This is a genomic window from Rhodococcus sp. HM1, from assembly GCF_023218075.1.
In the GTDB taxonomy this organism is placed as follows: Bacteria; Actinomycetota; Actinomycetes; order Mycobacteriales; family Mycobacteriaceae; genus Rhodococcus.
The window spans coordinates 1-56,613 of the sequence record NZ_JALPTB010000038.1 but is presented as its reverse complement, the minus strand read 5'-3'; the positions used below and the strand labels follow the sequence as shown (position 1 = coordinate 56,613).

General features: G+C 66.7%; 52 protein-coding genes, 1 tRNA gene and 2 pseudogenes (1 of these 55 only partly in view). 22 read left to right on the top strand and 33 right to left on the bottom strand.

Annotation, left to right across the window (positions count from 1 at the left end; genetic code table 11):
• A protein-coding gene (locus tag M1M07_RS19580) for a LysR family transcriptional regulator (protein WP_197252118.1) crosses the window boundary here: on the top strand, positions 1-406 show its final stretch. Its footprint begins 512 nt before the window's first position; 406 of the gene's 918 nt are visible here — the last part of the coding sequence; its start codon lies beyond the left edge, outside the window; the stop codon is at positions 404-406.
• Between the two features lie 111 nt (positions 407-517).
• Here M1M07_RS19580 and M1M07_RS19575 read toward each other — a convergent pair whose 3' ends face one another.
• The 7 genes from M1M07_RS19575 to M1M07_RS19545 form a co-directional block, all read right to left on the bottom strand.
• Positions 518-1,273 (bottom strand): IclR family transcriptional regulator, encoded by a 756-nt coding sequence (locus tag M1M07_RS19575; protein WP_248675263.1) that lies wholly within the window; start codon positions 1,271-1,273, stop codon positions 518-520.
• 97 nt (positions 1,274-1,370) lie between these two features.
• Positions 1,371-2,828, bottom strand: a complete 1,458-nt coding sequence (locus M1M07_RS19570) for an aldehyde dehydrogenase family protein (RefSeq protein WP_197252116.1) — start codon at positions 2,826-2,828, stop codon at positions 1,371-1,373.
• 34 nt (positions 2,829-2,862) lie between these two features.
• Positions 2,863-3,696 carry an enoyl-CoA hydratase/isomerase family protein gene (locus M1M07_RS19565; protein WP_197252115.1) on the bottom strand — a complete coding sequence of 278 codons (834 nt, stop codon included), beginning with the start codon at positions 3,694-3,696 and terminating at the stop codon, positions 2,863-2,865.
• A gap of 25 nt (positions 3,697-3,721) precedes the next feature.
• Positions 3,722-4,957, bottom strand: coding sequence for a CaiB/BaiF CoA-transferase family protein (locus M1M07_RS19560; RefSeq protein WP_197252114.1), 1,236 nt, complete (start codon positions 4,955-4,957; stop codon positions 3,722-3,724).
• The gene (locus tag M1M07_RS19555) at positions 4,954-6,120 is read right to left on the bottom strand and encodes a citramalate synthase (protein ID WP_197252113.1); all 1,167 of its coding nucleotides are present in this window, start codon (positions 6,118-6,120) and stop codon (positions 4,954-4,956) included. Before M1M07_RS19555 ends, M1M07_RS19560 begins: the two co-directional genes overlap by 4 nt.
• Positions 6,117-7,550: an MmgE/PrpD family protein gene (locus M1M07_RS19550; protein ID WP_248675262.1), complete on the bottom strand. Its 1,434-nt coding sequence runs from the start codon at positions 7,548-7,550 to the stop codon at positions 6,117-6,119. The genes M1M07_RS19555 and M1M07_RS19550 overlap by 4 nt, the downstream gene beginning before the upstream one ends.
• A 10-nt stretch (positions 7,551-7,560) precedes the next feature.
• Positions 7,561-8,745 carry an acyl-CoA dehydrogenase family protein gene (locus M1M07_RS19545; protein WP_248675261.1) on the bottom strand — a complete coding sequence of 395 codons (1,185 nt, stop codon included), beginning with the start codon at positions 8,743-8,745 and terminating at the stop codon, positions 7,561-7,563.
• Between the two features lie 313 nt (positions 8,746-9,058).
• Here M1M07_RS19545 and M1M07_RS19540 point away from each other — a divergent pair, with 313 nt between their 5' ends.
• Positions 9,059-10,276, top strand: a complete 1,218-nt coding sequence (locus M1M07_RS19540; RefSeq protein WP_197252110.1) for an FAD-dependent monooxygenase — start codon at positions 9,059-9,061, stop codon at positions 10,274-10,276.
• Positions 10,277-10,320: 44 nt separating this feature from the next.
• Here the strand turns inward: M1M07_RS19540 and M1M07_RS19535 are convergent, their stop codons facing one another.
• Positions 10,321-11,100, bottom strand: coding sequence for an IclR family transcriptional regulator (locus M1M07_RS19535; protein ID WP_248675260.1), 780 nt, complete (start codon positions 11,098-11,100; stop codon positions 10,321-10,323).
• 114 nt (positions 11,101-11,214) lie between these two features.
• On the opposite strand from M1M07_RS19535, the gene M1M07_RS19530 reads away from it, so the two are divergent.
• Together M1M07_RS19530 and M1M07_RS19525 are read left to right on the top strand one after the other, a co-directional pair.
• A complete protein-coding gene (locus M1M07_RS19530; RefSeq protein WP_248675259.1) occupies positions 11,215-12,255 on the top strand; it encodes a cupin domain-containing protein in 1,041 nt (346 codons plus the stop codon).
• Positions 12,256-12,260: 5 nt separating this feature from the next.
• The gene (locus tag M1M07_RS19525) at positions 12,261-13,115 is read left to right on the top strand and encodes a fumarylacetoacetate hydrolase family protein (RefSeq protein WP_197252107.1); all 855 of its coding nucleotides are present in this window, start codon (positions 12,261-12,263) and stop codon (positions 13,113-13,115) included.
• A gap of 585 nt (positions 13,116-13,700) precedes the next feature.
• Here M1M07_RS19525 and M1M07_RS19520 read toward each other — a convergent pair.
• The 5 genes from M1M07_RS19520 to M1M07_RS19500 all read right to left on the bottom strand — a co-directional run bounded on the left by M1M07_RS19520 (position 13,701) and on the right by M1M07_RS19500 (position 20,895).
• Complete coding sequence (locus M1M07_RS19520) at positions 13,701-15,599, bottom strand: ABC transporter ATP-binding protein (protein ID WP_197252106.1); 1,899 nt, start codon at positions 15,597-15,599, stop codon at positions 13,701-13,703.
• A complete protein-coding gene (locus M1M07_RS19515) occupies positions 15,596-17,323 on the bottom strand; it encodes an ABC transporter ATP-binding protein (RefSeq protein WP_248675266.1) in 1,728 nt (575 codons plus the stop codon). Before M1M07_RS19515 ends, M1M07_RS19520 begins: the two co-directional genes overlap by 4 nt.
• A 42-nt stretch (positions 17,324-17,365) precedes the next feature.
• Complete coding sequence (locus M1M07_RS19510) at positions 17,366-19,705, bottom strand: MMPL family transporter (RefSeq protein WP_248675258.1); 2,340 nt, start codon at positions 19,703-19,705, stop codon at positions 17,366-17,368.
• Between the two features lie 41 nt (positions 19,706-19,746).
• The gene (locus tag M1M07_RS19505) at positions 19,747-20,346 is read right to left on the bottom strand and encodes a TetR/AcrR family transcriptional regulator (RefSeq protein ID WP_197252103.1); all 600 of its coding nucleotides are present in this window, start codon (positions 20,344-20,346) and stop codon (positions 19,747-19,749) included.
• Between the two features lie 87 nt (positions 20,347-20,433).
• Positions 20,434-20,895, bottom strand: coding sequence for an Rrf2 family transcriptional regulator (locus M1M07_RS19500; protein WP_197252102.1), 462 nt, complete (start codon positions 20,893-20,895; stop codon positions 20,434-20,436).
• Between the two features lie 171 nt (positions 20,896-21,066).
• On the opposite strand from M1M07_RS19500, the gene M1M07_RS19495 reads away from it, so the two are divergent.
• The 5 genes from M1M07_RS19495 to M1M07_RS19475 all read left to right on the top strand — a co-directional run bounded on the left by M1M07_RS19495 (position 21,067) and on the right by M1M07_RS19475 (position 28,304).
• Positions 21,067-21,735: a sterol desaturase family protein gene (locus tag M1M07_RS19495; protein ID WP_368862568.1), complete on the top strand. Its 669-nt coding sequence runs from the start codon at positions 21,067-21,069 to the stop codon at positions 21,733-21,735.
• A gap of 1,021 nt (positions 21,736-22,756) precedes the next feature.
• Entirely contained in the window at positions 22,757-24,973 is a 2,217-nt protein-coding gene (locus tag M1M07_RS19490; protein ID WP_248675257.1) for a bifunctional DNA primase/polymerase, read from the top strand.
• Between the two features lie 425 nt (positions 24,974-25,398).
• Positions 25,399-26,139, top strand: coding sequence for a hypothetical protein (locus M1M07_RS19485; RefSeq protein WP_248675256.1), 741 nt, complete (start codon positions 25,399-25,401; stop codon positions 26,137-26,139).
• 218 nt (positions 26,140-26,357) lie between these two features.
• On the top strand, positions 26,358-26,903 hold the full coding sequence (locus M1M07_RS19480) for an HK97 family phage prohead protease (protein WP_248675255.1): 546 nt from the start codon (positions 26,358-26,360) through the stop codon (positions 26,901-26,903).
• Between the two features lie 15 nt (positions 26,904-26,918).
• Positions 26,919-28,304, top strand: a complete 1,386-nt coding sequence (locus tag M1M07_RS19475) for a phage major capsid protein (protein ID WP_248675254.1) — start codon at positions 26,919-26,921, stop codon at positions 28,302-28,304.
• Positions 28,305-29,454: 1,150 nt separating this feature from the next.
• Here M1M07_RS19475 and M1M07_RS19470 read toward each other — a convergent pair.
• Positions 29,455-30,873, bottom strand: coding sequence for a recombinase family protein (locus tag M1M07_RS19470; protein WP_248675253.1), 1,419 nt, complete (start codon positions 30,871-30,873; stop codon positions 29,455-29,457).
• Between the two features lie 78 nt (positions 30,874-30,951).
• Here M1M07_RS19470 and M1M07_RS19465 point away from each other — a divergent pair.
• Positions 30,952-31,326 (top strand): annotated as a pseudogene (locus M1M07_RS19465) (sterol desaturase family protein); the annotation flags it as partial.
• Here M1M07_RS19465 and M1M07_RS19460 read toward each other — a convergent pair.
• A complete protein-coding gene (locus tag M1M07_RS19460; RefSeq protein ID WP_197252101.1) occupies positions 31,307-31,993 on the bottom strand; it encodes a YceI family protein in 687 nt (228 codons plus the stop codon). The pseudogene M1M07_RS19465 and the gene M1M07_RS19460 sit on opposite strands and share 20 nt — an antisense overlap.
• A gap of 133 nt (positions 31,994-32,126) precedes the next feature.
• On the opposite strand from M1M07_RS19460, the gene M1M07_RS19455 reads away from it, so the two are divergent.
• Positions 32,127-32,591 (top strand): VOC family protein, encoded by a 465-nt coding sequence (locus tag M1M07_RS19455; RefSeq protein ID WP_197252100.1) that lies wholly within the window; start codon positions 32,127-32,129, stop codon positions 32,589-32,591.
• Between the two features lie 32 nt (positions 32,592-32,623).
• On the opposite strand, the gene M1M07_RS19450 is transcribed toward M1M07_RS19455, so the two are convergent.
• The 5 genes from M1M07_RS19450 to M1M07_RS19430 all read right to left on the bottom strand — a co-directional run bounded on the left by M1M07_RS19450 (position 32,624) and on the right by M1M07_RS19430 (position 35,734).
• Positions 32,624-32,839, bottom strand: a complete 216-nt coding sequence (locus M1M07_RS19450) for a hypothetical protein (RefSeq protein WP_197252099.1) — start codon at positions 32,837-32,839, stop codon at positions 32,624-32,626.
• A 23-nt stretch (positions 32,840-32,862) separates the two neighbouring features.
• Positions 32,863-33,177, bottom strand: coding sequence for a hypothetical protein (locus M1M07_RS19445; protein ID WP_197252098.1), 315 nt, complete (start codon positions 33,175-33,177; stop codon positions 32,863-32,865).
• A gap of 61 nt (positions 33,178-33,238) precedes the next feature.
• A complete protein-coding gene (locus tag M1M07_RS19440; RefSeq protein WP_197252097.1) occupies positions 33,239-34,738 on the bottom strand; it encodes an amino acid permease in 1,500 nt (499 codons plus the stop codon).
• 310 nt (positions 34,739-35,048) lie between these two features.
• Positions 35,049-35,372 (bottom strand): DUF202 domain-containing protein, encoded by a 324-nt coding sequence (locus M1M07_RS19435; RefSeq protein ID WP_197252096.1) that lies wholly within the window; start codon positions 35,370-35,372, stop codon positions 35,049-35,051.
• Positions 35,369-35,734: a YidH family protein gene (locus M1M07_RS19430; RefSeq protein WP_197252139.1), complete on the bottom strand. Its 366-nt coding sequence runs from the start codon at positions 35,732-35,734 to the stop codon at positions 35,369-35,371. Before M1M07_RS19430 ends, M1M07_RS19435 begins: the two co-directional genes overlap by 4 nt.
• A 66-nt stretch (positions 35,735-35,800) precedes the next feature.
• On the opposite strand from M1M07_RS19430, the gene M1M07_RS19425 reads away from it, so the two are divergent.
• On the top strand, positions 35,801-36,742 hold the full coding sequence (locus M1M07_RS19425; RefSeq protein ID WP_197252095.1) for a LysR substrate-binding domain-containing protein: 942 nt from the start codon (positions 35,801-35,803) through the stop codon (positions 36,740-36,742).
• On the opposite strand, the gene M1M07_RS19420 is transcribed toward M1M07_RS19425, so the two are convergent.
• From M1M07_RS19420 to M1M07_RS19400, 5 genes are all read right to left on the bottom strand, one after another.
• The gene (locus M1M07_RS19420) at positions 36,739-37,734 is read right to left on the bottom strand and encodes an amidohydrolase family protein (RefSeq protein WP_248675252.1); all 996 of its coding nucleotides are present in this window, start codon (positions 37,732-37,734) and stop codon (positions 36,739-36,741) included. The two genes, M1M07_RS19425 and M1M07_RS19420, sit on opposite strands and share 4 nt — an antisense overlap.
• 2 nt (positions 37,735-37,736) lie before the next feature.
• The gene (locus M1M07_RS19415) at positions 37,737-38,258 is read right to left on the bottom strand and encodes a 3-hydroxyanthranilate 3,4-dioxygenase (RefSeq protein ID WP_197252093.1); all 522 of its coding nucleotides are present in this window, start codon (positions 38,256-38,258) and stop codon (positions 37,737-37,739) included.
• On the bottom strand, positions 38,255-38,704 hold the full coding sequence (locus M1M07_RS19410) for a RidA family protein (protein WP_197252092.1): 450 nt from the start codon (positions 38,702-38,704) through the stop codon (positions 38,255-38,257). The genes M1M07_RS19415 and M1M07_RS19410 overlap by 4 nt, the downstream gene beginning before the upstream one ends.
• Entirely contained in the window at positions 38,701-39,471 is a 771-nt protein-coding gene (locus M1M07_RS19405; RefSeq protein ID WP_197252091.1) for a 2-keto-4-pentenoate hydratase, read from the bottom strand. Before M1M07_RS19405 ends, M1M07_RS19410 begins: the two co-directional genes overlap by 4 nt.
• 205 nt (positions 39,472-39,676) lie before the next feature.
• Positions 39,677-41,170 carry a 2-hydroxymuconic semialdehyde dehydrogenase gene (locus M1M07_RS19400; protein ID WP_248675265.1) on the bottom strand — a complete coding sequence of 498 codons (1,494 nt, stop codon included), beginning with the start codon at positions 41,168-41,170 and terminating at the stop codon, positions 39,677-39,679.
• A gap of 342 nt (positions 41,171-41,512) precedes the next feature.
• Here M1M07_RS19400 and M1M07_RS19395 point away from each other — a divergent pair, with 342 nt between their 5' ends.
• The 3 genes from M1M07_RS19395 to M1M07_RS19385 are packed head-to-tail and all read left to right on the top strand — an operon-like array spanning position 41,513 to position 44,088.
• Entirely contained in the window at positions 41,513-42,865 is a 1,353-nt protein-coding gene (locus M1M07_RS19395) for an MFS transporter (RefSeq protein ID WP_231610474.1), read from the top strand.
• Positions 42,866-42,902: 37 nt separating this feature from the next.
• The gene (locus tag M1M07_RS19390; protein WP_248675251.1) at positions 42,903-43,736 is read left to right on the top strand and encodes an MBL fold metallo-hydrolase; all 834 of its coding nucleotides are present in this window, start codon (positions 42,903-42,905) and stop codon (positions 43,734-43,736) included.
• Positions 43,737-43,794: 58 nt separating this feature from the next.
• Entirely contained in the window at positions 43,795-44,088 is a 294-nt protein-coding gene (locus M1M07_RS19385) for a WhiB family transcriptional regulator (RefSeq protein ID WP_197257864.1), read from the top strand.
• 252 nt (positions 44,089-44,340) lie between these two features.
• On the opposite strand, the gene M1M07_RS19380 is transcribed toward M1M07_RS19385, so the two are convergent.
• A complete protein-coding gene (locus M1M07_RS19380) occupies positions 44,341-45,228 on the bottom strand; it encodes a universal stress protein (RefSeq protein WP_197257850.1) in 888 nt (295 codons plus the stop codon).
• A 5-nt stretch (positions 45,229-45,233) separates the two neighbouring features.
• The gene (locus M1M07_RS19375; protein ID WP_248675250.1) at positions 45,234-45,365 is read right to left on the bottom strand and encodes a cation-translocating P-type ATPase C-terminal domain-containing protein; all 132 of its coding nucleotides are present in this window, start codon (positions 45,363-45,365) and stop codon (positions 45,234-45,236) included.
• Positions 45,366-45,460: 95 nt separating this feature from the next.
• Between M1M07_RS19375 and M1M07_RS19370 the strand changes: the two genes are divergently transcribed.
• The 3 genes from M1M07_RS19370 (at position 45,461) to M1M07_RS19360 (ending at position 48,375) form a co-directional block, all read left to right on the top strand.
• Positions 45,461-46,972 (top strand): HNH endonuclease signature motif containing protein, encoded by a 1,512-nt coding sequence (locus M1M07_RS19370; RefSeq protein WP_248675249.1) that lies wholly within the window; start codon positions 45,461-45,463, stop codon positions 46,970-46,972.
• A 111-nt stretch (positions 46,973-47,083) separates the two neighbouring features.
• Complete coding sequence (locus M1M07_RS19365; protein ID WP_248675248.1) at positions 47,084-47,566, top strand: DUF2243 domain-containing protein; 483 nt, start codon at positions 47,084-47,086, stop codon at positions 47,564-47,566.
• Positions 47,563-48,375, top strand: a complete 813-nt coding sequence (locus tag M1M07_RS19360) for a cytochrome c oxidase assembly protein (RefSeq protein WP_248675247.1) — start codon at positions 47,563-47,565, stop codon at positions 48,373-48,375. Before M1M07_RS19365 ends, M1M07_RS19360 begins: the two co-directional genes overlap by 4 nt.
• 46 nt (positions 48,376-48,421) lie before the next feature.
• Here the strand turns inward: M1M07_RS19360 and M1M07_RS19355 are convergent.
• From M1M07_RS19355 to M1M07_RS19345, 3 genes are all read right to left on the bottom strand, one after another.
• A tRNA-Ser gene (locus M1M07_RS19355) sits at positions 48,422-48,512 on the bottom strand.
• A 54-nt stretch (positions 48,513-48,566) separates the two neighbouring features.
• Complete coding sequence (locus tag M1M07_RS19350) at positions 48,567-49,034, bottom strand: nucleoside deaminase (protein ID WP_248675246.1); 468 nt, start codon at positions 49,032-49,034, stop codon at positions 48,567-48,569.
• Positions 49,035-49,595, bottom strand: a complete 561-nt coding sequence (locus M1M07_RS19345; RefSeq protein WP_197256317.1) for a tRNA adenosine deaminase-associated protein — start codon at positions 49,593-49,595, stop codon at positions 49,035-49,037. It abuts the gene before it with no gap.
• A gap of 48 nt (positions 49,596-49,643) precedes the next feature.
• Between M1M07_RS19345 and M1M07_RS19340 the strand changes: the two genes are divergently transcribed.
• A complete protein-coding gene (locus tag M1M07_RS19340; protein ID WP_248675245.1) occupies positions 49,644-50,606 on the top strand; it encodes a prephenate dehydrogenase in 963 nt (320 codons plus the stop codon).
• A complete protein-coding gene (locus tag M1M07_RS19335; RefSeq protein WP_248675244.1) occupies positions 50,594-51,964 on the top strand; it encodes an amidase in 1,371 nt (456 codons plus the stop codon). The genes M1M07_RS19340 and M1M07_RS19335 overlap by 13 nt, the downstream gene beginning before the upstream one ends.
• Here the strand turns inward: M1M07_RS19335 and M1M07_RS19330 are convergent.
• Positions 51,940-52,545 (bottom strand): putative glycolipid-binding domain-containing protein, encoded by a 606-nt coding sequence (locus M1M07_RS19330; RefSeq protein ID WP_197256319.1) that lies wholly within the window; start codon positions 52,543-52,545, stop codon positions 51,940-51,942. The genes M1M07_RS19335 and M1M07_RS19330 overlap by 25 nt on opposite strands.
• A 73-nt stretch (positions 52,546-52,618) precedes the next feature.
• A complete protein-coding gene (locus tag M1M07_RS19325) occupies positions 52,619-53,656 on the bottom strand; it encodes a hypothetical protein (RefSeq protein ID WP_248675243.1) in 1,038 nt (345 codons plus the stop codon).
• 89 nt (positions 53,657-53,745) lie between these two features.
• Here M1M07_RS19325 and M1M07_RS19320 point away from each other — a divergent pair, with 89 nt between their 5' ends.
• A complete protein-coding gene (locus M1M07_RS19320; protein ID WP_248675242.1) occupies positions 53,746-54,897 on the top strand; it encodes a GIY-YIG nuclease family protein in 1,152 nt (383 codons plus the stop codon).
• Positions 54,898-54,967: 70 nt separating this feature from the next.
• Here M1M07_RS19320 and M1M07_RS19315 read toward each other — a convergent pair whose 3' ends face one another.
• Positions 54,968-55,576 (bottom strand): hypothetical protein, encoded by a 609-nt coding sequence (locus M1M07_RS19315; RefSeq protein ID WP_197257870.1) that lies wholly within the window; start codon positions 55,574-55,576, stop codon positions 54,968-54,970.
• A gap of 312 nt (positions 55,577-55,888) precedes the next feature.
• Here M1M07_RS19315 and M1M07_RS19310 point away from each other — a divergent pair.
• Positions 55,889-56,488 (top strand): annotated as a pseudogene (locus M1M07_RS19310) (flavodoxin family protein); the annotation flags it as partial.
• Positions 56,489-56,613: the final 125 nt, after the last annotated feature.

The following is a 56,613-nucleotide window of genomic DNA, read 5'->3' as shown; positions in this document are numbered from 1 at the left end:
CGGAGTGCGCCGACCCGACCATCCACGCATCGGACCGACGCCGAGCCTCGAGGAGTTCGAGGCGGAGCGGCACGTGTCGGTCGCGGTCGAAACCGGACATACCGCAGTGGATCTGCGCATCCGGGAACTCGGAATCCACCGCGACGTGGCGGTGACCCTCCCGAGCTTCACCGGTATCGCCGGAGTGCTCGCCTCGACCACCTATCTCGGGTTCGCCCCGCGCGTCTACGCCGAGCGGTCGGCGCGTCTGGGTGAGCTCGGCCTGTACGAATTGCCGTTCGAGGTACCGGAATCGGTGGTGTCGCTGTACACGATCCGGCGCGACCTGCCGTCGCCCGAGATCGACTGGCTGCGCGATCTCGTCGTCGAGACCCTCGGCGACGGTTCGACCCTCGACCCGACGTAACCCATTCGCTCGCCTGTTCGTCATCCGCTACAGCAAAGACCGCAACGGATGACCGGAACGGTAGCGGATGCCGTCGACTGCGGGATACGGCCGACTGCGGGATACGGCCTGTCAGAACTCGCCGGTGGCCGCGAGATCGCGGGAAATCGCTCGCGCCGTGGCGATCACGCGCGGCACGATCTGCTGCGGTTGCGGAATCCGGGACTCCGGGAAGGCCACCGTCACGCTGGCGACGATGGCGCCCTGGGAATCGAGCACCGCCGCGGCGACGGAGGTGCGTCCCGGCAGGCCGTCGTTGCGGGCGATCCCCACCCCGGTCCGGCGGATCTCGGCGAGCTGCGCGCGCAGTTCCGGAACACGCGCTGCCAGTTCCGGATCCGACTCCGAGTCGGCGACCAGCTCCTCCCACGCCTCGGGACAGTAGGCGAGCAGCACCCGCCCACCGCCGGTGCGGTACAACGGGAGCCGGCGCGTGGCACGGGACGAGTTGACGGTCGGTTTGACGCGGGTGATGCGGTCGGAGAAGATCCCGTCCGATCCGTCGCGCACCCCCAGATAGACGGTGCCGCGGGTGGCGACGTGCAGGTCGACGAGATAGGGCTGTGCAAGCTCCCGCAGGCGACGCACCTGCGGCGCACCGATTCCCAGGCTCCAGATCCGCCGTCCCAGCCGGTAGCGGCCGTGGGACAGACGTTCGACGCCCTCCCACCGCACCAACGCCGCAAGCATCCGATGGACCGTGGCCGGCGGGAGCCCCGTGCGGTCGCAGATCCCCGCGACCGTCATCTCGGCGCCGCCGGCGAAACAGTCGAGGATCTCGAAGGCACGACCCAGGACCGACCGTTTGCCGTCGTCGTTGTTGCTCATGGCTCGTCCTGGGGTGGTGCGGGATGTGTACGACAACATCGAATCACATCCCGCACGCACCGTCCCGGACGGACATCTCGTGCACCGTCGATCGTTCTCAGAACGGATACGGCGCGATCTCCGACCTCACTGTGACCCACTGGGTTTCGGTGAAGGCCTCGAAGTTCGCCGCCGGACCGCCGAATCGGGAACCCGTTCCCGACGCGCCGGTTCCGCCCATCGGCGCGTACGCCTCGTCGCCGACGGTCTGCTCGTTGATGTGCAGCTTGCCGCAGTCGATGCGATCGGCCAGCTGCATCGCGAGCCCCACCTCACCGAGGATGCCGACCGACAGTCCGTACTCGCTCGCGTTCACCAGGGCAGCGGCCTCGTCGAGATCGTCGAACGGCACCACCGGGGCGACCGGCCCGAAGATCTCGTCCGTCCACACCCGCATCGACAGGTCGACGTCGGCGAGCACGGTGGGCCGGTAGTACTGCCCGTCGTTGGTGCCACCGGCGCACACCCGCGCCCCGGCGTCGACGGCCTCGCGCACGATCGCGTCGATCGACTTCAGCTGTCGCTCGTCGATGATCGGGCCCAGGTCGACATCGTCGGTGAACGGATCGCCGACCCGCAGCGCATCGGCCTTCGCGGCCAGCTTCGCCACGTACTCGTCGTAGATGTCGCGATGGACGATGTGGCGGCCGGTCGCCATGCAGATCTGGCCCTGGTGCAGGAACGATCCGAAGGCCCCGGCGGAGGCGGCGCGATCGAGGTCCGCACCCGGGAGCACGATCAACGCGTTGTTGCCGCCGAGTTCGAGGTGGGCGCGCTTGAGCAGACGCGATGCGGCTTCCCCCACCCGGCGCCCGGCTGCGGTGGACCCGGTGAACGAGACGACGGCGACCTCCGGCGCTGAGACCACGGCCTCCCCGACGTCGGCGCCCCCGGTGAGCACGTGGAGCACGTCGCCGGGGAGGCGGGCCTCCTCGAAGATCCGCGCGAGAACGACCCCACCGCTCACGGAGGTGCGCGGATCGGGCTTGAGGAGCACGCCGTTGCCCACGGCGAGGGCCGGCGCGACGGACCGGATCGACAGGGTCAGCGGGAAGTTGAACGGTGCGATCACCGACACCACCCCGGCGGGGCGGCGCCGTGAGAACGACCAGCGGTCGCTGTCGGTGGCCAGCACCTCCCCCGACGGATGGGTCGCGAGACCGGCGGCCTCGTAGCATTCCGCACGCGCCGCCGCGAGTTCCCGGCCGGCCTTGAGCCGGGTACCCCCCGACTCGCGGACCAGCCACTCCTCGATCTCCCCGGCGTACTCGGCGAACAGGTCGCCGGCGCGGCGCAGCACAGCGGCCCGGTCGGCGGGTTTCGTCGCGGCCCACGCCCCCTGCGCACGGGCCGCGGCAGTGGCCGCAGCCCGGGCCTGTTCGGCGTCGGCGACACCGATCCGGCCGAGTTCCGCGCCCGTGGCGGCCTCACGGGTGGGCTGTTCTCCTGCGGCGCCGGGGATCCAGCCGCCGCTGTACACCTTGCCGGCCCAGCGGCCGGGATCGAGAAGTTCCATCATGCTCCTTGTGCGCGCCGCGGCGTCGGGTCGGTCAGCGGTTCTTCCATACGGGTGCGCGCTTCTCGAGGAAGGCGCGGACACCCTCGACGCGGTCCTCGCTCAGATACGGATTGGGTCCGACGTTCAGCCGCAGAGCGCTCGGCAGCGGCACGCCCCAGCTCTTGGTGGCCATCTCCTTGTAGCGGCGCAGCGTCACCGGCGAGTTCGCGAGGATCTCGTCGACGTACTTCTGCACCTCGGCCTCGAAGTCCTCACGCGGCACCACACGGTTGATCAGGCCCATCTCCTTGGCCTCCTCCACCGGGATGACCCGGGCGGTGTAGAGCAGGTCCATCGCGATCGCACGGGGCAGCAGGCGCGGCAGCAGCACCGACCCGAGGTTGGCGCCCATGCCGCGGCGCGCCTCGGTGAGACCGATCGTCGCGCCCTCCACGGCGATCCGCACGTCGCTGGACAGCACGATCTCGCAGCCGCCGGCGATGGCGTGGCCGTTGATGGCGGCGATGACGGGCTTGTAGGTCTCGAGCATCACCTCGAACAGTGCCCGGTACAGGCCGGTCATCGGGACGTGGACCTGACGGCCCGAGCGGGCGATGTCGTCCATCTCCTTCATGTCGCCGCCGGCGCAGAAGGCCTTGTCGCCGGTGCCGGTGATGACGACGGCGAAGACGTCCGGGTCCTCCCCCGCCTCCACGAACGCCTCGGTGAGCTGGTGAACGGTGCGGCGCGCCATCGCGTTCCGGCGGTGGGGCCGGTTGATGGTGATCCACGCGACGTGGTCGCGCACCTCGTAGAGGACCTCGTTCGAGTAATCGGGCTCGGCAGCTCCGGCGTTGTCGACGGAACCGACTTCGGTGGTGGTCATGCTCGTTGTTCCTTTCGCGGTCTCGTCAGGCCGGTGCCTGCTCGGTGGCGGCGCGCACGACGCCGTCGGCGATCAGGGCGCGGATCTCGTCCTCGCTGCGCCCGATTGCGGCGAGTACCTCGACGGTGTCCTCGCCGAGGGCGGGCGGGCACTTGGTCAGAGGCGGGTACTGCCCGTCGAAGGTGACCGGCAGGTTGACGACCTCGAGGTCCTCGACGACGGGGTGCGGCAGTGGCTGCAGCATGCCGGTGGCCTTGACCTGCTCGTCGCGGTAGACCATGTCGACCGTGTTCACCGGCGAGTGCGGTACGTTCGCGGCCTTCAGACGCACGAGCAGCTCGTCGAGGGTGAACTGCGAGGTGCGCTCGCCGAGGACGTCCTGGACGAGCTTGCGGTTCTCGACGCGTTCGGGGTTGGTGGTGAAGCCTTCGCGCTCCCCCAGATCCTGCGCGTCGATGGCCTCGAGCAGGCGACGGAAGATGTCGTCGTTGCCGGCCGAGATGAAGATGTGGCCGTCGGCGGTCGGGAAGGCGCCGTAGGGCACCACGCCGCGGAAGCCGGAGCCCAGGCGGCGCGGAGCGGGGTTGCCGGCGGCGATGCCGATCAGCGGCGAGGTGATCCACGTCAGTGCCGTCTGCAGCAGCGAGTTCTGCACGTGGCAGCCCTTGCCCGTCATGTCGCGGCGGCGCAATGCCTCGAGCACGGACATCGCCATCCACATGCCGGTGCCCATGTCGAGCAGGGAGACCGGCACGCGGGCGGGTTCGCCGCCGTCCTCCCCGGTCATCGAGACGATGCCCGAGAACGCCTGCAGCAACGGGTCGTAGGCGGGCTGCATGGCCCGGGGGCCGGTGTGGCCGTAGCCGGACATCTCGCAGTAGATCAGGCGCGGGTTGAGTTCCCGGAGGTACTCCCAGGTGAATCCGGCCTTGGCGAGGGCACCGGGACGCAGGTTCTGGATGAGCACGTCGGCGTCGCGCAGCAGGTCGACGAGAATCTTCTTGCCCTCGTCGGTCTTGTAGTCCAGCACGACGGACTTCTTGTTGCGGTTGAACGACATGAACGCGATCGACTCGCCGTTCCATGCGGGCGGGGCCCACTTGCGGGTGTCGTCCCCGGCCTGTCGCTCGATCTTGATGACCTCGGCGCCGAGATCCCCGAGGATCTGCCCGCCGAACGGCGCGGCGACCGAGGTGCTGATCTCGATCACGCGCAGGCCGGTGAGGGAACCGGGCACCGGTTCCGGGGTGGGAGTGCTCATGCGGATTCTCCTGTTCGGGACGACGCGCCGGTGAGCAGCGTGCCTTCGAAGTCGTCTCGGGCGGCCGAGCGGATCTCGGTCTTCCAGGGCGAGAGCGCGCCCTCGTAGACCTGCGAGCCGAGCCGGAAATGCTGTGCCTGTTCGAAGGTTTCGATGAACGGCATGTCCATCGGGTAGACGTCGCTGCCGTAGGGTCGCGGCCCTGCCTTCGAGACGTGGCCCCACAGTTCGTGGCCGACGATCTCCTCGGCGAGCACGACGGCCTCGACGAGAGCCGCGAGATCGACGCCGGTGTCGATGCCTTCGCTCTCGAGGAAGTGCACGAAGTCCTCAGTGGGGATCATGCGGGTGAGACGGCCGTTGCCGCAGTAGGGGCAGCCGCCGAGTCCGCCGATCGCGGTGTCGACGACGAGGGTGTGCCGCTCGTCGAGTTCGCAGAAGGCGGCGTAGGCGCTCAGCGGCGCCATGCCGCGCGCGTTGTGCAGGTGCACCTGGAAGTGCCAGATCTCGGGCCAGGTCTCGAGAATCCGGCGGATCTGGGAACGCATGGCGGCGGGCGTGTTCCAGCTCATCGGGTCACCGAGGTGGACGCGCGTGACGGGAACGCCTGCGGCGGTCCACTTGTCGATCTGCAGCTGCAGGACCTCCATGCGGCGGTCCTCGCCGATCTCGCCGATCCAGTTCGATCCCCAGCACGCGTTGATGGAGACCTGGGCCTCCTGCGCCCCGCGTTCGACGGCACGGGCGATCACGCCGTCGAGGGCGTCGATCTCGTCCTGCATCGTCCGGGCGGTGTTGCGCTGGACGAAGACGTCGTCGAGGTGGATCTTGGACTGGCCGATCCGCGGGTCCGGCGGGGTGATCTTGGGGGCGAACGACGCACGCCGCTCGACACCCTTCTGGTTGAGGGCCAGGGCGGTGTAGCGCACACCCTCGACCGGGGTGAAACCCTCGACGATCTTCTCGATCTCGGCCATCTGCGGCACCCACTTGGGTGAGACGAACGAGCCGACCACGATGGTCTTCAGGCCCGTGGCGGAGAGGGCGTCCAGCAGCCGGATCTTGTCCTCCACGGGGATGTCCGCGCTCTCGATCTGCATGCCCTCGCGCATGCCCTCCTCGATGATCTCCACGCGTGGGTGCGAGCGTTGGGGGTCGGTCATGCCTGTCGTCCTTCCGTACGGTGTTCCGGCGCCAGGGCCGTCGCCACGTGCTGCAGGGCTCCGCCGCGCGAGGCGGCGACGAGCGCGGTGTGCAGGGCGGAGGCCGCCTCGGCGGTGAGTCCTCCGGTAGCACAGCAGTCGTCGAACTTGTCTCGTAGTTCCGTGTCGCTCAGCGGATTGCGGCCGTCGCCGCGGGTGACGTCCACCCGCTCGGCGTGCCGTTCGCCGTCCTGCGTGACGACCTCGACCACGGAGTAGCCACCCGAGAAGGTCGGTGTCCCGACGGGCGGCTCGGCGCTCTCGGCGATGCTGACCGCGTGCATCAGACGGGTCACCTCGGGGTCGGCGAACGCGTCGTCGGTGAAGTCCGCCAGGAGCACGGCACCGCGCAGCAGGGCGACGGAGACGGCGTACTCGGCGCTGAACTTGGCCGCGGTCGCCGATGCCGGCGGGAACGCGACGAGAGCGCGGGTTCCGCGGGGATGCACGGTGATCCGCACCTCCCGGATGGCGGCACCGGCGAGGCGATCGCGCAGCGCCAGGCCCGCGTCGATACTGCGGTGCGTGCCGTAGCAGGCGGGATACCGCTTGATCCCCCAGTCGGTGGGCCAGGCGTCCAGCCAGTATTCGAGGCGTTCGACGAGCGTCTCGTCCGGATCCCCCAGCGGGGCGAGTTCGGGATCGCCGTAGCGGTCGAAGAAACCGGCCTCGGACTCGAGTTCGTGCGGGTTGGCGGTGAACCCGGCCTCGGCGAGGTCGACGGCGATCACCGCGTCACGGGCCGCGAGCCCGGCGTGCAGCGGCTTGGTCATCGACCCGAAGTTGGGGCGTGAGCCCGCGGCCGTGGAGGCCACGATGCCGAAGGCGTGCCGGGCCGTATCGGGTGTCGCCTCCACCAGCCGCGCGAGGGCGGCGACCGCGGCGAGCCGGCCCACCGTGGAGGTGGTGTGCCAGCCACGGGCGTAGTGGACGTGCTGCGGGAGCAGGTCCGCGACCGCGCGGAAGACCGCGGCGCCGACGTCGTAGGCCTGCAGGAGCCGGCCGGTGCCGAGCCCGCGCTGCTCGGCGACGGCGAACAGCGCGGGGATCAGCACCGTGCTGGGGTGGATGGGCATGCTCGGAGAGATGTCGTCGTAGTCGAGCTGGTGCCCGGCGGTGCCGTTGAGCAGCGCTGCGGTGGCGGCGCTCGCCGTGCGGCCCGTCGTCCATACCGTGGCCCGGCCCGAGGTTCCCTCGCCCGCGGCCCAGTTCTGCAGGATCCGTTCGGCGGGCTCGTGCGCGGAGGCCACGGCCGATGCGACGGTGTCGACCAGGATGCGGCCGAGAAGCTCCTCGTGTTCGCCGCGGGCGGTCTCGTCGCCCGTGGCGAAGGCGGCCAGCACCGAGGTCAGCCCGTCGGTGTCGGTCCGCAGCGGCATGGGTGCACCCATCTGGGATCTCCTAGTAGGACTTCGGCAGGCCGAGCGTGGCGTGCGCGATGCCGGCGAGGACGATGTTGTTCGAGATGGGCGCGGTGGACGGGAGGCGGGCCTCGCGCCACTTGCGCTCGATGCCGTACTCCTCGGCCGCGGCGTAGCCGCCGAAGGTGTCGAAGGCGGCCTGGGCCGCCTGCCAGAGCGCCTGCGAGGCAAGCAGTTTCGCGCCGTTGACCTCGAAGCGGGGGTTCTCACCGGCGGCGTACATCTCGGCGGCGCGCCAGCGCATGAGCGAGGCGGCCTGCAGGTTCGCGTAGGCCTGGGCGATCGGGAACTGGACGCCCTGGTTCATGCCGATGGGACGGCCGAAGACGTGGCGCTCGTTGGCGTACTGGACGGCGCGGTCGATGAGGTGGAAGCCGGCACCGATGTACTCCGAGGTGACGATGATGCGCTCGGAGTTCATGCCGGACAGGATGACCTTGAAACCCTTGTGCTCCTCGCCGATCCGGTTCTCGACCGGCACGCGCAGGTTCTCGATGGCGAGTTCGTTGGTCTCGTGGTTGACCATGGTCTTGATCGGGGTGGCCCGGATGGTGCCGTCCTCGATCGCCTTGCGCAGGTCGACGAGCAGCACGGTGAAGCCGTCGGACGGCTTGGAGGCATCCTCGCGCTTCTTGGTGCGCGTGAGCAGCAGCAGCAGGTCGGAGTGCTGGATGCGGGAGATGAAGATCTTGTTGCCGTTGACGACGTACTCGTCGCCCTCGCGCTGGGCGAAGGTGCGGATTCGGGTGGTGTCGGAGCCGGCGTCGGGCTCGGTGATACCGAAGGACTGCAGGCGCAGTTCGCCGGAGGCGATCTTCGGCAGGAAGCGCTGCTTCTGCTCGTCGTTGCCGTGACGGAGCAGGGCGCCCATGGTGTACATGCCGGCGCGCGCCGCACCGGCGTGGCAGCCGTTGCGTTCGAGCTGCTCGAGAACGACTGCGGCATCGCGGATGTCGGCTCCGCCTCCGCCGTACTCCTCGGGGACGAGCATGCCCATCCAGCCGGTCTCGTAGAGCGTGTCGACGAACTTCTCGGGGTACTCACCGGCGGCGTCGCAGGCACGCCAGTAGTCGTTGTCGAACGGCTCGCACAGCTCGTCGATGGCGCTACGGATGGCGCGCTGCTCTTCCGTGAGACTGAAGGCGGACGATTCGATTACGGTCACGGCGACTCTCCTGCATGTCGTGGGTGTGACGACAGCCAATCCGACGTCGGGGCGACGCAGAAGCCCATCTATCACCCAGTGAAATGGTTCGTGGAAATCGGTGGTCGGGAACTCCCGACGGACGGTAGCCGTGAGAGTAGGACCGTCCGGAGCGGCCGAACAACGCCGACTGTCACTCAGTGATAGATCGTTTTCGGAATCGCAGGAAACGACCGGCCGAGGGTTGACCAGCCATTCCTACGGACCTAATCTGTCCTGCAGAATCGAATTCCTCGATACAGAACATCTCTGTGATCCACCGGAAAGGTTGCCCATGAGCACCTCGGCAGAAATCATCGACGTCCCCCTGCTCATCGTCGGCGGCGGCATCGCAGGCCTGGCCACCGCGCTCGGCCTCGCCCGCAAGGGCCGCCCGGCGCACGTGATCGAGCGCGCCCCCGAGTTCGGCGAGGTCGGCGCCGGCATCCAGCTGGCCCCGAACGCCATGGCCGTCCTCGACAGCCTCGGCGTGATGGACGCGATCATGAAGGACGCGGTCCTCCCCCAAAAGAAGTGCTACATGGACGCCGTGACCGGCGAGGTGATCGGCACCGTCGATCTCGGACCCGAATTCGTCGAGCACTTCGGTTATCCCTACGTCGTCACCCACCGCGCCGATCTGCACGGCGCACTCCTCGAGGGTTGCCGCGCGAGCGATCTCGTCACCTTGGAGACCAACCGCGAGGTTCTCCGCGCCGAGAACCTGCCCGACGGCCGCGCGAAGGTGGTCTGCGCCGACGGCACCGAGTACGTCGCCGACGCTGTGGTCGGCGCCGACGGACTGCGCTCGGCGATCCGCCCGATGATCGTCGAGGACGAGCCCGTCCCCTCCGAGTACGTCGCCTACCGCGGCACCGTGCCCATCGAGATGGTGCCGGCCGACGCCGTGGAGACCCCGATGGTGCTGTGCTGGCTCGGCCCGCACATGCACCTGATCCAGTACCCGCTGCGCGGCGGCAAGCTCTACAACAACGTCGCCGTCTTCCGCTCGGACTTCTACTCCCCCGACCACGACGACTGGGGTACCGAGGAGGAACTCGACGCCCGCTTCGGCCTGTGCTGCGACAAGGTCCGCGAGGCCGGGCAGTACCTCAACCGCGAGATCCGCTGGCCGATGTACGACCGGGAGCCGGTCACCACCTGGACCTCCGGCGCGGTGAGCCTCATCGGCGACGCCGCCCACCCGATGCTCCAGTACCTCGCCCAGGGTGGCGCCCAGTCACTGGACGACTCGCTCGCGATGGTCGAGGCGCTCGTGACCGAGCCGAACATCGAGGCCGCGTTCAAGACCTTCGAGGCGCGACGGGCGCCGCACACCGGCAACATCCAGCGCCTCGCACGGGTCGCGGGTGAGCTGTTCCACATCGACGGGGTCGGTCGCGCGCTGCGCAACTACTCCTTCAAGGACCACAACCCCACCGACTACGAGAACCTCGACTGGATGTTCATGCCGCTGTCGGTGGCCGGCGACACCCGCAACTACCCGTACTGACCTGCATCGTCGCCGGCCGGACGTTCATCCGGCCGGCGACGGGGCTACCGCCCGGAACCGGCCAGCGCGTCGGCGAGTTCGTCGGCCGCCTTCCGGGCGGCGGCGAGCACCTCACCCCAGCGGTCGACACCGATCCGCCCGGTCGGGAAGGTGATACCGATGGCGAAGCCGGATGTGCCCGCACCGGAGATCCCGGCGGAAGCGGCACCTACCGAGACGGCCACCGCACTGACACCCGACTCGACCTCACCGTCCTGCGCGGCGTAACCCCGTTCCCGGATCACCTCGAGCTGGGACTGCAGGGTCTCCCGTTCGGACTCCTGCAGGCCGCTCGGCAGATGAGGCTCGATGTCCCCACCCATCCCGGCGAGCAGCGCCTTACCCATGGCGCTCGAATAGGCCGGCTGCGAATGACCCGACCGGTCGCCCACGCGCAGCAGATGCGGACTCTCCACCGAGAGCAGCGTCAGGGCCCGATCCCCGTCGAGGGTGGCGAGATGCACCGTCTCCTGGGTGAGGGCCACGAGCCGCTCCAGGATCGGCCGGGCCAGGTCGATGACCCGGCCGCGGAAATTCGACAGCCGCTCCATGGTGGGACCGGCCCGGTACATCTTGGACTCCGGATCCTGTTCGGCGAAGCCGTAGTGCGCCAGCATCTGCAACAAGCGGTGCGCGGTGGACGGGGCAATACCCAGCAGGGCGGCGGCATCGCCCACCCGCAGTCCGTCGGGTCGCTCGGCGACCACGAGGAGCAGTCGGAGAGCCTTGTCGACCGAACCGACCGGATATGCCGGTGCGTCTCGACGTGCAGAGTCAGTGGCCATGATTCTTTATAACAGAACGATTCGACCATTTTCCTTGACCAACCGGCTCAACTACCGTACTAATTCCTTATCCAGGAATCTAACTCCGCAATACAGAACAGAGAGGATCGCGCGATGAGTGTCGACACCTCCCGCTCCGACGAGAAGGTGCACGACGCCTTCTACGCCGAACTCGCGGACAATCACTACTCCCCGCTCTGGCAGCTCATGGGCAACCTCGGGCCGGAGGCGAAAACCACTCTGGTACCGCACATCTGGCGCTACGAGCAGGCCCGGAAGCTGATGGTCGAGGCCGGCGAGATCGTCCCGCTCGAAGACGCCCTCCGCCGCGTCCTCGGCTTCCGCAATCCCGGCTGTCTCCCGCACCAGCGCACCGGAGCCACCGATACCCTCTGGTCCGCACTGCAGTTGGTGCTCCCGGGAGAGATCGCCCCGGCCCACCGCCACACGCCGTCCGCACTGCGGTTCATCGTCGAGGGCGACGGCGCCTACACCGTCGTCAACGGTCAACGCGTCCCGATGGACGAGGGTGACTTCCTGCTGACCCCCAACGGGCACTGGCACGAGCACGGCCACACCGGCGAGGGCCCGATGATCTGGCTCGACGGGCTCGACTCCCCGCTGATGTCACGGCTGAACCAGTACGTCATCGAGGAGGACCCCGAATGCCAGGAGGTGGACGCACCGCTCCCCGCCGCCTACGGCAACGGACTGCTCGCCAAGCCCTGGGGTGAGCCCGAAAAGGTCGGTCAGCCACTGGTGTACAAGCTCGCCGACGCGCTCGAGACCATCGAGTACCTGCGTACGCGTGAAGGCGACCCCTTCGACGACATCATCGTCGAGTACCGCAATCCGATCACGGGCGGACCGGTGATGACCACCATCGGGGCCTACCTCCAGCTGATCCGCCCAGGCGTCGACACCCGCGCCCACCGGCACACCCACTCGACCGTCTACCACGTGGTCCGCGGATCCGGATACTCGATCGTCGACGGCCGGCGTATCGACTGGACCAAGGGCGACACCATCGCAATTCCGTTGTGGTACGAGCACTCCCACCACAATCCGACCGGCGAGGACGCAATCCTGTTCTCGTACACCGACAAGCCCGCCATCGATGCGCTCGGACTCGGCCGCATCCGACCCAGCGAGTAGGAATCATGAAGCTCTACGTCTACAACGACTACCGCCTCGGTGTGGAGGCCACGGACGGCACCCTCGTCGACATCACCGATCTCGTCCCCGAGCACACCGAACCGCGCGAGCGCACGAACGCGCTCATCCGCGCCTGGTCGACCGTCTCCGGCGACGTCTCGTCCCGCGTCGCCGCCGGTGGCGGGCAGGCACTGGACTCGGTGACCGTCCGCGCGCCGCAACCCCAGCCGCGCAACCTGTTCGCGGCGCCGGTCAACTACCACAAGCACCAGCAGGAGATGGGTGGGGAGAAGGGCGTCTACACCGATCGCAAGATCCTCGACGTCTCCGTTCGCAAGGGCTTCCTCAAGGCCGTCACGTCCATCGTCGGACCGGACGGCGCGATCGAACTCCCCTACGAGGACCGGCGTTTCGACCACGAGGCCGAGGTCGGCATCATCATCTCGAAGGAGGCGAAGCGGGTTTCGGTCGAGGAGGCACTCGACTACGTCTTCGGATACACCCCGCTGCTCGACATCACCCTGCGCGGCGACGAGGACCGGTCCTGGCGCAAGTCCATGGACACCTTCACCCCCATCGGCCCGTACATCCTCACCGCCGACGAGGTGGAGGACCCGGAGAACCTCGACTTCTGGCTCACCGTGAACGGCGAGATGCGGCAGAAGTCCAACACGTCCTTCCTCATCTGGGGCATCGCCAAGCTGATCTCGGAGTACTCCCAGGTGATCACCCTGCAGCCCGGCGACATCATCGCCACCGGCACCCCCGAGGGCGTCGCTCAGATCGTCCCCGGCGACACCGTCGTGCTCACCATCCCCGCGATCGGCGAGCTGACCATGCCGGTCGTCGCCCGCCCCTGAGTTCGACCGCAGTAGACCCGAACTCCGGGGCATCGTGAGATCCAGCACGTCCGGAGTCCGTGCGTCGGTGGCCCGTTCGGGACATCGAGCGCCTGTCGATCGGAACACGAATCCGACCCGTACGGGCCACCGACGCCTGTTTCACCGCGCCTGCATCGCACCGATCGGGTCGACCTACATCACCCGCGACGCCGCGCCGAGCACCGCCGCCGACCGCAGATCGTTGTCGGGTTCCGAGAATCACAGCGGCACATCGTTGTACGACGACCGCTGCCGGTAAACCGAAGAGCACCGACCGGTTCGGGGGACGGATCGGTGTCATCGACCGCACCCGGATCGATTGCGGCGCAGAACGATTCGATGTCGTCGGCCTACGACCGCGCGAGACCGTCCACGTGCCACGCCATCGAGATCGTCTCCTCGGCACAGAGATACAACCAGCTCTCGGGGACGCCGGCGGGAGACACTCTCGAACCGACGCCGGAGACCACCGCTGTTGTCTGCACCCCGTCATGGCCAGAGGTGTCCCGCTCCGCCCGCGAGGACGGAACGGTTTGTATCAGGCCGCGCCGAAGTCCCCCGCGTTCACTCCACGAGTGCCTTGAACTGCGCGTCGTACAACCGCGTGTAGGCACCGCCCGCGCGGAGCAGATCCTCGTGCGTGCCCTGCTCGACGATGCGCCCGTCCTCCATCACCACGATCCGGTCGGCGTCGCGGATCGTCGAGAGCCGGTGCGCGATGACGAAACTCGTGCGGTCGTCGCGCAGCCGCGCGGTGGCCTGCTGCACGAGCAGTTCGGTGCGGGTGTCGACGGAGCTGGTGGCCTCGTCGAGGATCAGGATGGACGGCTTGGCCACGAAGGCCCGCGCGATCGTGATGAGCTGACGTTCACCGGCGCTGAGGCTGCCCGATTCCTCGTCGATGATCGTGTCGTAGCCGTCGGGCAGGGCACGCACGAAGCGGTCCACGTAGCTCATGCGGGCCGCGGACAGGATCTGGTTCTCGGTGGCGTGCGGGTTGCCGTAGGCGATGTTCTCCCGGATGGTGCCGCCGAACAGCCAGGTGTCCTGCAGCACGATGCCGATCCGCGACCGCAGCTCGGCCCGCGACATCGAGGTGATGTCGACACCGTCGACGAGGATGCGGCCGGAGTTCAGCTCGTAGAACCGCAGGATCAGGTTGATCAGCGTGGTCTTGCCGGCGCCGGTCGGGCCGACGATCGCGACCATCTGTCCCGGTTCGGCGCGCAGCGACAGGTGCTCGATGAGCGGACGATCCGGGTCGTACGAGAACGACACGTCGTCGAATTCGACGCTGCCGTGCCGGCCCCACGGCAGGGTCGGTGCCGGCGACTCGGGGTCCTGCTCGGGCTCGTCGAGGAGTGCGAACACCCGTTCCGCGGACGCGGCGGCGGACTGCAGCAGGTTCACCATCGCACCGATCTGGGCAAGCGGCTGAGCCAGCTGGCGCGAGTACTGGATCAGCGCCTGCACCTCGCCGAGGGTGATGGTGCCCGACGCCACGCGCAGGCCGCCGAGCACGGCGACACCCACGTAGCTGAGGTTGCCGAGGAAGGTCACCAGCGGCATCACGGTGCCGGACACGAACTGTGCGCGGTAGGCGGACCGGAACAGCTCGTCGTTGGTCTCGGCGAAGCTGCGCTCGACGTCGGCGGTGCGCCCGTACGCGGTGACGATCTCGTGGCCGGTGAACACCTCTTCGATCTGGCCGTTGAGTTTGCCGGTCGCTTCCCACTGCGCCGCGAAGTGCGTGCGGGACCGGCGCGCGACCAGGGCCGTCGCGACGACGGACGCGGGCACCATGAACAGCGCCACGAGCGCGAGGAGCGGCGAGATCCACAGCATCATCACGACGAGGCCGATCAGGGTCAGCACGGCCAGCACGAGCTGGCTGATCGATTCCTGCATGCCCGTCGACACGTTGTCGATGTCGTTGCTGACGCGGCTGAGCAGGTCGCCACGCGAGTGGGTGTCGAAGTAGCGCAGCGGCAGGTTGTGGATCTTGCGTTCCACCCGCGACCGCAGATCCCGCACCACCCGCTGGACGATCTCGTTCAGGCCGTACGCGGCCACCCAGATCAGCGCCGACGACAGCAGGTACAGCGCCAGGACGACGAACAGGATCCGGCCGAGGGCGCCGAAGTCGATGCCCTCCCCGGGCACGGCGGCGGTCCCGGACACCATGTCGGCGAACTGGTCGTTGCCCTCGCTGCGCAGCTGCGCGACGGCCTCGTCCTTCGTGAGCCCGGCCGGCAGCTGCAGGCCGATGACACCGTCGAAGATGACGTCGGTGGCGCGCCCGAGCAGCAGCGGCGCGACCGCCTGCGCGATCACGCCGAGGAGCACCATCAGCAGCACGCCGTAGACGATGAAACGCTGCGGGTGCAGCAGCCCGAGGATCCGCTTGATCGACGCGAGTCCGTTCTGCGGCTGGGCCGGGAGGGTCGGGGTCTGGGTGCTCATACGGCGGCCATCCGCTGGGACTCGACGATCTCGATGTACTCCCGGCAGTACGACAGCAGCTCGATGTGGGTGCCGGACCCGACGACCGCTCCGTCGTCGAGCACGATGATCCGGTCGGCGTCCTGCACGGTCGACACCCGCTGGGCGACGATCAGGACGCATGCGTCGCGGGTCTCGGGCACCAGGGCCTCCCGGAGTCGGGCATCGGTGGCGGGGTCGAGCGCGGAGAACGCGTCGTCGAACAGGTAGATCGAGGGCCGGCGGACCAGTGCGCGGGCGATGGCGAGGCGCTGCCGCTGCCCGCCGGAGACGGTGGTGCCGCCCTGCGCGACGACCGTCTCGAGCCGCTCGGGCAGGGCCGCGACGAAGTCCGCGGCCTGCGCGACCTCGAGGGCGTGCCACAGTTCGTCGTCGGTGGCGTCGGGGCGCCCGTACCGCAGGTTCTCGGCGATCGTGCCGGAGAACAGGTACGCCTTCTGCGGCACCACGCCGATCTCGCGGCGCAACGCCGCCGGGTCGATGTTCCGGACGTCGATTCCGCCGACCTCGATCGAACCGGCGGTGACGTCGATCAGCCGCGGGATCAGGCGCATGAGGGTGGTCTTGCCGGACCCCGTGCCGCCGATGATCGCCGTGGTGGTGCCGGGTTCTGCCCGGAACGCGATGTCGTGCAGCACGGGCGCGTCGGCGCCCGGGTAGGAGAAACCGACGCCCTTCAACTCGACGGCGACCGGGCGCGGCAGTGCCGTCACGGCGTTCTCTGCGCACGACACCGACGGCTCGGTGCCGAGGACCTCGAGGATGCGGTCGGCGCAGACGGCCGCGCGCGGGGCCATCAGCGCCACGAACGAGGCCATGAGCACGGCCATGAGGATCTGGGTGACGTAGGTGATCAGCGCGGTCAGCGACCCGACCTCCATCGCGCCGCTGTCGATGCGCTGCCCGCCGAACCACAACACGGCGACGGTGCTGGCGTTCGCGATGAGGATGACGGCCGGGAACAGCACCGCGTTGATCCGCCCGACGCGCAGCGCCGTCATGGTGAGGTCGAGGTTCGCCGCGTCGAATCGGGCGCCCTCGGAGTCCTCGCGGACGAACGCGCGAACCACACGGATGCCGGTGATCTGTTCGCGCAGCACCCGGTTGACGTTGTCGATCTTGGTCTGCATGATCCGGAACGACGGCAGCATCATCGCCATCAGACCCAGGATCGTGAGGATGAGGACGGGGACCGCCACAGCCACGACCACCGAGGTTCCCCGGTCCTCGCGCAGCGCCATGACGATGGCGCCGATCCCCATGATGGGAGCGATGACGACGATGGTGCAGGTCATCATGACGAGCATCTGGATCTGCTGCACGTCGTTGGTGTTGCGGGTGATCAGCGACGCCGCCCCGAACTTGCCGTGCTCGCGGGCGGAGAACTGCCCGACACGGTGGACCAGCGACAGCCGGATGTCGCGTCCCACGGCCATCGCGGTCCGGGCCGCGAAGTAGACGGCGCCGATCGCGCAGGCCACCTCGAACGCCGCGATCACCAGCATGATCGCGCCGGTGCGCATGATGTAGCCGATGTCGCCGCGGGCCACACCGTTGTCGATGATGTCCGCGTTGAGGCTGGGCAGGATCAGCATCGCCACCGTGGACACCAGTTGCAGCACGACGACTGCAACCAGTGCACCACCGTGAGGCGCGAGGAAACGCCGAAGAAGCCTGACCAACATGGGCATCAACCTACCTGGGCGGACACGTCACGCCGTGATCGTTCACGCGTGGACCGTGTCCCGCTCGGACGCCGCGGCCAGTTCGCGGGTGAGCTTCTCGCCCTCGACGTCCACGTTCGGCAGGATCCGGTCCAGCCACTTGGGTAGCCACCAGGCCTTGTCGCCGAGCAGCGCCATGACGGCCGGGATGATGACCATGCGCACCACGAACGCGTCGAAGAACACCGCGGCGGCAAGCGCGAAGCCGATGGACTTGATGAACGCGTTGGGTTCGGCGATGAAGGCCGCGAACACCGAGATCATGATGATCGCCGCGGCGCTCACCACCCGGGCGCCGTGCCGGAAACCGGTCCGGACGGCTTCCTTCGCGGTCGCGCCGTGCACGTAGTCCTCGCGCATGCGGGTGACCAGGAAGACCTGGTAGTCCATCGCCAGGCCGAACACTACGCCGATCAGGAAGATCGGCATGAAGCTGACCAGCGGCTGCGGGTTCGAGATCAGACCGCCCCAGCCTTCCTGGAAGATCGCGACGGTCGCACCGAAGGTCGCCAGGACGCTGAGCAGGAAGCCGAGCGTCGCGGTGAGCGGCACCAGGATCGACCGGAAGACGAGCATCAGCAGGATGAACGCGAGTCCGACCACGACGGCGAGGTACGGGACGAGGGCGCTCTGCAGGGTCTCGGAGACATCGCCTTCGAGGGCGGTCTGTCCGGTGATGCCGTAGGAGATGCCGGTGCGGGCCTCGAGATCCGCCTCGCCGGCGCGCAGGTCGGCGACGAGATCCATGGTGGCGGCCTCGCTGGGGCCGGACTTCGGCGTGACCATGATCTGCGCGGTGTCGCCGGCCTCGTTCACGGCGACGATCTGCGCGTTGACCACCTCGTCGTGCTCGTACAGGTCCTGCACGACCGCACCGAACGCGGCGGGCGCCGACATGTTCGCCTCGCGCGCATCGGCGACGACGAGCAGCGGGCCGTTGCGGCCGGGCCCGAACGCCTCGTCGACGAGGTCGTAGGCCTGGCGGGAGCTGGTCTGCGGATCGCCGGTGGCCTCGGTGGGCAGCGCGAGGCGCAGGTTCAGTGCCGGGACGGCAGCGATACCGAGGATCAGGATCCCGGCGACGAGCGGAATCAGCGGCTTGCGGGTGACCCAGCCGATGTAGCGCTGGGCGGCACCCGGCTTGTCGGTGTCCGCTTCCGGATCGTTCGCCTTCACACCGGGGACGCGTCCCGCGAATGCCTTGTTGCCGAACAGGCCCAGGATCGCCGGCAACAGGGTGATGGCGATGAGCACGGCGATGAACACGGTGAACGCTGCGGCGTAGCCCATGGCGGACAGGAACGGGATACCGACGACGCTGAGCGCGACCAGGGCGACGATCACGGTGAGGCCGGCGAACACCACGGCGGATCCCGCGGTGCCGACCGCGCGTCCGGCCGCTTCGGCGCGGTCGGCGGTGACGGTGATCTCGTGGCGGAACCGGGAGACGATGAACAGCGAGTAGTCGATGGCGACGGCCAGGCCGATCATGATGGCCAGCGTCGGGGTCATCGAGCTCAGGTCGGCGAAGCCGGTGGCGATGGTGATGCCGAGGCTGCCGATGCCGACGCCGATGATCGCGGAGATCAGCGGCAGACCGGCGGCGACGAGCGAACCGAACGTCAGGGCGAGGACGACCGCGGCGACGCCCATGCCGATGAGCTCGGTGAGTCCACCGGGCATTTCGGCTTCGGCTGCGGCGGTGCCGCTGACCTGCACGTTCAGGCCGGCAGACCGGCCGATGTCGGCGGCAGCGGCGATCTGGTCCGTCAGCGCGGTGTCGACGTCGGTGATGCTGCCCTGGAACGGGAGGGTGACGTACCCGACGGTGCGATCGGGGCTGAGCGGTGACAGCGCGGCGGCGTCGGCGAGCGCGGCTTCCTCGGTGCCGCCCTGCTGCCGGGCCGCGGCCTTCATCTGCTCGACGAGGCCCGCGTTCGCGGTGACCGGGTCGACGAGGAGCGCGGGCTGCTGCTCGGGGGTTGCGGTGACCGGGTCGACCTTGGCACCGGGTGCGACGCGGTCGATCCCGCGGACCGCGGCGAGCACCTCGTTCATCGCCGCCATGTTCTGCGGCTCGTCGAGGGTCTGCCCGTCCGGCGCGGCGAACACGTAACGCGCGCTGAGCGCGTTCATCGGGTCGTCGGCGTTCGGGAAACGCTCGGCCATCAGGTCCTGCGTCTGCTGCGCCGGGGTGCCCGGGATGGAGAACGAGTCGGTGGTGGGTCCGGACAGGGTCGCCGCACCCACGCCGAACAGGACGAGGATCGCGATCCAGAGGGACAGGACCGTGCCTTTCCGCCGGTAGGCGAATCTGCCGATCCGATACAGGTAGGTAGCCACAAGGCGCCTTTCTTCGGATGTGTCGCAGGCGGAAAAGCCGACTACGAGATTCCTTGCCGCAATTGCGCGAATGCGGCGCGGATGAGGTCTTCGGGGGATTGCGCGCCGGAGGTTCCGGCGATCCACAGGTCGATGGCCGCACGGATCGCGGCCGCTGCGCAGTAGTTGAGCAGCACGGGGTAGATGTCGGTGCCGGAGTCGTGTCCGCTGCGTTCGGCAATCGCCTCGACCAGCAGCGGTCCCGTCCGCGTCTGCAGCTCGATGCTGCGCGAGACGAGAGACGGGCTCTGCTCGACGAGTTCGAACATCGCGCACAGCTCGTCGAAGTCGTCGATCTCGGCAACGACCTCCAGTGCCGCCGCCTCGATCGCATCCCACACGTGTTCGTCCGACGGCCGGTCGCGCAGCCGCTGGAGCCAGTTCTGCAGCAGAGCGTCGAGGTGCTCGAGGACCGCTTCCTCTTTGCTGGCGAAATAGTTGTGGAAGGTGCGGGTGGAGACGCCGGCTTCGGCGGCGATCGCGTCGGCGGTGACGGCCTCGATGCCCCGAGCCCGGGCGAGACGGGCTGCGGCGGCGCCGAGGGCAGCCCTGGTGGCAGCCTTCTTGCGGTCGCGCAGTCCGAGTTCGGTCACGTCATCCAACGTACAGAACTTGCAGAACTCTGTAACTTTGCAGACTCGTGCAGTTTTATGTGGTTGCCCACACTCGCTGGGCGGCCAGGCGGTAGATCACACCTCGCGGCGGGTCCACGCTCCCGGATCGGCGATGAGCTCGGAGACGAAGCCGGGCAGGTCGTCGTCGACGATGTCGGCGAGCGTGACCTCCTCGAGGACCGCGCGCAGGTTCACCCGGAGCGCGATCCACACATCCCGCAGCCTCTCCGCCGGGCCCGTGTACACGACGTCCTCGGGTCGCTCCCCCCGCACCGACGCCAGCGGGCCCTCGACCGTGCGGATGATGTCCGCGACGGAGATCTCGTCGGCCGGCCGCGCGAGCCAGTAGCCGCCTTCCGGTCCGCGGCGACTGCGCACCAGACCGCCGCGCCGCAGATCCGCCAGCACCGCTTCGAGGAACTTGTGCGGGATGTGCTGCGACTTCGCCAGCCCCTCGGCCTTGGCCGGGGCGTCGCCCGCGGCCGCCAGCTCGAGCAACGTGCGCACGGCGTAATCCACCCTCGCGGTGATGTGCACTGCCGCCCCTCCTCGCCGTTCCCCTCGCGGACGCCACCGGATTTCCTATCCGACCAGGGGGAAAGTATGCCAGGACCGGACGGTCGGAGTCGCGGGCCCGGAACCACCCGGAGTGACCCCTGACACATTTCGGTAGATTGAATGCCTGTCCGCACGACACCGGAGGGCGACATGTGGGAGACCGTGGTCCACTCGTGGGGTTCGCTGCTCGAGCCGCTACAGGATCCGGTGGCGCTCGCGATCCCGGCGTTCCTGCTGTTCCTGATCCTCGAGTGGACCGCCGCCCGCACCCTCGAACACGTCGAACCCGGCGCGGACGGCAGGACCCGCCCGCCGCGCGGCGGCTACGAGTTCCGTGACGCGCGCGCGAGCCTGTCGATGGGGCTGGTGTCCATCGCGACCAGCGCGGTGTGGAAGGTCGTCGCGCTCGTCGGCTACGCGGCGATCTGGGTGTACGTGGCGCCCTGGCACCTGCCCGCCGACGCCTGGTACACGTGGGTGATCCTGCTCGTCGGCGTCGACCTGCTGTTCTACTGGTACCACCGCATCGCGCACCGGGTCCGCATCGTCTGGGCCACCCATCAGGCGCATCACTCGAGCGAATACTTCAACTTCGCGACCGCGCTGCGTCAGAAGTGGAACAACAGCGGCGAGATCCTCATGTGGATCCCGTTGCCGCTGCTCGGCATTCCCCCGTGGATGGTGTTCGTCGGGTTCTCCGTCAACCTCGTCTACCAGTTCATTATCCGAAACACCCGGTTTATATCCACGCAGGTCAGGGGCGTTTCTTCCGTCACGCGGGTTGTGTGGCTAGCTCACACCGTCGTCGGAGATCTCTAGCATTCAGTCCCGGACCACCCACTCACCCAGGACCTGCGACGGGACGCATACGCACTGCGGCATCTCCGCGTATCGGCCCGGTGATGCGGTGATGCCCGCTGCGGCCGGGACTCGCCGATCGAACGAACAGGAACGGTTTGGAATGCCAACCGTGCGATCCGGCTACCTGTGCCCCGACTGCCAGGCTCTAGGTGAGAACAGATCCCTCACGGCAACGCCTCTCATGGTCCCGTCGGATCGTTCGGTCCATAACGATCTGACCCCTCATCGTGCGCGCGGTCGCCGAGGGCATCAACGATTGGTGTGCACCCGGCTTGACCTGTTGCAATACCGGAGTCCACGGCATCGGATGCATCCGGACACGACCTGTCACAACGTAAATTCCGCAGTAACAGCATGATTCACGAATCGTCGGGCAGAACACGCCACCCGCACGAAGTCGACACACGGCGCTACATTGTGGAGTGAGTGCACATGCCTCAGTCCCCGTAGCACGGAGGAACCCATGCCCACGCTCACCCAGAACGAATGTGCCAAGCGGTCACAGAAGCGAATCCGTAAGGAGGCCCGAGCTTTTCGCATCATGCGTGACGAAGCTCTGGGCACCGGCGACCAGGAGATGATGCGCGCCATCATGGCTGCCCTCGTCCGCGCCGAACTGCCTTCCGGCGCATAGAAAAGCCGGTCGAGTCACGGCTACCCGACCGGCTTTCACGGCACCCGAGGAGGGTCAAACCATCATGCCACATAATGATCGACGGGCGCGACGCAAAGCGCAACGCTGCCTCCGAAAAATCAACTGCCACCGCTGCGGTCGACGTTTCGACGGTCGAACCTGGTTCACCCAGCTCGACGAGTACGGGCAGGTCGACCACCATGTCTGCCAAGGATGCACCACCGCAATCGATTACGTGGAAGCAGTAATCCACGACGCTACGACGGTGCACCGCTGGATCATCGACGAGAACGACAACATCCGGACTTTGGGCGTACCGACGAAGCGGTACGAATGGGGACGATCATGACCGTCCCGAATCCGCACCACAAGAAGCAGCACCAAATCGGAACAAACAACACCGCAACAGAATTCATCACCGACCTGGTCCGCATCGGCGCGGCCGTCGTACCCGTGGTGTGGAACGCGCAGACACGCAAATACGACCGGCCCTCGGGCTGGCAGACCTTCACCGTCGCCGACACCCCGCGCCTGATCGCCGCAGCGGAGGACCGACAGGTGGACGGCTGGATGGTCGTGTGCGGCGGTGTCCTCGCGGTCGTCGACATCGATCCGCGCAACGGCGGCGACATCGAACGTGTTCGAAACCTACTGGCGGCACTCGCAGTTCGCGTGTTCGCCGAAGTGGAAACACCGAGTGGCGGCAGGCACCTGTACATCGCCGGACACCCCGATCTCGCCTCGTGGCACCCCACCTCGGGGGAATGGCACGGCGTCGACTTCCAATCGTTCCGCACCAACGTGTGGCTACCCGGAACACGCCGCTACGACAAGGAGTACACCGGGCAGGGATACACGTTGCTGTACAACGACATCGGTGCACTCGGCGACGGCGGCGACCCGGACGGTGCCGAAACCTTCGCGCAGTGGGTGGCCGACCACCGGGCACCCGTCATCGAGCGGTGCGATGCACCGGACTGGAACGGCCAGCCGCCGACCGACCGCGAAACCGCTTACATGGATGCGGCACTGCGCAATGCGGTATCCGAAGTTCGTTCTGCACAGCCCGGTTCGAGGAACAACACGCTGAACGCCGCCGTCTATGGTCTCGCCGGACTGGTCGCCGGTGCCGGACTCGATGCGGATCGGGTGCGCGAGGAGATGACCACGGCTGCCCAATGTTCCGGACTGGAGGACGACGAGATCCGCGCCAGCATCGAATCGGCGCTGCGGGCCGGCGGGAAGCATCCGCGCGCGGTGCCACCCGAACGCGGAACCGGACTGATGGGCACCGGCCGGGACACCGACACCGACGGCACACACGAATTCTGGGACAGCCGACCGGAACTCGGCACGATCCGGGACTGGGCGCGGGCGCGTCTCGCCGCACCGTGGGCGGTGCTCGGTGTCGTGCTGTGCCGGATCGCGTGTTCGGTAGAACCACGAATCGTGTTGCCGCCCATTGTCGGTGGTGACGCGAGCCTCAACCAGTTCGTGGCGTTGACGGCCAGCTCGGGGGGCGGGAAGGGCGCGGCGGTCGCGGTCGCACGGGAGGCGGTCACCTTCGGTACGGCAGCCACCCAGTTCCGCGAAATCCCTTTGGGCAGCGGCGAAGGACTCGTGAAAGCGTATGTCGCCTACAACCGACCCGCACGTTCCTACGAGCGGGTCGATCCGCCCTCGGTGCTGTTCGAGTGCATCGAACTCGACACTCTCACAGCACTGTTCAGCCGGACCGGTGCCACGTTGAATGCGGAACTGCGCAAGGTGTGGTCGGGCGAACTGCTCGGCTACGGATACGCCGGCGAAGGCAAGGCAGGAACGGTTGCGCCGCACAGCTACCGCGCCTGCGTCGTCCTCGGTGTCCAGGACCTCAAGGGCGGTCCCCTGGTCACCGACACGGACGGTGGACTCACACAGCGGTTCCTGTTCCTCGACGCCACCGACCCCGAGGCACCCGACGTGCTGCCGCCGGTGCCGGAGCCACTGAAGTGGATACTGCCGGATTGGTTCCTGCGGTCGTCGGGGCGCGTCGAGATCGGTGTGTCGGAGGGTATCCGTACCGACATCGTCGACGCCCGTCGGGCCGCTCTGCGGGGCACCGACACCACCGACGGACACCGGAATCTGCTCCGCCTCAAAACCGCAGCCACGCTGGGAATCTTCGCCGGCCGGGACACGGTCACCGACGACGATTGGCTGCTGGCCGGTGTGGTGCTGCAGCATTCGGACGGAGTCAAGGCACGGATTCGTGGTGCCATCAATGCAGCGGCCAGTGAACGAAACCGTGCACGCGGCGAAGCCGAGGCGGACCGTGAGGACGTTCGAGCGGAAACATTGCAGCGCAACAGTACACAGCGAGTGACGAGAAACGTGCTCGCGAAACTGCACGCGGTGGGTGACGCCGGAATCACCAGCGCCGATCTGCGTCGGAAGATCGCGGCGCGGGACCGGAAAACCCTGCGGAATGTGCTGGCCGAGATGGTCGATGCGCAGGTCGTGGTGGCCGACGACATCGTCACCAAGAACGGAGATCCTGGTGTCCGATACCGGATTCCGTAGAGGGTGTACGCCCCCCAGGGCCGTTGGGGTGTACGGGGGTACGCGTGTACACCCCAAGCGCGTGCGTACCCCCCATTTTCCCTTCACCAACAAGAATATGAATTTAGTTATGAGTGTGGATAGCAACGCTTTCGGACAGATTTGGTCAACCCCCCTGTACACCCCGTCCACCCGTACACCCCCCGGTGAAGGAGCCGCCGAGATGTCACCGGAAGACGAAGCATTCATACGTTCCACCGGCTTGTCGTGGCCACCACCCGAGGCTGTCATCGAGCGGATTGTGCGGATAATCCAGAACCACCGGGAGGAGTGGGACGCCGCCCTGGAAGCCACGACTCCGCCGGATAATGCACGTCCACAATGCAATCCGACAATCAACTCGAGGGGCCGAACCGGAATCCGACACCCGAAATGCCGCCCCGACAATGCAGCCCGACAACACAACCCGGCAATGGAGTCCAACGATGAAGCCTGACGACAACGAGCGGAACGCGGACGGCATTGCGCGTGGGCTGCAACGGCAGCTCGACCACGAGCGCGACGAGCGGGACGCGCGCCGACGCCGACACACCGACGCGGCCCGCGCGGACGGCACCTACACCCGCCGGTACGGCAGCTACGCGGCGGGCACCTGCGGGCCGGCGACACCGCCCGTGGACGAGAAGACCCGACAGGCCAGAAAAGCCGCCAGGGACGCACTCAGGGCGAGGAACAAGGCACGTGGGCTGCCGCAGGACACCCCCGAGTGCCCGCCGCGCCTGCACCACAGCAACCGCACCGACCGGAAGGAACACGATCATGAACATCCCGAAACACTGCGCCCTGTGCGGACGCCCGTTGCCGCACACCAACTGCAACCAACCAAGCGACCGAAGGGGCCAAAGGTCATGAACACGGACGAGGAAAAACTCTCGATGATCATCGCGGATTCCGTTGCGGCCCTGCCGGAAGGCGAGCGGCAGCGCAGGATCATGTACTGCCAGGTCACAGGTCGGCACGGCTGCACAATCCGGTTCGGCGACGGCGACGACATCGAAGTGTGGTGGGCTGGTTCGCTGCTCGCGGCCATCGATCGTTCGGTGTTCACCGCCGACGGCCGGCCCAACCTGGCCGGAATGTTCGATCCGAGCGAAGTACCCGACACGCCGGAAGGACTCGACGGCTAGACTCGGCGGTCAACTTTCCCTGCAAGACACGCAGTAGCACAATGCATCCGACTGTGGGACAATGCGGGCGAGAGGTCGCCGGCCCGACCCTCGGTACCCCCGAGGACAGGCCCGGACGCCGAACGACGTAGGCACACGCCGGAGCCACTGCGCATTTTGCGCGGAGAGAGCCACCACCTGCCGCCGCGACCCTATCCGAAACACGAAGGGCCGCAGCCATGTCGAAACTGACTCGCACCTCCAGCGCCGACCTCGAGATCCGGGGATCCGACGGTCGTACCGTCGTGGGCATCGCCGTTCCGTTCAGTCAGCCGACCGAAATCCGGGACTATTCCGGGGAATACACCGAAACGTTCCAGCGTGGCGCATTCGAGCGCACCATCCGCGAGCGCGGTTCGAAAGTGAAATTCCTTGTGGCACACGACCGTCTGCGACTGCCGATCGGCAGGGCAACCCTGCTCCGCGAGGACACCTCCGGGCTGTACTCCGAATTCCGGGTCTCCAAAACGGAATCCGGGGACGAAGTCCTCGAGCTGATCCGCGACGGCGCACTCGACGCGCTGAGTATCGGATTCCAGCCGATCCGCGACCTGTGGTCGAACGATCGGCGGTCGGTGACGCGCACCGAGGTGAAACTCGTCGAAGTCAGCGCGGTGTCCTTCCCGGCGTTCGAAGGTGCACAGATACTCGGTGTCCGGCAACGCAATCCGAGAATCATCGACGCCGACAACGTTTCTCGACGGCTGCGGCTCCTCGACCTCTAGAACAGAGACGACATCATGAAGACCAAGACGATAGAACAGATCGACGCACGGCTCGACGAAATCCGCACCGAGGCACGAGGACTCGTCGATACCCACGGCGAGATCCGGGACGGTGATTGCGACCGGTTCGACGCGCTCACCGCCGAGGCGGACCAGCTCAAGGCCGATCGTGCGACGGCGCAGGCGCGGATCGCGCACATGCGGGAACTCGCGGGGAAGCCGGGACACCTCGAACACGGCTCCGATCAGGGTGTGCCCCAACACCGTCCGATCACGCAGCGGGACACCGCACTGCGCACGATCGAACGCAACCACACCGGCGGGTACCTCGGGGACAACGCCGCCGCCACCGCCGAAAACCTCGTCGAACGCAGCGAACAAGCGCAGGACTGGGTGTGCGCGGCCGGATCGCAGGAGTACGCCTCGGCGTTCGCAAAACTCGTCCGCGACACCGACCGTGGGCACATGCTGTGGACCGCGCAGGAACAGGACGCCTTCGGTCGGGCGCAAGTGTGGCAGCGCGCAATGGCGATCGGCAGTGACCCGACCGGCGGGGTGATGGTCCCGCTCTACCTCGATCCCGCAATCATCCTCACGGACAACGGAAGTGTGTCCCCACTGCGGAACATCGCACGGGTCGTGCAGATCACCAGCAACGTGTGGCATGGCGTGTCCAGCGACGGTGCAAGCTCCGAGTGGACCCCGGAAGCCGCCGAGGTCGCCGACGGGTCGCCGACACTCGCGCAGCCGGTCGTACCGGTGCACAAGTACGACTGCTTCGTCGCGTATTCCGTTGAAGCGGAAGGGGACGCGCAGAATCTGCTGGCCGAACTGCAGCGCGCCATCATCGACTCGGTCGGCACGCTGCACAACGAGGCGTACACCACCGGCAGCGGCACCGATCAACCCACCGGTATCGTGACGGCGCTCGCCGCCTCGGACCCGAGTGTCGTTGTGCCGGGGGCGAGTACGAACGCGTACAGTCCCGACGACCCCTACGCGCTGCAGAACGCGCTCGGTGCGCGGTACCAGCCGAACGCACAGTTCACGGCGGCACTGCCGGTCATCAACGCGTACCGCCGGTTCGAAACCGTCAACGGCACATGGCAATTCCCCGAACTGCGGCAGACACCGCCGATGCTGCTGGGGCGTGCCGTCAACGAAAACTCGGTGATGGACGCCGAACTGGACGGACCGGCAGCAGAGGACTACGCGCTCATCTACGGCGACTTCCAGAATTTCGTCATCGCGGACCGGGTCGGCACCACCGTCGAACTCGTACCGCATGTGTTCGGTCCGAACCGCCGACCCACCCTCCAGCGCGGACTGCTCCTGTGGGGGCGCACCGGCTCGGACTCGGTGAACGACAACGCATTCCGCATGCTCTCGGTGAGTTCGTAAAAGTACCCAATGGCATTGGATACTTTGAAGCTTGCCGCATCGGAGGGGCCACCGGCTCGTACACCGGCACGGTCGGCTTCCTTTGTGCGGCGGGGGAATCCCTCACAATCCCAGGGGGATTCGCAGGGTCTGGCGGATCGTTTCGATCGCGGCATCACGACCCTCGAGGGAATCTCGCGGAAGTTTCAAGCCCCTTTGGCTTCCTCGAGATTCCCCCTTTTCGTGTGCGACACAGCCAGTCTCGGACCCTGTCGATACAGTGCACTGCAACACCATTCGATCACAGCACAGCACAGCACAGCATCTGCACGACATGCGCCTCGAACGTGCGACGTGCACACCACCACCAGATTCTGCACTGCATTGCATTGCATTGACACTTGTTGTGCACCAACACTGTTCCGATGTTGCACCACCTCGTGATGTTGCATTGCCTTGCACACCAACACCTTCTGCACTGCACCACCATCACCCCACCAGCAGGAAGGATGGGCAGAGGCGGGTCGGCAGGGTGGAGGCAGGGCAGGGAGGCGAGGGAGGCAGGGCAGGCCGAGGCGCGGCACCGGACCGACCCACGTGCACGCATGGACCGAAAGAGTGTGTGACACACGATGAACGAACATCGAAAGTCTTTGCATTGATTGCAAACAACAACAGTTTCGAACATCAAGATGCACCGTCGAACGCCCGCACCGCGACCGACGCGCGCGCCGGCGGGTCCGCCCGGACCCCGGACCGACCACGAGCCGGTCAACACTGGACCGACACGCCGGACACCCGAGGCCCGAGCAACCCGCACACCACCCGAAAAGAAACGCAGAGATACCTAATACAATCACAGGCACAAGGAATGAGATATGTCCGCGTGGGAAATGCGCAATACCGCGCAGGGAGGGCAGGGAATACCCCGCAGGAAAGGGTAGGGGGGAGTATTTACCTCGAGTAATTACCGCATTCCTGACTGACCCTGCGCTGGGTCTTTCCCCTCTATCCTGCCGAAAAGTGCCGCTGACCTGCGGTTTTGGTGCACTCGCGCGGTGTAGCGCAGCGTGGCTCGCGCATGCCGAATTTGCCGCGTGAATTTTGCGCTCGAAATTGATGTGTTAAATTGCGATACAAACGGTTCAATTAGCCCGGTGAGTTGTATAATTCAGAGCTTCCATTCCAATTTGACGGTGTCTGCTATTTCGTAATTTCGGCGTCCTCGACCGACCGGCAAAATGCGGATGTTCAGCGCCGACCGGATAAGCTCGCGTCGCATCGTCAGCGACAATCCGGGCCACCTTTTTGGAGCATCCGGGCCGGCGATGCTGGCGAGCAGGCTGTTCGGCCGTATGCGCTTTTCCGCCGCCTCGATCCTCGGTGTGTATCGCTCGTCGAGTTTCCCGAGCGCCCGCGCAGTGATCGCAGGTGGCAGCCCCTGGCTGACGACAGCATCTATCTGGGCGTCCAGTTCGGCACGTAGTGCGCTAGCCGTTTCGTATGCCGCGTCGGCGGTGTCGTCGGAGTTCTTAAGTCGCGTCATAAGTTCCGGACCCGCCAGCATCAACACCACTGCTTGTTCCACGTACTCGTCGATCGGCTCGATCTTGCGCTGGAAGTGCCGCGCACCTGCCACGCACGAATACGTGCCCTTGCAATTCTCGTCGGTGCGGTGGCGCAGTCGGTACACCGGTTCCTCGCATACGTCGCATATGGCGATGCCGGACAACAGGTACCGAGGTTCAGGCCCGCGTGTGGTGGTGCGCTTCGGGTCCTTCAGGATCGCGCACACTTGCTCCCAGTCCTGCACGGACAGAATGCCGTCCCACGTGCCCTCACCGGTCACGACGCCTTGATGTGAGCGTAGACCGGCGTTCGACGAACGGAGCAATACCTGCCGTAATTGCTTGCCTGCCCAGGTGTCGCAGCCTGCCGGTGTCGGTACACCCCGCGCGTTGAAGTCGGCAACGATGGCACGCAGGCCCTTCCCTGCCAGCACAGCGGCGGCGGCATCGCGGATGATCTGCGCTTCCGGTTCCTTCGGGACCCGCGCGATGATCCGGCCGGACCGTTCGTCCCGCACCGCGCGGTATCCCCACGGCAACCGACCGTGAGGTTTCCCGGCCGCTAGGTTCGCCGCGTGCGCGCGCATCACTCGGTCGCGGGCCTTATCCGCCTCATACGCCGAATCGACGGCATCGGAGCGCATGGCGCGGCGGTCGCGGCTTTTCGCCGGGTCGTAGATGTCGCCGGACGCGTAGGCGACGAGCACCCCGCGCGCGCGGCACAGGTCGATGATGTCCTCGAGTTCTCGCGGCTGGCGCGTGATGCGGGACGGTTCCCAGCAGACGAGGATGTCGCCGGCGCGCAGGGTGACGAGGAGGTCCCGGTAGCCAGGGCGTGCCTTACCGCCCCACTCGGACGCGCTGATGTCGTTGTCGACCACGACGGCCCGGACCGGCCAACCTTCATCCTCACACAGCCGTCGGCAGTCGTTCTCCTGCTCGGTGACGCTGCGGGCGCGGCCGGTCGTGTCGGCGGAAACGCGGCAGTACAGGACCGCCGTGCGGTCGTCGGTGGTGGTCATGATCAGGTGCTTCTTTCCGGTGGTGTGGTAACGCCCGTCCGAGCACCCACCAGATTACACCGGGGTTATCGGATTGAATACCAGTTCTTCGTCCACACCGAGCGGGTCGGGACGCTCCCCCGGCCGATCGAGTTCGTGTTCAACACACCGTCGCACCACCGGGTGCACCACGGGTGCGATCCCGAATACCTGGACCGCAACTACGCGGGCATGTTCATCGTGTGGGACCGCATGTTCGGCACGTTCCGGCCCGAAACCCACCGGCCCACCTACGGGCTCACCAAGCCGGTGGGCACCTACAACATCTGGGATCTGCAGACCCACGAGTACCGGGCGATCGCGCGGGACTGGCGGTCCGCGTCGTCGTGGCGCGACAAACTCGGCTACGTGTTCGGGCCGCCCGGTTGGGCACCGGCCGACCGATCCGCGGCGGTCAGTTCTTCGCGAAGCTGACCAGGAAGTCGACGCTGCCGCGGTCGTCGACGGTGACGAATCCGAGGCTCGGGGCCTCGACCCCGAAGTCCGACCAGACCACCGGGACACTGCCCGAGGCCACGAGGTCGGCGCCCGAGCGCAGCACCTCGACGTCCACGGTCACCGGCAGCGACCGATCCTTCAGGGTGAGCGTCCCGGCGACCGGCAGCGTCGCGGTCGTCCCGTCGGTCGGCAGTCCCGACAGGTCCACCGGTTCGGCGAGGACGAACGTGGCGGTCGGATAGGTTTCGGTGTTCATGACCCGGCCCCGGAACTGGCCGTCGCGCTGCGAACTGTCGGTGGTGATCCCGGCGACCTGCACGGTCACCTCCGCGGCGGTGAGCTTGTCGGCCTCGATCGTCGCGGATCCGGTGACCTGGTCGGTGCTGCCGACGACGGTGACGTCGGCGCCGCGCAGAATCTCGTGCACGGTGTACCCGGCGGCCGTGCGATTGACCTCCGAGCCGGGCGTGATCGTCCAGGAACCCTCGAGGTCGCCGGTCGCGGCCTCCGCGCCGGACGTCGACACCGCCGCGGCGGGCGCGTCGTCCTCCGCAACGAACGTCCCGTACACCCACGGAGCGACGAAGAAACCGAGCAGCACGATCACGACGACCGCCGCGAGGGACCACCAGAGTTTGCGCATGGCCACGACCCTAATTGCGGTGTCGGCGGTTCGCAGGTTCCGCGCGCGGTGTCAGCTTCCGGATTCTCGGGCCGTGTCGAGATCCGGGCCGCGGCTCCGTCCCAGAATCGAATCGGCGAAACAACTTCGGAGGATGGTTCCCATGACACACGTACGACAGGCACACGTACGACGTTTCGACCACGTCGGCATCACCGTCTCGGACCTGGACGCAGCGACGGCATTCTTCGTGAAACTGGGATTCGAGGTGGAGGGCACCGGATCCGTGGAGGGCGAGTTCCCGGAGACCGTCTGCGGCCTTCCCGGCACGCACTGCAACATCGTGATGCTGCGGCCGCCGGACGGCGGGTGCCGGCTCGAGCTCTCGGCCTTCGTCACGCCCGACCACGTGCCCGGATCGCCGACGGCGATGCCCAACGAACTCGGGCTGCGCAACGTGTCCTTCGAGGTCGGTGACCTGCAGGCGGCCCTCGACGCGATGGCCATGGACGGGTACGGACTCGTCGGCGGCATCGGCACGTACGAGAACAGCGTGCGCATGGCCTACGTGCGGGGACCCGACGGGATCATCGTGTCCCTGTTCGAGCAGCTCCGCTGACGTTCGAGCAGCTCGGCTGACGTGCAGGTGGGTTACTTGGGGGTGCCGGACCGGATGATGCGTTCGAGCGACCGGTACAGCTCGTCGACGTCGTGGACGTTCTCGACGTCCGGGGGCACGTCGATGAGGAGCACCGACTGACCGGGACCCGCGATCGGGCCACCGCTCCCGGAGCCTTCCTCGCTGTCGATGTGGTGGGCGGTCCCGATCACCTGGCCGTCGGGACCGACGATGACGGTGAGCTTCATGGCGGTTCCGTTCTCGTGTCGTCTCATGTCGTGTCACGGACCGGAATGTCGTCGAGCAGGACGATCTCCAGCCGGAACGCCACGGTGATGTTGCTGTCGTTCCGGATCTTGAACTCGTAGAACACTTCCGACGGATGCAGCTCGTTCGGGCCGGCCCGGCACTTGGCGATGTCGTAGGTCACCAGCACGACGCGCTGGGGCGGGACGTCCTTCGGATCCGCGATGAAGAGGACGGGCCCGCGATCGGCGTCGGGTTCGCCGTGCCAGTTCCACGACCAGCACTGAACGGCCCCCGCCCCGATGGTGAAACCCCGGTCGATTCTCAGACGCTGCGGCATCGTGGCCTCCGGTCGGATGCTCGGGAATATTCGATTCGCACCTTCGCCCTGCCCGTTCCGGTCAAGGCGAGGACGTCGGTGATCCGTCCGCGTTCTGTCTCGCGAGAACCGAATGATTCCGGCTGTAGGTGAAGTAGACGACGACGCCGATGACCATCCACACCACGAACCGCAGCCACGTCTCCACCGACAGGTTGATCATCAGCCACACGCACGCGAGCACCGAGAGGATCGGCACCACGGGCACGAAGGGAACCCGGAATCCGCGTTCGAGGTCCGGACGCATGCGCCGCAGCAGGATCACGCCGATCGAGACCAGGACGAACGCGAACAGCGTGCCGATGTTCACCATCTCCTCGAGGGTGCCCAGCGGAATCAGGCCGGCAAGGATCGCGACGACCACCGTCACGACGACGGTCGTGCGGACCGGGGTGCCGTGGCGGCCGGTGTGCGAGAGACGTCGGGGCATGAGGCCGTCGCGGGCCATCGCGAAGAGCACGCGCGTCTGCCCCAGCATGAGCACCATGACGACGGTGGTCAGGCCGGCGAGAGCGCCGATGGAGATGAGGTTCTTCGCCCAGTCCATGCCGTTGAGCGCGAACGCCGTCGCCAGGGTCGACTCGTCCCCGGCGAGTTCGGTGTAGTTCACCATGCCGGTGAGGACGAGACTGACCGCGACGTACAGGACGGTGACGATCGCGAGCGAGCCGAGGATGCCGATCGGCACCGCCTTCTGCGGGTTCCGGGTCTCCTCCGCGGTCGTCGCGACGACGTCGAACCCGATGAACGCGAAGAACACCAGGCTGGCCGCGGCGAGCAGGCCGTACCACCCGAACGTGCTGCCGCCGGCGCCGGTGAAGAACGAGAACAGCGACTGGTGCAGACCCTCACCGGTGTCGCCCGCCTCCGACGGCGGAATGAACGGCGAGTAGTTGTCCGCCTGGATGTAGAACGCGCCGAGGACGACGACGAAGATCACGACCGCGATCTTGATGGAGGTGATCACCAGCGACACCCGCGACGACAGTTTCGTGCCGGTCGCGATGAGCACGCCGATGACGACGGTGATGAGGACGGCGCCCCAGTCCACCTTCACCGACCCGAGCATGAAGGACGACGACAGTCCGCCGATCACCTCACCGAGATACAGCGACCAGCCCTTGGCGACGACCGCCGCGGCCAGCGCGAACTCGAGGATGAGGTCCCAGCCGATGATCCACGCGATGAACTCGCCGAACGTCGCGAACGAGTACGTGTAGGCGCTACCGGCGACCGGCACCGTCGACGCGAACTCGGCGTAGCACAGGGCGGCGAGGGCGCACGCGATCGCGGCGAACACGAAGGCGAGGGACACCGACGGGCCCGCGACATTACCGGCGGTCCGGGCCGTCAAGGTGAAGATGCCGGCACCGATGACGACGGCAACACCGAAGACGATCAGATCCCACGCGGTGAGGTCTTTTCGGAGCTTCGAATCCGGTTCGTCGGTGTCGCGAATGGACTGCTCGACCGATTTGGTGCGGAAGAGTCCGCTCCTGCGTGCGCCGCCGACCTGAGTCATGGCAACTCCTCTCTTGGAGGAAGGTACCGCTGCGGCTACCCCCGTGAGGGGAACTTCATACAGACGCCTACGGTGGTGGACCCGATACCGATCGTTTCGGTTCCTGAAGACGAGGACGCCTCGGACACGATCGGTATCTGATCGTCAACGTGCATGGGCACCTGCTCTGATCGATCTCGATGATCCCCGTGCAGGACGTAGCGGCATCCGGTGGTTCAGAGATCGTCGCCCGGGAAACTCGTCGCGAGGGAACCATGGTCGTCACTTTGCGTCCATCAGAGGGGTGCTTCCCTCATGGACACCAGGAGATTCAATAGTCGGCAATGGCCGCAGCCACCCCACCCAGCACTATTGCAACCGAAACCGACGCAACAGGCACCATTCCGAGACCTTCGATTCCATTGTGTAGTGCGTCTTCATTTCCAAGGGTGCGGTCGCGACGCCAGCCGACAACGCACACGAGCATGGTCATCAACGCGGACGCCAGCACCGCTACCGCAGTACCCCCACCCCGCTCCGCCGGCTCATGCAGCAACAAGACGGTTACGCAGAGTGCCGAGAACGATGTTCGCCGCCAGGACAACGCGGTGCGCTCAGCCTGCAACGCCGGATCGCGGCTCGATGAATCGATCATGAGAACAGGGTCGTGACACTCACGACCACAGCGATAACGCCGACACCCCCAGCCAGGACCGGAACCAGCAGCGAACCGGGGAGGGGTGAATCACGCCTCATTGCACGCCGTACCGAGGCCCACCGGAAGTATGCACCTCCCGCAACAGCGATCGCGAACACTATGCAGCCCAACACCAGTAGGTTGGATCCTTCGCCCTCCCGGGGCGATGCTCCGAGACGGTCGACTGCGACTCCCCCAGCCAGGAGCCCGAGGGCGGTGCGAATCCAGGCCAGGAAGGTCCGCTCATTGGCGAGGGTGAACCGATAGTCCGGCTCGCATTCGTCGGCTGCGGGTGTTCGTCGTAGCAATTTGATAGCCATTTTCGCTTTCAGTGATGCCCTGTTGAGAGGCGACACGGCTGGGGATCCTGCCGATAGAATTTGCCGGTGAAAACGCCTCGATTGCTGGATGGCCGACTCAAACTGCGTCATCTGGTCCTGGTCGATGCGCTCAGTCGTCAGGGCAGTGTGGTCGCAGCAGCGGCGGAACTTCACATAACCCAGCCGGTCGCGACCCGCAGCCTCCACGAACTCGAGGACATCCTCGGCGTGCCTCTGTTTGTCCGCGGTCCCCGTGGCGTCACCGCCACCGTATTCGGTGAGGCCTTCACGGGGCACGCGCGTGCCGTGCTCGCCCAGTTGACGCAGGCCGGACGTCACGTGGCTGAGCTCGCGGACGCCAGCCGCGGCACCGTGGTCGTCGGGACTCATCTTGCCGGTTCGAATGTACTTCTCCCACGGTCTATTGCAGCGATCAAGGCGGAGAATCCCTTCCTCAATGTCGTAGTCAGGGAAGGCACACCGACCGCCCTATTGGTTGAACTCGAGGCCGGAAGGATCGATCTTATCGTGGGGAGACTCACTGCACCGTCGGATGAAAATGCGGTGCGCCGCAAGCTCTACGACGAGTCCATCGACATCGTCGCTCGGTCTTCGCATCCCCTCATGGGCCGCTCCGACCTTGCTCTGCCCGAGTTGTCCGACTATCCGTGGATTCTTCCTGGGGTTGAAACCGCGTTGCGGCGCGAACTCGAGGAGTTCTTCGCACGCCATGCGATGCCGCTGCCTCCCAATCGCGTGGAGACCACGTCCTTCCTGACGATCCGCCAACTTCTGCTCGATACAGATGTACTCGCAGCGCTGCCGAGTTTGATCGTTCAGGATGACCCCAGGATCACCCGGCTGCCGGTTCCCCTGGATTTCGTCGGGCACAGCGTAGGGGTCACCTTGGCGGCAACGCGCACGCTGAACCCCTCGGCCGACTCACTGGTCGAGAAGATGCAGCAGGTTGCCGCCGAGATGACCCCCCCTACCGATACTCCGGGCTAGACAAGGCCGAGGAAGTTCTCAGCATTTCCACGCAAGATCTGCTGGCGCACAGCAGAAGTGAGGAACTCGCTCTTGCGCACCACCTCGCCTACCGGGCGTTCACCCAAAGGATACGGGTAGTCGCTGCCGACCATGACCCGGTCCGCTCCGACGGTGTCGACGAGCAACCGCAGTGCCCGTTCGTCGAAGACGACGGAATCGACGTAGAAGCGACCGAGGTAATGCGAGGGCGGGAAGTCTGAGGTTCCGATGATGTCGTTCCGACGGTGCCACGCATTCTCCATCCGGCCGAGCCAGAACGCGAACGATCCGCCTCCGTGCGCGAAGCAGATCTTCAACCGATCATCGATCTTGTCGAATACACCACCGAGAATCAATGCCAGGATGGACAGGTGCGTTTCGGCGGGCATCGCGGTGAGCCACTGGGCCATCCACCTATCGAGACGTGGGGAGTTGCTCATGTCCCAGGGATGGACGAAGACGGGCACGTCCAGCGCGGCGCAGTGTTGCAGGAAGGTGACCACCCCAGCGCTGTCGAGATCGAGGTCGCCCACGTGGTTTCCGATTTCCACCCCGCGATGGCCGTTCTCGACGCAGCGTTCAAGTTCACGGCAGGCAGCGTCCGGGTCCTGCAAAGGCACCTGACAGAAGGGAATCAGCCTGTCCGCGGCGGGAGCGATGATATCGAGTGCCAGGTCATTGAAGATCCGAGCGATCCGGGTCGCTTCCTCGCCGCTACGGCCGTAGTTGAAGAACACCGGGGTCGGCGAGACCACCTGCGCCTGCACCCCGTCGGCGTCCATGTCCCGCAGCCGCGTGTGCGCGCTCCAGCAATCGTCCTGAATCCGCCGAAACTCTCTGGTGCCCATCATGATCATTGCGTCGGTCTCCGACTCGATCCGCAACCAAGGCGCATCCGGTCCCGCATCTGCGGTGAGATCTCCCCACCCCTTCGGCACGAAATGGGTATGGACGTCGATCATTCCGCTCATGATCAGCCTTTCCCGGGATGCCGAGCACCGCAATTGGCGCAGACTCGTGCTTGTTCGTCGTCGTAGAACTCGGTGAAGACAGGCGGAAGGTCCTCGACGAGGTTCCGGACCTGCAGTTCAACCTCATGGATCAGCGCGTTGCATTCGAGGCAGTACCACTGAAACTTTTCGAGGGTGCCTTCCTGTCGAACTCGCTCGATGACCAACCCGATCGATCCTGTATCCGGACGCTGCGGTGAGTGCGGCAGATTTCCTGGCAGAAGCCATGTTTCGCCTTCGCGGATGTGCACGGTCTCCGGTCCACTATCGGTCATGACGTTCACATGGATGTCGCCTCTGAGCTGATAGAACCACTCCTCGTACGGATCGAGATGGTAGTCGGTGCGCTGGTTCGGCCCGCCGACGATCTGGATAATGAGATCGCTGCCCATTGCCATGGTCTGGTTGTTCACCGGCGGTTTCAGTAGGTGATCATGCTCGGCGATCCACTTCTCGAGATTGATGGTCTTCGGGATACTGCTCATGACGTGATCTCCATGATTCGGTTCTGTTGACGATCGGCCGGCACGTAGGCGACACCTTGCATCTCGATGAGCAGATGCGGGTGCGGTAGTTGGTGAACGGCCACGGTGGTACGCGTTGGCCCGGTCTCATCGAACAATTCGGCATAAACCTCGTTGTAGCCGGCAAAGTCGTTCATCGAGACCAGATACGAGGTGACCTGGACCAGATCGGACAGTTCGCCACCCATCTCCTTCAAGATGGCACGTATGGTTTCGATGACTGCACGTGTCTGGGCCCGGATATCGAGGGTCGTGGTTCCCATCTCATCGACCTCGACGCCGACGAACGTATTGTCGGGTCGCCGCGAACTGGTACCGGAGACGTAGACGAAATCGCCGACAACCTTGACGTGCGGAAACCGGCCTCGCGGGGCGGCCAACCGGTCGATTACCTTGGCACTGGTCATTTCGTTCCTTTCACGCTGACACCACCGAGGCCGACGATGTGACACATTGCGGTATCGGCGGTCATCGGGACAGCCGCGGCGGCCGCCCCGGCCAGGATCACCTGGCCTGCTCGCAGCGCGATCGTCCGGCGCCTGGCCATGTCGACCAGCGCATGCAGGGCCCGGACCGGATTTCCCAGAATGGCCGCGGTGGAACCCAGCGCGATGCGCTCTCCCATTTCGAGGCGCACTGTACGGTTGTTGACCTCCTCGATCGGCCGCCACTGCCCGATCGCGAAGCCGGCGGCGGAGGTGTTGTCCGCCACCACGTCGGTGTAGGTGAAGCGAAAGTCCCGGTATCGCGAATCGATAATCTCCATGGCCGGGGCGACAGCGTCCACGCAGGACTCGATGTCTACGGACGGATCGGCCAGATCGACATCGCGAGCGAGCCGATAGGCGATCTCGGGTTCGATCTTCGGGTGGATGAATCGGGCCAGGTCGACGTCATCGCCATCGCCGATCTGCATGGCATCGGTCAGCTGTCCAACGATGACGTCGGAGATACCCATCTGTGCCATCTTCGCCTTACTGGTGAACCCCAGCTTTACTCCAATAATCGACTCTCCTCTACCGAGACGGCGGCTGACCACGCCGTTCTGGATTCGGTAAGCATCATCGATGTCGATCTCGTGACTGTCCGCGAGACTCCGCGTGTCGCTCACCGTTTGCTGAGCGCAATCGAGTCGATCGATGAGCCGGTCGGTATCGATCATGTCGAGCAGCATTACGCCTCACCACCTGTCGAGTCGGCCGAATTCTGCGACAGCAGACCCAGCGCGATGTGTTCGTCGAGATTTACCGATGGCACCTCGAAGAATCCGGCTACCGCTGTCTTACCCAGGAACTCTCGCACTGGTGCCGGTGGCGTCCGCGCCTCGATCAGGCGCCTGGCCGCGACCTCGACGGTTGTATCGAATCCCCTTGCCATAGTCACAGCTGCACACACACATTCGTCGGTTCGGTGTAGAAATGGAGGGACGACTCGCCGCCCTCTCGACCGACACCGGACAGACCGATTCCGCCGAACGGCGAGCGAAGTTCGCGGGTGAACCAGGTGTTGACCCAGGAGATCCCGACGCGCATCTTCTGCGCGACCCGGTGCCCACGGCGGAGGTCGTCGGTCCACACCGAGGCTGCGAGACCATATTTCGAGTCGTTGGCCAGCGCGATCGCTTCCTCTTCGGTGTCGAACGGGATGAGCGCCGCCACCGGACCGAAGATTTCCTCGCGCACCACCCGGTCGGTGTTGGTCAGGCCGGTCCACAGAGTCGGCTCGACCCAGGAACCGCCGGCCAGCCCTGGCCCGAGGTCGGGGATTCCACCGCCCGTGAGGGTCTTCGCCCCTGCTTGCTCGGCAAGTGCGAAGTAGCCGAGCACTTTCTCGCGATGCGTCTGTGAGATGAGGGGGCCGGTGGTAGTGGCTGCCGCGGTGGGCATGCCGAGCCGGAGCTGTTCGGCCCGCTCGGCCAATCCGGCCGCGAGCTCATCGAAGATACCCCGCTGCACGTACACCCGTTCGGTGCACAGGCACACCTGCCCGGTGTTGGTGAATACCGATTTCGTCAGCCCGGTCAACGCCTCGTCGAGGTCGACGTCGTCGAAGACTATGGCGGCGTTTTTCCCGCCCAGCTCAAATGATACCGGAATCACCTGCGGAGCAACGGTTTTCATCACCTGCGAGCCGGTAGCGGAAGAACCGGTGAATGTTACCCCGTCGATCCCGGGATGCCTGGTCAGGAATTCTCCCGCGGAGTCGCCGCCGAATCCGTGCACGACGTTGTAAACCCCACGGGGAAAACCGACCTCGTCCAATACCTCGGCGAGAAGAGTCGCCGTGGACGGTGTTTCCTCGCTAGGTTTGACGATTACCGCGTTGCCACAGGCCAACGCCGGTGCAACCTTCCAGGTCAGCAACAGCAGCGGCAAGTTCCACGGCACGATCACAGCGACGACACCGAGCGGTTTGCGCACCGCATAATTCAGGGCCTGTCGTCCACCGGCGAGATCGGTGATGAACGATTCCTGACCGGCGGCCGCTGCCACGTCGGCGAAGGTCCGGAAATTGGTCAGCGCCCGAGAAACGTCGAGTTCGCGAGCCTGAGTGATGGGCTTTCCGGTGTCTGCGATCTCCGCGGCGACGAACTCCTCGAACCTCTCCTCGATGCGGTCGGCAGCGCGGCGCAACAGTTCTGCGCGGTCACGCACCGGTGTTTCTGCCCAACCATTGTCGAGGGCTCGGCGTGCGGCGGTCACGGCTCGGTCGACGAGCGATGCGTCTGCCTCGTGGACGCGGGCGAAAACCTGTCCGGTGGCCGGGTCGGCCTTCGCGAAGCCGCGGTCGGGGTCGGGGTCGACGAAATGCCCGTCGACGTAATTGCGGATCCACCGCTCGGTCTCCGCCGTCGGTGCAGTTGGTGCGGTCATGCACTCAACTGTTGCCGGGCAATTGTCGCCGATCAAATGCATGTTCCGCACCGAGCTATACCCACTGTGCATATCGGATCGTTCGCCGGTAGCTGACCACGACAAAGGAGTTGGGCCGATGCCGGTCCGAGTTGCACTACGCCGAAACAGACTCGACCGCGGCCTCATTCGACGAATCGTGAGCTTGGCTGCCAGCTGAGCCGCGCCCTGACCTGTCGATATGCTCTGACGGCATACATGTGAGCAAGATGCGCATTCGCTTCGTCGTCCACCCGACAGCATTCTCAAAGGCACAACGAACAGCAACGGCCACATGGTGGTCGTCCCACGGAGGTGTATGAGATGTCCTCGGTATCGGGTGCCAGTGCCGGCACTACCGAACAGGTCCAGCAGAAGATGCCGATCCGAAAGGTGGCGTGGGCCTCCGCGATCGGCTCCACCATCGAGTGGTACGACTTCTTTCTCTACGGCACCGCCGCCGCCCTGGTCTTCGACGCACAGTTCTTTCCGGCGCTCAACCCCACTGTCGGCACGATCGCCGCATTCAGCACTCTTACAGTAGGTTTCCTCGCCCGTCCGCTCGGCGGAGTAATCTTCGGCCACTTCGGGGACAAGGTCGGGCGCCGCAACACCCTTATCGTCTCGCTGCTGTTGATGGGTGTGGCAACGACGCTGATCGGTGCACTTCCCACATATGCCCAATTCGGTATCTGGGCACCGATCCTGCTGGTGACACTGCGACTCGTCCAGGGCATCGGCCTCGGCGGCGAATGGGGTGGTGCAGTGGTTCTCACCCTCGAACATGCACCGAAGGCACGGCGAGGATTCTACGGCTCGTTCCCACAATTGGGCACACCGGCCGGCCTCATCCTCGCCAATGGCGCCTTCCTCGGCGCCAATGCCCTGATCGGCCAAGAGGGCTTCACGACGTGGGGATGGCGAATTCCGTTCCTTCTCAGCATCATTCTGGTCGCTGTTGGGCTGTATCTTCGACTCCACATCCAGGAGAGCCCCGAGTTCGTGACCATGTCCAAGAAGGACAAGCCGAAGCGAGCACCGGTGGCGACCGTGGTCACCGCGCATTGGAAGTCTGTCCTGCACGCCACTCTCGTGATCGTCGGTAACAGCACAGCTGCCTACATCTTCATGGTGTATGTGCTCTCGTATGGCGCCAAGACCCAGGGCCTCGACAAGTCATTCATGCTGGCCTGTGTGATCGGCGGATCCGCGATCTGGCTTGTCTCCGTGCCGTTCTGGGCCAGCCTCACAGACAGGTTCGGATTGCGCTCGCTCTTCGTCTACGGCTCTGTGATCCGCTTGCTCTGGTGCCTGGTGTTCTTCCCGGTGGTCAACACCGGCAGCGAGCCGTTGATCCTGGTCTTCATGCTGTCGATGGGACTGGTGTTGTCGATGACCAACGCCCCGATCGGGACATTGACCGCCAGCTTCTTTCCAGTAGACGTCCGTTACTCCGGCACCTCCGTCGCATACCAGATCGGTTCGCTCCTCGGTGGCGGAGTCACCCCACTGATTGCCGCAACTCTGTTCGCCACGACCAGCTCGTCGTGGTCGATCACCGGATACGTGCTGGTCATCTCTGTCCTCAGCCTCCTCGCCTCGCTGGCCATCCCTCGCAACACCGGCCACGACACAGACACCGCATCCGCCCGCCCCTCCCACGCAGCGGCGCACTGACTGTCCTCCCACAACACTCCACATCGAAGGAAGAAACATGGAACTGGTCATCCTCGGCAGCTCCGGCGGCCCCCAGCCCAACGGCAAGCGCTCGGCTCCCGCCACGGCGATCGTGCGCGGCGACGACATTCACGTCATCGACTGCGGCAACGGCGTAGCTCGCCAACTGGTGTCCGCCGGCCTGCGACTGCGGGATCTCAAATCGGTGCTCGTGACCCACCATCACGTCGACCACAATGCCGACCTCGGTGCACTGTTGCATTTGGCCTGGACCGCAGGATTGGTCACCCCGGTCGACGTTTACGGCCCACCTCCGCTCACCGAGATGCTTGAACTGATCCGAGCAGTCGGACGGCCCGACATCGAGCACCGCGAGAGCCTCGGGCGCCCGAAACTGTCCGGACTCATGCGCGGCCACGAGATCGCCTCTCCCGGAGTTGTCGTCTCCACGCCTGATATGACGATCACCGCCGGCACAGCCCTCCACCCGCCGATGCCCTCCCTCGCTTACCGAATCGATGCCGACGGATCATCGGTGGTGGTGTCCGGGGACACCGCCCCCTCAGAGCAGATCACGGAGTTGGCGACCGGAGCCGACGTCCTAGTCCACGAGGTGTACTCCCCCGAACATCTCGGACGACTCCTCAGCGGCACCAACGCCGATGTAGACGAACTGCGCCGCCATTTCGCGCGCGCTCACACCGATGCAGAAAGCGCAGGCAGGATCGCCAAGGAAGCCGGAGTCCGCACTCTCGTGCTGTGGCACCTCATCCCCTACGACCTCACCGAAGACGACTGGATTCGCCAAGCCGCGCGGCACTTCGACGGGGAGATCATTGTGGCCCACGATCTCGTGCGCATTCCCTGCTGATCCCGGACAGGCATGGCTGTGCCTGCCCCATGCTCGTAGTACGACCCGAGAGGCAGTGATGATCCGCGCGAACCTCCAACCAGTCCACAGTGACACCTGGTCCTGGCGATTGCGCGCACTGTGCCGTTCGATGGGCTACCTGTTCTTTGCGCCGGAGGACGAGCCGAAAGGTCCCCAGGTACGACGGGAGCGGGAGGCCAAACGCATTTGCTACCAATGCCCGGTTCTCAACCAGTGTCGAACGTATGCGCTCTCGACCCGAGAGCCCTACGGGGTCTGGGGCGGAACCACCGAACGCGACCGTCGGCGAACGTCTCACACCATCGGCGTCGCTACCCGACAGACCGGCTGAAGGAGCCCGGCCATGTCCCGCAACATCTGATGTGTAGCACCCTTTTGCCGAGGGGCGAGGTGAGGCGCCGTCGGGAGCGATCCCGGCGGCGCCTTTTTCGACCCGATCGGCCTGCTTCTGTTCACCGCAGGCCTCATCACCGCGATGCTGCCGTTCTCTCTCGGAGACGCCACCGCCGCGAGCGCACCGAAGCGTTTACTGTGGTCCCGCTGCGACTTCCGGCAGCGGTCCCTACCCCGCGACAGTGGAAACTCATACAGCCGATCTCGAGCTCGATCCGCCGTCCGGCATCACCAGGACATCCGTGCCGGCGAAGCGCAGTACGTGCTGGGCGACGCTGCCGAGCATCGCGTATTCGAGTGCGGAACGCTCCCCGGTCCCGACGACGATCAGCTCGGCGCGGTACTCGTCGGCGATTTCCGGGATTCTCGTGGCGGCATGACCGGATTCGATGCGGCTGTCGGCAGGTTCGGGGATCAGCGTCGAGGCGAAGTCGTCGAGGTGGGAGCGGGCCTGCTCGGTGCTCACGTGCCGCAGCTGCGCCAATCCCACGTCGTCGGCGCCGTGCATTCGCATCAGCTGTTCGCCCATGACGACCGACACGTGCACGAGGATGTGGTCGGCGTCGGGTGTCCACGCTGCCGCGACGCGGGCGGCCGCCGTGGATGCGGGAGTGGTGTCCACGGCCAGGAGAACGGTCCGGTAGGGGCCGTCGGACGGATTCCGGACCACCAGCACCGGCGTGGCGCTGGTTCCGACGAGTCGTTCGGCGGTGCTTCCCAGCAACGCGATGGGCAGCCGCCCACCGTGCGCGCCGACGACCAGGAGGTCGGCGTCGCACTCACCGGCGACGGCGCCGACGACGGAGACGATGTCACCGGCCCGGACCACGCCGTCGACCTGTGTGTCCCCGACCGCTGTGTCATTGAGCGCTGTGTCGCCGACGCATCGGTACAGATGCTCCGCCAGGAGTGCATTCGCCCGCCGCAGCTTTTCCGGTCCGGCGGAGGCCGGCACATACACCGCGGTGAGCTGTGCGTGATGCTCGCGGGCGAGCTGCGCGGCGCGGCGGACCGCGTGCGTCGCACCGTCGGACAGGTCGGTGGCGACCAGGATGTGCCGAAGGGATGACGTCTCCATAGCTTCTACAGCCCCTCACGTCCGGCGTGGATGCGACGAATTGCCCACTTCTCCGCTTCGGCGACGAAGAAGACCGTCAGTCCGACGCCGAGCACCTTCGCCCACTCCACCGGAGTGAGGCCCGAGGATCCGAACAACACATTTACCAAATGGCGCTGCGGTTAGCACTCCACCGCAGCGCCGCAGCCTCAGCTTCCACGCTACTTTCGGACCCCCTCGATATAGTTCGAACATGCTTTCGATGGGGGTGCGAGAAGGCGAGGTCGGGGCGCGGCTGTCCGCCCTCGACGAGGCTGTCGACGGCCTGCTCGAAGACGACCTCACCGGCTTGTCGAACGACGACCTGGTCGAGTTCCTCCAGCGCTTCGAAACCGTCCTGCGCAAGGCCGCAGCCGTCGGCCATCGAATGATTGTCGAGACCGTCGAACGACGGGTCCCGGAGGACCTCGGGTGCCGCTCGATCAACGACTTCCTCATCGGCACGCTGCGGATCTCCGCGGCCGACGCGACCCGGCGGGTCAAAGGCGCGAAGAAGGTCGGCACCTGGCATTCCCTCGACGGCGAGGACCTGGAACCGGAACTGCCCGCCACCGCTGCCGCGGCGCGCTCTGGCGCGATCGGACCGGATCATGTCGCGGCCGTGGCGAAGGTGATGCGGAAGGTCCCGCACGGGGTCGGATTCGACGAGATCACCGTCGCCGAAAAGATCCTCGCGGACGCGGCCTGCTCGGTGACCCCCGACGATCTCGTGAAACTCGGCGCGCATCTGCTCGCGTATCTGAATCCGGACGGGGACGTGCCGGACGAGAAGGAACGCAAGCGGCGCCGGGGTCTGCGGATCGGCAAACAAGGAACGGATCTCATGACCCCGATCTCCGGGCTCCTCGACCCGGAAACCCGGGCGCTGCTCGAACCGGTGCTGGCGAAACTCGCCCGGCCCGGCATGAACAACCCGGACGACCCCGAATCACCCTCCGGTGACGTCGAATCCGAGACCCTCGACCGCGACGCGCTGGCGAAGGCCGCGGCCCGCGACACCCGCACCGCCGTGCAACGCAACCACGACGCGTTGAAAGTCGCCCTGCGGCAGATCTTGTCGGCGGGTGTGCTCGGCAGCCACCGCGGGCTGCCGGTGACCGCGATCCTGACCATGACCGTCAAACAGCTCGAAGAGGAGTCCGGCATCGTGACCACCGCCTCCGGCGGTCTGGTGCCGATCCGCGACGCGCTGCGGATGGCCGAGAACGCCCATCCGGTTCTGGCGATTTTCGATCACCACGGCCGGCCCCTGCACCTCGGCCGCGCCAAACGCTTGGCGTCGGCCGATCAACGCCTCGCATTGATCGCCGCCTCCGGTGGCTGCACCCGCCCCGGCTGCGACGCCCCCGCGACACTCACCGCGGTGCACCACATCAGAGAGTGGAGGGACGGCGGGCTCACCGACATCACCAACGAGGATCTCGCCTGCGACGCGTGTCATGCGCTGGTGCACGACGGGCCCGGTGGCTGGGAAACACGCGTCGCGTCGGCCGACTCCGAGCACCCGGGGCGTACCGAATGGATCCCGCCGCCGCACATCGATCCCGAGCAGAGACCGCGGGTCAATCACCGCCATCACCTCGGTGATCTGTTGTCGGCGGCGTTGGCGCACTACCGGGCCCGCCGCGAGACCGAGCTGCGCGAGCACCGGCGTCGATGGATGCGGGAACCGGTTGCGGATGCTAGCGGTGGCGAGGTTCCGTAACGGATCGCCGGCTCAACGAATCAACCCGTACGGACAATCCCGACTCGTTTCGGAACGACCCGTGTGGGTACCGACTCTCCTACGGCATGAACGGAAGGCGAGTGAATCCGCATGGACTCCCAGGCACGTCGCCCTACACAGCACGGCCGCAACATCGTCGCCGGGATTCTGCTCGGACTCGGTACCGTGGCGTTCCTCGACGAGGCGGTCTTCCACCAGCTGCTGCACTGGCACCACTTCTACGACAAGTCCACCTCCGATGCGGGACTTGTCTCGGACGGGCTCTTCCACGCGTTCAGCTGGTTCGCGACCGTCGCAGCCCTGATGCTGGTCTTCGGGCTGGCGCGCGACGGCACCTTCCGAGTTTCGGCCTTCGCCGCCGGCTGGCTGACCGGAGCCGGGTTCTTCCAGCTCTACGACGGCCTGTTCCAACACAAGGTGCTGGGTCTCCACCAGATCCGCTACGACGTGAACCTGACGCCCTACGACCTCGTATGGAACATCGTCGCCGCCCTTCTCTTGGCCGCCGGCATCGCGTTGTGGGTCGTGACTGCACGACGTGCCCGCCGCTCCGACGTCCCCTCTGACGCATGAACCACCACGCGGGCAGCGCCTTCCTCGGTCCGGGCGAATGGGTGACCGTCCTGCTGATTGTCGGCGCGGTCGCCGCCTATCTGCTCGCAGTCCGCCGGCTGCGGCGCCGCGAGGTCTGCTGGCCGGTGAAACGGACGTCGGCGTGGGTTGCCGGATGGGCCTCGGTGGGCGTGGCACTCGTCGGTCCCATCGCCGATCGCGCCCACGACGACTTCGTCGCCCACATGGCCGCGCATGTCCTTCTGGGCATGCTCGGTCCACTGCTCCTCGTGCTGGCGGCACCGGTCACCCTTGCTCTGCGACTACTCCCCGTTCCCGCGGCCCGGCTCCTGGCACGGGCGTTGGCATCGCCCCCGTTCGCGGTACCGACCAACCCGTTCGTCGCCGGCGTACTCGACATCGGCGGGCTGTGGGTGCTCTACCGCACCGGCCTGTACGCGGCGACGCACACCGAACCGGCACTCCATGTCCTGGTGCACGCGCACGTCCTGGCCGCCGGGTATCTCTTCACCTTCGCCGTGCTGGGTGGACCGGATCCCGCCCCACACCGCGCCTCACCACCGTGGCGCGCCGGGGCGCTCGTACTGGCGATCGCAGCGCACAACATCCTCGCGAAGGTCATCTATGCCGATCCACCCGACGGTGTGCCCGTCGAACAGGCTCGCGCGGGTGCCGAACTGATGTACTACGTCGGGGCACCGGTGGAGATCGCGCTGCTCGTACTGGTGTGCCGCCCCTGGCTCCTGCCGCGTACCCGTGCGCGAGACAGTGCCCGATCTGTGCCCGAAGCCGGTTCCCTCCCGCACTGACGGGACGAAAAAAGTCCCCCACCTGCGTGAACAGGTGGGGGACTCTTGGCGGTGGCGGAGGGATTTGAACCCTCGGACGGGGGTTACCCGTCACACGCTTTCGAGGCGTGCTCCTTAGGCCGCTCGGACACGCCACCGCTAAAAGACTTTACCGGATCGCGTCGCTGAGTTGAAATCGGCTGGTCAGAGCCCTAGGCAAGGTCTCGGTGGGTGCGGAAGAAGTCCTCGAGGACCCCCGCGCATTCGGCCTCGAGAACACCACCGCGCACCGCGGGCCGATGTGTGAGGCGACGGTCGCGCACCACGTCCCACAGCGACCCGACCGCGCCGGTCTTCGGTTCCCACGCCCCGAACACGACCCGGCCGACCCGGGCGAGCACGATCGCGCCCGCGCACATCGTGCACGGCTCGAGCGTCACGGCCAGGGTCGCGCCCTCGAGCCGCCACCCGTCGCCGTACACACGCGCGGCCTCCCGCAACGCGAGAATCTCGGCGTGGGCGGTCGGATCACCGGTCGCCTCCCGCGAGTTCGCCGCCCGCGCCAGCTCGGTGCCGTCGGCCGCGAAGACCACCGCACCCACCGGGACGTCCCCGGCGGATGCCGTTTTCGCGGCCTCGAGCGCGACCCGGATCAGTTCCTCGTCGTCCCGCAGACCCATCTACTTCTGCAGCTTGTCCAAGGTGGAGGACAACACGTCGTCGAACCCGCAGCGCTGCGCGATCTCCTCGATCTGCTCGTCCGGATACAGCTCCGTCTCCGACAGGATCACCGCCAGGACCGGCTCGGGCAGACCCATGTCGGCGAGGATCGCCAGGTCCCCCTCTTCCCACGGCTCGACCTCGTCCAGCTCGTCCGGGTCGATGTCGGGAATCTCGATGTTGAGTGCCTCGAGCACGTCGGCGGCGATGTCGTAGTCCACCGCCATCGTCGCGTCGGACAACAGCAACTGCGTCCCCGCCGGAGCCGGACGCACAATCACGAAGAACTCGTCGTCCACGTTGAGCAGACCGAAGACCGCGCCGGAGCTCCGCAGCTCTCGCAGCTCCGTCTCCGCCGTCGCCAAACTCGTCAACGCAGCAGAAGTCAGGGCCCGGCACTTCCACCGGCCTTCCTCCCGCGTGACAGCGACGGCGAAGCCGTCCAGGTCCTCCGACGAAGCACCGGATGCCCCGGATGTTGTCACCGAAGGGCTCTTGTCCCCTACACGCTGTGCAGCCATGCGCGCAACGGTAGTCGGCCCGGTCCCGTGAATGAAGTCCGATGGCGAATGTGCCAACCTGATGCGGTGTCCAGTGCAGTTTCCGCCCCGCCCGTCTGCGTGCTCGGCCTCGGCCTGATCGGCGGTTCGCTGCTGCGTGCCGCCGTCGCCGCGGGCCGCGAAGCCTGGGGATACAACCGTTCGTCCGGTGCCGTCGACGCCGCGATCGCCGACGGCTTCGACGCCTCCACCGACCTGCCCACGGTGCTGCGCCGCGCGGCCGCTTCCGACGCGCTGGTCGTCGTCGCGGTGCCGATGCCTGTGGTCGACTCGGTACTCGCCGCGGTCGCCGAGCACGCCCCGAACGTCGCGCTGACCGACGTGGTGAGCGTGAAGTCCGCGGTCGCCGCGGCAGTCGCGGCACGGGGACTGTCCGCACGCTTCGTCGGCGGGCATCCCATGGCCGGGACCGCCGAATCCGGATGGGACGCCGGCACCGCCGATCTCTTCCGCGACGCCGTGTGGGTGGTGACCGTCGACGACGGAGCCGACCCCGACGTGTGGCAACAGGTCGCTGGACTCGCCCTCGACTGCGGTTCGGTGGTCGTGCCCGCCGAATCCGGGGAACACGACGCCGCGGTCGCGCGGATCTCGCATCTGCCGCACATCCTCGCCGAAGCCCTCGCCCTCGCCGGGGCCGGTGGCGGCGACCTCGCGCTGGCGCTGGCGGCCGGTTCCTTCCGCGACGGCACCCGCATCGCCGGGACCGCGCCCGCGCTCGTCGACGCGATGTGCGAGGGCAACGCGACCGCCGTGCTCGCGGCGCTCGACGAAACCCTTGAGGTTCTGCGCAACGCCCGCGAGCAGCTCGCCGACGGCCGCACCGGCGACCTCACGTCCGCGGGCCACGCGGCCCGGCTGCGCTACGAGCAGCGCGAACGCAAGCCCATCACCGGGATCGTCCCCGGCGACGACAACTGGATCGAGCAGCTGCGCGACGCCGGGCGTCGCGGCGGGGTGTGGACGTCGTGAACCTGCGCGACACCGCGTCGGCCCTGGCCAAGCGCGACCTCACCGCGACCGACCACGTCCGGCAGGTCCTCGCCGAACTCGACGCCCTCGACGGCACGCCCTGGGGCAACATCGTCGCCGCCCGCAACGACGCGGCCGCGCTCGAATCCGCGGCACGCGCCGACGCGGAGCTCGACGCCGGCAGCTGGATCGGCCCGCTGCACGGCGTCGCCGTCGCGATCAAGGACAACATCGACGTCGCGGGAATGCCGACACGCTGCGGCAGCGCCGTCCTCGCCGACGCACCCCCGGCCCGCCGGGATGCCCGGATCGTCGCGCAACTGCGGGAGGCCGGGGCGATCGTCGTCGCCAAGACGCACCTGCACGAGTTCGCCTACGGCCCCACCGGTCTGGTCAATGCGGCCGGTCCGGCCTCGCACCCGCACGATCCGGCGCTGATCAGTGGCGGTTCGTCGTCGGGCTCGGCGGTGCTGGTCGGCAAGGGCATCGTGCCGCTCGCGCTCGGCACCGACACCGGGTGCAGTGTCCGCACACCCGCTGCGCTGTGCGGGATCGTCGGGCTTAAGCCGAGCAGCGGCGCTCTGCCGTTGGACGGCGTGTTCCCGCTGTCCACCACGTTCGACCACATCGGCCTGCTCACCGGCGACGTCCTCGACGCCGGTCTGGCGTGGGGTGCGCTGCCCGGGGTCGCGCACCTGCGCACCCCGGTGTCGGGACTGCGCGTGGGCGTACTGCGCGGCGGCATCTGGGACATCGACGACGCCGAGGTCGCCGCGGCGCTCGACACCGCCTGCCGCACCCTCCGCGATCTCGGGGCCGAGGTCGTGGACACGACACTGCCCGAGACGGACGAGATGCTCGGCGCGTATCCGATCGTCACCGGATCCGAGGCGTACGAAACGCATCAACGGTGGTTCGAGGACGACCCCGGCAGATATTGCCCGCCGACGGCGGCACTTCTGGCCGCGCAGGCCGACCGGCCCGCCTCCGAATACCTGCGGGCGCTGCGCGCGGCCGAACGCCTGCGCGGCGAGGTGCTGCGGCGACTGCGCCGAACCGAACGACTCGACGCCCTGCTCACCGTCACCACCGGGGTGCGGTCGGCGCCGGTGGACAGCGACCCCGCCGAGCTGCGTGCTCCCCTGCTGCAGCGCTGCATCCCGTTCAACGTGCTCGGGGTCCCTGCACTGTCCGTACCGGCCCCGGACGGCCACGATCACCCCGTCGGCCTGCAGGTCGTCGGACTGACGAGCGGGCCCGGCGGACACGGCAGCCATCCCGGCGAGTCCACGGCGCTCGCGCTCGCCCTGGCCGTCGAGGGCACACCGGACGATCAGATGCGTTCGGCGAGCCCGTGATAGTCGACGACGAAACCGTCCGCGTCGACCGTGACGGTCGAACTCGATACCGGTGACATGACGTGGATGCCGTCGGCGGCGCTGCTGTAGATGAGCGTCGCCTCCTCGACGCTGAGATCGAGCAGGTTCACGTACACGACGGGAACCTCGAGATCGTCCGCGCCGGACTGCAATGCGTACCGCCGGATCGGCAGCGCATTGAAGAACGGGCTGAGGATCACGTCGACGTCGAGTGCACCACCGAACGCAGACCGCTGATGCTGCGTCCCGTTGTCGACCATCCAGATTCCCTCACCGGACCGGCTGATCGACATGTGCTTCTCACCCGAGGCCAGCGTCGTGCGCACCGACAACCTGCGGGTGACACCGTTCTCGTCGGTCACGAGGTCGTAGGACGCACTGAAGGCCGGATGCTCGGCGCACGCACCCCCGACGATACGGCCGGACGACTTGATGCGACTACCGCTCAACTGCACACGGACCGATTCCATACGCGGCGCATCGACCGCCCGCCACGTCAGAATCGCGGGCCAGGTCGATGCGCTGCTCGCCGCAGTGCTCGCGGCATCAGGGGCTGGCATGCTCACGGTGTCTACCGTAAGCGACGAACGGCACGTAAGTGGCCTCGGCGCTCGATTCGAAACCACTCCCTGTTCACACGGCCGGAACAATCGGTTCGTCACGGTCCCGGCCGGCGAGCCGATTCGAGAACACGGCCAGGGCCGCGGCACCCACGGCAACATTGAGCAGGGCCCCGAACTCTGCGACCGCGAAGTCGACGACCTCGACGAACAGCACCGTGATCAGGGCCGCCGCACTGAACACCGGCAGCGCCCACCCGCGCCGCCCCCACAGCCCGGTCAACCCGACCACGCACAGCAGCGTCGTCACCGTGACCCCCACGAACTGGAACCACACCGTGAGGTCGCGGTCGCTGCCGTTCAGATCGTCGGCGAGGGTGACCACCGCGTGGACGAGCATCAGCCCGGAGAAGACCGTCAGTGTCACCGCCGCGGCCCACGTGCCACGATCACCGCGCAGGGCGGGCGGCACCATCCGTTTCACGCCGGCACCGACCCGCGACCGACGGTCGTCGCGGTCGCGGCAGCGGGCCAGCAACCGCTCGATTTCGTCGGCCGCTTCCGGGTCCGCGCCACCTGCCCGCGCGGACCTCAACTGCGCGTTCGCGCGGGCCCGCTCGGCGGGTGTGAGCCCGCGCATCACCCCGTCCACCGCGGTCGAGGCGGCGTTCGCCAGATCCTCCCGGGCCGTGACCGGCCGGAACCCGTGGATCGCACGGTTGGCGAGCAGCAACAGCAGCACCACGACGTACATGATCGCGACGGAGGGCCGGTAGAAGTAGTCGTTCGTCTTGGTGAGGAACTTGCCGATCTCGTCGAGGAACAACCCGAAGCCGATGCCTCCGGCGACGATCCCGAACGCGTGCGGACTGCGCCCCAGATAGGTGAGCAGCCCGCACAATGCCACGACCATCAGCAACCCGCCCCACAGCGAATGCGCGATGTGCAGGGTCGCGCCCCCGACCTGCGGATACCCCGTCAGATGCAGGTACAGACGCACCAGCAGGATCGTCGTGACGGCGACGATCACCAAACCTTCGATGCGCGACGAGGCGCTCGCGTCACGCAGCAACCGCGACGCGGACCTGTCGCGGAGTCGGACCTCGTCCATGATCGACGAGCGTAGCCGCGACACGAGACGAGCGAGGACGATGCGCGCGGTGCGGGGTCTGGGGCCGCTGTCTGGCCTAGAGTCGCCTCATGCGCACCGTGTGGACAGTTCCTCCGAACATCGCCCAGACGCTTCTGGAATCGCCCGAGATCCAGATGTTTCTGACCAGCAACGAGCTGCCCGAGACGGCGGACGACCCTCGGCAGCGGCTCGCGGAGTTCACACACGCACTCGGTGCCCTCAGCCGCAACATCGGACGCACCTTCGGATCCGTCGACGCCGCCAACCGGGAGCTGTTCGGAGGTTCCGCGGGAACCGTCCCGGTGGCGCTGCGGCTGACCGTCCTGCGGGCGATCGTCACCGAGGTCGACGACCGCACCCCGACTCCCGATCCGCTGCCGGACACCGTCGTCGATCAGCTCGGCGCCTACGTGTACGCGCTGTTCGATCCTCGGGACCGCACCGTGCTGCACATCGGCAGCGGTCGCGGAAACCGCATCTTCGCGCTCACCTGGGCGGCGCTCGGTGAGACGCACAAACTCACCGCTGCGGGCGAGAGCGCACCCCAGAGCACCCCCGAGATCGACGCGGCGCTGCGTCGCATCCGCGGCGTGTACGACTCGGGATACGCGGTGGAGCATTTCGTCGTCGCCGACCATCTGCTTCCCGCCGCGGACGGCGATCACGCCGCCGGCGCAACCGCGCAGGCGGTGGTCGCCGCGTTGGGTCTGCTCGAATCGCATCGCGGTGAATTCGTACTGACGAATCTTGCCGGGACCACCGGCGACTCGGAGGCGGATCGGGTTGCGCGACCGATCGCCGAACTCGTCCGTCAGTACTCGGCGAAGGCCGCACCGGAGTTGCCGACGCCGTGCGTCGTCCTGCGGATCACGGAGGCGAAATCGGCATCGCCGGAGCAGGTCCGGGATCTCGCCGATCGACCGTGGCCGGCCGGTACCGCAGCACGCCGTGTCGACGGACTGCCGATTCTCGTGGTCGCCGACAACATCGTCCGCGGCGCATACCGGGCGACGGGCTGGGAAGCCGCCTCGCGCACCGAGGAGAACGGCGGCACGATCCTGTATCGCTTCCTCGGGGAGTCCGATCCGGAACTCGAGAAGATGTTCGTCGACACCCGGGTGACCCCGGATCGGTTGGGTCTCAAGCGCTGGCCGTCGCACGGATGGGCTCCGCGTCTGACAAAGGCGATGCCGCGCCCCACTCCCCGGCCGCGTCCCTGAAAAACCCTTCGGCCCGAGCGTGCATTGTCCGCTCGGGCCGAAGTCCATCCCGCCTCACCGGCTGACAGGGTCACCTACCGGCAGACGTCAGGATCGGCGCGTGCAGGTCGTAGTAGTGCACGTCGCCCAGCAACCGCATCTCCTCCTCGAACAACGGCCGCAGATCGTCGGGAATCTCGATCCGCTCGTGTGCGCGGGCCTCTTCCTCGGACGAGAAGTACACGGTTTCGACGTAGCCGTCGTCGCCGTACGCCGCGAGCGTCCCACCGAGGATCTCCGGGCGCAGTTCGTGCACCCGATCGGCCCCTTCCGCGAGCACCTCCCGCATCCGCGGCAGGTCGTCGCAATGGCCCTCCATAACCTGCACGAAACCTGCCTCGTCCGATCCGCCGCCCATCCACGTGTCGACGTCCCGGCAATCGTGGACCGTGATCGGGCCGTCGAAGCACCGCTCGACCTCTGCCCACCACTCACCCTGTTCCGGGCGATCGCTGTTGCGGCGGGCCATCTCCTCGGACTCGAATCGCACGACGGAGACCCAGGTGCCGTCGTCGCCGAAACCCGAAGTGCTGCCCAGATATCCGGGTGCCCCCGGTAGAAGTTCGCGGGTCCACCGTTCCATGCAGTCCAGCAGCGCGTCCCGATCACGCACCGTCCCCTGCCACACCTGAATGAACATCACCACTGCCTCACCGAGCTGTTCTCGATGGCCTGGCAGCAACCGTCCACCACCGGCATCGCCGGCGGCCGGCAGCCTCGACCACCGCAGATTCAATGATTCGCCTGCGGGGCCCGGCAGACAACCGTCTTGCTGTCCCGGTTTCCGCATGGTGACGACGTTCGTGGCTCTTCGAACTTCGAAATACCTCGAAAATATTGTGCTGCAATAGAGCTTGACCGCAGCCGCCGACGGCCGAGACACCAGCGCGGTGCCGGCAGCGCGCCGCTGACTTCCCGTCGCGCGGTTGACTCCGGCTGGACGGGAGTTGCCATGACCGACGCTCAACCACGCTACGACGACCTGCGTGCCCTCTACCTCAACTGCACGCTCAAACGCTCGCCCGAGGTGAGCAATACCCAGGGCTTGATCGATGTCAGCACCGCCATCATGAACGCCCAAGGAGTGTCGGTCGAAGTTATCCGGCCCGTCGACCACGACATCGCCACCGGCGTGTGGCCCGACATGACCGAACACGGCTGGGCAAGCGACGAGTGGCCACAGATCTTCGAGAAGGTGCTCGCCGCCGACATCCTGGTGCTCGCCGGTCCGATCTGGTTGGGCGACAACAGCTCGATCACCAAGCAGGTGATCGAGCGGCTCTACGGCGGCTCCCACCTGCTCAACGACGCCGGACAATATCTGTACTACGGACGGGTCGGCGGTTGCCTGATCACCGGCAACGAAGACGGCGTCAAACACTGCGCCAGCAACATTCTGTACTCCCTGCAGCACATCGGATACACCATCCCGCCGCAGGCCGACGCCGGCTGGATCGGGGAGGCCGGCCCGGGTCCGTCCTACCTCGACCCGGGCTCGGGCGGGCCGGAGAACGACTTCACCAACCGCAACACCACTTTCATGACGTGGAACCCGAGTTGGCTCACGTTTTCGGGATGATTGACGGCTCACGTCTGTGACCTGCTGGTTCTCGTCGGGATCGGTCTGATTTCACGCACTAACGGCGCTGGTTCTAGGCTCGGCGAGTGGTGTTTGTC

Excerpts from the sequence above, each read along its gene's own strand:
- M1M07_RS19575 (WP_248675263.1), bottom strand. The coding sequence starts at position 1,273 with ATGAGCAACAACGACGACGGCAAACGGTCGGTCCTGGGTCGTGCCTTC.
- M1M07_RS19570 (WP_197252116.1), bottom strand. The coding sequence starts at position 2,828 with ATGGAACTTCTCGATCCCGGCCGCTGGGCCGGCAAGGTGTACAGCGGC.
- M1M07_RS19565 (WP_197252115.1), bottom strand. The coding sequence starts at position 3,696 with ATGACCACCACCGAAGTCGGTTCCGTCGACAACGCCGGAGCTGCCGAG.
- M1M07_RS19560 (WP_197252114.1), bottom strand. The coding sequence starts at position 4,957 with ATGAGCACTCCCACCCCGGAACCGGTGCCCGGTTCCCTCACCGGCCTG.
- M1M07_RS19555 (WP_197252113.1), bottom strand. The coding sequence starts at position 6,120 with ATGACCGACCCCCAACGCTCGCACCCACGCGTGGAGATCATCGAGGAG.
- M1M07_RS19550 (WP_248675262.1), bottom strand. The coding sequence starts at position 7,550 with ATGGGTGCACCCATGCCGCTGCGGACCGACACCGACGGGCTGACCTCG.
- M1M07_RS19540 (WP_197252110.1), top strand. The coding sequence starts at position 9,059 with ATGAGCACCTCGGCAGAAATCATCGACGTCCCCCTGCTCATCGTCGGC.
- M1M07_RS19535 (WP_248675260.1), bottom strand. The coding sequence starts at position 11,100 with ATGGCCACTGACTCTGCACGTCGAGACGCACCGGCATATCCGGTCGGT.
- M1M07_RS19530 (WP_248675259.1), top strand. The coding sequence starts at position 11,215 with ATGAGTGTCGACACCTCCCGCTCCGACGAGAAGGTGCACGACGCCTTC.
- M1M07_RS19525 (WP_197252107.1), top strand. The coding sequence starts at position 12,261 with ATGAAGCTCTACGTCTACAACGACTACCGCCTCGGTGTGGAGGCCACG.
- M1M07_RS19520 (WP_197252106.1), bottom strand. The coding sequence starts at position 15,599 with ATGAGCACCCAGACCCCGACCCTCCCGGCCCAGCCGCAGAACGGACTC.
- M1M07_RS19515 (WP_248675266.1), bottom strand. The coding sequence starts at position 17,323 with ATGTTGGTCAGGCTTCTTCGGCGTTTCCTCGCGCCTCACGGTGGTGCA.
- M1M07_RS19495 (WP_368862568.1), top strand. The coding sequence starts at position 21,067 with ATGTGGGAGACCGTGGTCCACTCGTGGGGTTCGCTGCTCGAGCCGCTA.
- M1M07_RS19490 (WP_248675257.1), top strand. The coding sequence starts at position 22,757 with ATGACCGTCCCGAATCCGCACCACAAGAAGCAGCACCAAATCGGAACA.
- M1M07_RS19485 (WP_248675256.1), top strand. The coding sequence starts at position 25,399 with ATGCAGCCCGACAACACAACCCGGCAATGGAGTCCAACGATGAAGCCT.
- M1M07_RS19480 (WP_248675255.1), top strand. The coding sequence starts at position 26,358 with ATGTCGAAACTGACTCGCACCTCCAGCGCCGACCTCGAGATCCGGGGA.
- M1M07_RS19475 (WP_248675254.1), top strand. The coding sequence starts at position 26,919 with ATGAAGACCAAGACGATAGAACAGATCGACGCACGGCTCGACGAAATC.
- M1M07_RS19470 (WP_248675253.1), bottom strand. The coding sequence starts at position 30,873 with ATGACCACCACCGACGACCGCACGGCGGTCCTGTACTGCCGCGTTTCC.
- M1M07_RS19460 (WP_197252101.1), bottom strand. The coding sequence starts at position 31,993 with ATGCGCAAACTCTGGTGGTCCCTCGCGGCGGTCGTCGTGATCGTGCTG.
- M1M07_RS19455 (WP_197252100.1), top strand. The coding sequence starts at position 32,127 with ATGGTTCCCATGACACACGTACGACAGGCACACGTACGACGTTTCGAC.
- M1M07_RS19450 (WP_197252099.1), bottom strand. The coding sequence starts at position 32,839 with ATGAAGCTCACCGTCATCGTCGGTCCCGACGGCCAGGTGATCGGGACC.
- M1M07_RS19445 (WP_197252098.1), bottom strand. The coding sequence starts at position 33,177 with ATGCCGCAGCGTCTGAGAATCGACCGGGGTTTCACCATCGGGGCGGGG.
- M1M07_RS19440 (WP_197252097.1), bottom strand. The coding sequence starts at position 34,738 with ATGACTCAGGTCGGCGGCGCACGCAGGAGCGGACTCTTCCGCACCAAA.
- M1M07_RS19435 (WP_197252096.1), bottom strand. The coding sequence starts at position 35,372 with ATGATCGATTCATCGAGCCGCGATCCGGCGTTGCAGGCTGAGCGCACC.
- M1M07_RS19430 (WP_197252139.1), bottom strand. The coding sequence starts at position 35,734 with ATGGCTATCAAATTGCTACGACGAACACCCGCAGCCGACGAATGCGAG.
- M1M07_RS19420 (WP_248675252.1), bottom strand. The coding sequence starts at position 37,734 with ATGAGCGGAATGATCGACGTCCATACCCATTTCGTGCCGAAGGGGTGG.
- M1M07_RS19415 (WP_197252093.1), bottom strand. The coding sequence starts at position 38,258 with ATGAGCAGTATCCCGAAGACCATCAATCTCGAGAAGTGGATCGCCGAG.
- M1M07_RS19410 (WP_197252092.1), bottom strand. The coding sequence starts at position 38,704 with ATGACCAGTGCCAAGGTAATCGACCGGTTGGCCGCCCCGCGAGGCCGG.
- M1M07_RS19405 (WP_197252091.1), bottom strand. The coding sequence starts at position 39,471 with ATGCTGCTCGACATGATCGATACCGACCGGCTCATCGATCGACTCGAT.
- M1M07_RS19400 (WP_248675265.1), bottom strand. The coding sequence starts at position 41,170 with ATGACCGCACCAACTGCACCGACGGCGGAGACCGAGCGGTGGATCCGC.
- M1M07_RS19395 (WP_231610474.1), top strand. The coding sequence starts at position 41,513 with ATGTCCTCGGTATCGGGTGCCAGTGCCGGCACTACCGAACAGGTCCAG.
- M1M07_RS19390 (WP_248675251.1), top strand. The coding sequence starts at position 42,903 with ATGGAACTGGTCATCCTCGGCAGCTCCGGCGGCCCCCAGCCCAACGGC.
- M1M07_RS19385 (WP_197257864.1), top strand. The coding sequence starts at position 43,795 with ATGATCCGCGCGAACCTCCAACCAGTCCACAGTGACACCTGGTCCTGG.
- M1M07_RS19380 (WP_197257850.1), bottom strand. The coding sequence starts at position 45,228 with ATGGAGACGTCATCCCTTCGGCACATCCTGGTCGCCACCGACCTGTCC.
- M1M07_RS19370 (WP_248675249.1), top strand. The coding sequence starts at position 45,461 with ATGCTTTCGATGGGGGTGCGAGAAGGCGAGGTCGGGGCGCGGCTGTCC.
- M1M07_RS19365 (WP_248675248.1), top strand. The coding sequence starts at position 47,084 with ATGGACTCCCAGGCACGTCGCCCTACACAGCACGGCCGCAACATCGTC.
- M1M07_RS19360 (WP_248675247.1), top strand. The coding sequence starts at position 47,563 with ATGAACCACCACGCGGGCAGCGCCTTCCTCGGTCCGGGCGAATGGGTG.
- M1M07_RS19350 (WP_248675246.1), bottom strand. The coding sequence starts at position 49,034 with ATGGGTCTGCGGGACGACGAGGAACTGATCCGGGTCGCGCTCGAGGCC.
- M1M07_RS19345 (WP_197256317.1), bottom strand. The coding sequence starts at position 49,595 with ATGGCTGCACAGCGTGTAGGGGACAAGAGCCCTTCGGTGACAACATCC.
- M1M07_RS19340 (WP_248675245.1), top strand. The coding sequence starts at position 49,644 with ATGTGCCAACCTGATGCGGTGTCCAGTGCAGTTTCCGCCCCGCCCGTC.
- M1M07_RS19330 (WP_197256319.1), bottom strand. The coding sequence starts at position 52,545 with ATGCCAGCCCCTGATGCCGCGAGCACTGCGGCGAGCAGCGCATCGACC.
- M1M07_RS19325 (WP_248675243.1), bottom strand. The coding sequence starts at position 53,656 with ATGGACGAGGTCCGACTCCGCGACAGGTCCGCGTCGCGGTTGCTGCGT.
- M1M07_RS19320 (WP_248675242.1), top strand. The coding sequence starts at position 53,746 with ATGCGCACCGTGTGGACAGTTCCTCCGAACATCGCCCAGACGCTTCTG.
- M1M07_RS19315 (WP_197257870.1), bottom strand. The coding sequence starts at position 55,576 with ATGTTCATTCAGGTGTGGCAGGGGACGGTGCGTGATCGGGACGCGCTG.